The organism is Longispora urticae (assembly GCF_053902585.1).
Genome location: NZ_JAQZSH010000030.1, coordinates 1 through 57385 on the forward strand (window position 1 = coordinate 1; position 57385 = coordinate 57385).

Here is a 57385-nt window from a genome sequence, read left to right on the forward strand (position 1 = left end):
TGGACGAACGTGTCCAAGGTCCTCGGCAGGGAAACCGAACTGAGTTACCGTCTGCAGCGCCTGGACCCCGGCCGGGTGACGTTGGTGGGTACGAACAAGACCGCCACGTCCACCGACGACATCACCGTCAAACCGGCACCCGGCGGCGCCGAGGTCACCTACAGCTCGACGATAGAACTGCACGGACTCGCCAAACTCGCCGCGCCCATCATGAAACTGGAGTTCGAACGACTCGGCAACCTCACCGAGAAGAAGATCCAGGCCACGATCGCCCGACTGTAGACCGGGAAAAGGGGCAAGGGAGTCATGAGTAGGACCGTGCTGGTGACGGGTGCGTCCGGGTTCATCGGCTCGCACCTGGCCGCCGAGCTGGTGGCGGGCGGGCATGATGTGCGCGCGATGACCCGGCATCCCGAAACCTACGACGGACCGGGCGAGGCGGTCGCCGGTGACGTCACCGACCGTGCAAGCCTCGACGCCGCGCTCACCGGTGTCGACGTCGCCTACTACCTGGTGCACGCACTGGGGCGCGACGACTTCGCCCTCACGGACGCTCAGAGTGCCCGCCACTTCGCCGCCGCCTGCACCCAGGCCAAGGTCGAGCGCATCGTCTACCTCGGCGGGCTGGGCGTCGACGACGGCGAGCTGTCCGAGCACCTGCGGTCACGCCGGGAGGTCGAACGCCTCCTCGCCGAAGGCGACTGCCCGGTGACCGTACTACGGGCGGCGGTCGTGATCGGCCACGGCAGCATCGGCTGGGAGATGATCCGCCAACTCGCCGGCCGGCTCCCCTTTCTCGTCACACCCCTGTGGGTCAGCACCCGCATCCAGCCGATCGCCCTGCCCGACGCCGTGCGCTACCTGGTCGGCGTGTGCGAGCCGGCCGGCGCGCGCGGCAACACGTACGAGATCGGCGGTCCGGAGGTCCTGAGCTACCTGGACATGCTGACCCGCGCGGCCAGCGTGATGGGCAAGGCGTTGCCGTACCTGTTCGTACCCTTCGTGACCCCGAGGTTGTCCTCCCTGTGGCTGTCGCTGGTCACCGACGTCGACATCACCACGGCCCGTAACCTGGTCGACTCGATGACGTCGGAGGTGATCGTGCGCGGGCATCCCATCGCCGGTGTCGTGCCGGGGCCGCCCCTCGGCTACGACGAGGCCGTGCGCCTGGCTCTGGCGGATCGGGCGCGCGGGCGGGCGCAGTCCCGGTGAGGGAGCCGGACGCACCGGCAGGTCGCCTCCGGGCGGCCTTCCGCGTGGGCGGCGGGACCTCGGGTGGTGACGACGAGCAGGGGCCGGCGGTCCGGCGCCGGCGATTGGTCGTCGCGGCGACCCTCGTCCTCGGCGCCGTCGTACTCGGCGTGTCCTTTTCCGTCCGGCCCGGCGACGCGTCGTTCTACCTGCTCACCCTCGCCCTGGCCGCGACGTGGACCATGGGCGGCCTGCTGTCGGGTCCGTTGCGCCTGGGGCGCCTCCTGCTGTTCGGGCGGCTCCGTCGGCCACTGCTCACCCCGGTACTCACCGGCCTGGTCGCGTCCGCGGTGTTCATCGGCGGAGCGCTGGTCGTGCGCGAGATACCCGTCCTCGACGGCTACGTCGACGACGTGCTGGACCACGCGCACCAAGGCTCGCTGGCGCCCATCGCGGCCATCACCGTCGTCAACGCCATCGCCGAGGAGATCTTCTTCCGCGGCGCCCTGTACACGGCGCTCGGCGGCACGTACCCGGTCCTGCTGTCCACCACCGTCTACACCCTGGCCACCGCGGCCACCGCCAACCCGATGCTGGCGTTCGCCGCCGCCGTCCTCGGCCTCGTACTGGCGGCCCAGCGACGCGCCTCCGCAGGCATCCTGGCACCGATACTCACCCACGTCACCTGGTCTGTGACCATGCTGCTGACCCTGCCGACCCTGTTTGGCAACTAGAGCGGCGAGAGGCGCCTTCCGCGCAACGGCCCCAGATCGAGTGCGGCACATGTGAACAGGGCAAACGGCACCCCCCAACGTGGGCAAGGCCGCTGGAACACGTCCGCTTAGTCTCCGGGTTCGGCGGTTCGTGCCGCGCTCGGGTCGCGTGTGGTGGCCGCCGTGAAGGGTGACCACCAGCCCCACCACCTCGCCCACCGGGAAGCCGACCACGAGCCGGCCTCTCAACTCTTCCCCGGGGAGGCAGGGACCCGTGGTCAACGAGCCGGCCCAGCCTCAGTCGCGGTTCAGTTGGGCCAGTGCCTCCGAGTACGTGCTGGATTTCTAGGACAGGTCCGTCCGGGTGCCGAAGTAGTCGCCGGTCCCGCGCCGGGCGCCGTCGTCGGGCGCGGCCTTCGCGAGGCGGGGGATGTGCTTGGCGCAGTGCACGTAAGCCTCGTCGACGTGCACCAGCACCCACTGTTCCGCGCGCCGGCCGGGCGCGGGGTCGGTGGGAAGGTCGGGGTGCTCGCCCCGCAGGTACCCGTCAGAAACGATCTCCGCCCCGCCGTTGACGTGCAGGCCGATGCCGTCGCGGACGAAGTCGACGAACAGCAGTCCGACGTGGCCGTTCTCGCTGATGTTGCCGAGGCTGGCCATCACGCCGTTACCCCGGTACTCCGGCCAGGTGAGCGTGCCGGGGTCAAGGCAGCGCACGAAGCCGGGCGGGCCGGCCCGGAAGGTCGAGTCGCAGGCGCCGGAGGCGTCGGAGGTGGCCACGAACATCATCTCCTGGCGGGCGAGGAACTCACGCATCCGCACGTTGAGTGCGGCACGCACCTGTTGGCGGTGGAACCGCTCGGCGCGTTCCCGGGTGCCGTGGAGCTGCTGCAGTGCGTGCTCGCCGGCCGAACCGGTTCGAAGCGACATCGGGTGCAAGGGTCTGCCTTCCATGTGCGGAGGTCCGGTGGTCGGACCTCACGACCCGTCCAGAAACGGGGAGTGGCGGTGTGAGGGACGGGATGAACGGGTAAGCGGTGAATTCCCGCCCACCGCCCCGCACAAACACAGAGATCGCGTGAGGACCCATGAGCACACTGTCGCGATTACTCAAGGAGAGCTGGACCTGCGTCGAGGAACGGGGCGACACGCTCGCCGCGAACTTCTACGCCCGGGTCTTCCTGGCCGACCCGCAACTGCGGGAACTGTTCCCGGTCACCATGGACGTCCAGCGCTCCCGTCTCCTCGAAGCGATAGTCCAGGCCGTGCAGACCGTCGATGACCCCGACGCCTTCGCCGCCTACCTGACCGCCCTGGGCCGCGACCACCGCAAGTTCCACGCCCGGCCTGAGCACTACGACGTCGTCGGGGCCTGTCTGATCGCGGCGCTCGCCGAGCACGCCGGCGACGCGTGGGGGCCGGAGTTCGAGCAGGCATGGCGGGACGCGTACGCGGTCATCGCCGCCACCATGGTCGCCGGGGCGGCGGAGGCTGGAGACCAGCCGGCGTACTGGCACGCCGAGGTCCTGCGCCACGAGCGGCACGGGGCGGACCTGGCCCGGTTCACCGTCCGGCCGCTCGACCCGGTCCCCTATCGGGCCGGGCAGTACGTCAGCCTCGAGTCCGCGCACCGGCCGAGGCTGTGGCGGTCCTACTCGGTGGCCAACGCGCCCCGCACCGACGGCACCATGGACTTCCACGCCCGTGCCGTCGGCGCCACCGGCGTCTCCAGCGCGCTGGTCCGCACCCTCCGGGCGGGCGACATGCTCCGGATCGGCGCGCCGATGGGGTCCATGACCCTGGACCTGAGTTCGGCGCACGACATGGTGTTCGTGGCCGGCGGCACCGGACTGGCACCGCTGCGGGCGCTCCTCGAGCAGCTCGCCGAGACCAACCGCAGCCGGGCCGCGCACCTGTTCCTCGGCGTCCGGCACACCGACGATCTCTACGACCTGCCCGCCCTGACCGCTCTGACCGTCGAGCACCCGTGGCTCACGTTCACCCCGGTGATCAGCGATCAACCCGACAGCGGGTACCCGCAGGGGCTGGTCGGCGAAGTGTGCGCGGCGGCCGGGCCGTGGCCCGAACACGACTTCTACCTCGCCGGATCCGCCGCGATGGTGCGCGCCACCCGCGCCAGGCTGGCCGAGGCGGGCGTGCCCTACGACCGCATCCGCTATGACGCGCTCACCACCGGGTGAGCCCGCCGGGGTGCCCCGATTGGCTCCAGGTCGCCGGCCAGTCCCGTGAGCGTGATCAGGGCGGGTCGGTCCCGGGCGCCGGTGCCGGCGCCAGGACGGGGTGGTACGAGTCGGCCCTGAGCGGGTACATGCAGGCTATGGAGCAACAGTGCGGGGCTGACGAGCTGATCGCGGAGATCGACGACGCCTGGAAGACGGCCGACGCCGAACGGGGGTCGCGCCGCCGGCCGCTGCCCTCGCCCCTGCCGGAGACCGAGCCGGCCGGCTCCGGCCCTGACCGCTGAGACCCGTCCCGGAACGAGCCCGCACCGGTCCGCCCGGCACCGCACCGGGTGCGGCAGCGGCGTTGCGGCACGACGAAACCTCCACTGCCCCGCGCATCGTCGCGACCAGGCAGGTTCTCACCACACGCAGGAGTATCCAGATGACCAGCCCATACGATCATGAGGCGGAGACCGGCGAATCGCCCAAGGCGCGAGTCGACCGGGAGACCATCGAGCTGCTCAACGGGCTGCGGGTGATTCTCCCGGGCGTCCAGGTGCTCTTCGCCTTCCTGTTGGCCGTTCCGTTCGCCACCGGGTTCGCCCAGGCCGATGCCTTTCAACGCGACGTGCTGCTGGTGACCGCCGTCGCGGCGGCTGTCTCCACAGTCCTCCTCATCGCCCCCGCCGCCCAGCACAGGGTGCTCTTCCGCGCCGGAGCCAAGGAGGAACTGCTGCACCGCGCGAACCGCTTCGCTGTCGCCGGCACCCTCACCCTCGGCGTCGCGATGATCGGCGCGCTCCTGCTGATCCTCGACTTCGTCTTCGCCCGCGGCCTCGCCATCGGCGTGTGCGTGGCCGTCGCCGCCCTGCTGGTGTGGTCCTGGCAGATCCAACCCGCCATCATCCGACGGCGCTCGTCAGGTAACTGACTGCGGCTGGTCACAGCGTCACGAGCAGAGCGTTCTCGGGCGACGGCGCTGTCGATCCTCCCTCCAGACGACACGACCGACGACGTGTCCGGTGACGGCCACATTCATCGGCGCGCTCGCAACCCAAGGACGACGGCCGAGAGGGCATCACCCTGGTCAAGGCCGATGAGCACCGGCCTATCCCCGTAGTCGTGCTCACCACCTGGCGGGCCAAGGAGGACGTGCTGGGCAGCTACCCGCTGCCCGTTGACGCCTACGTCAACAAGCCCACGGACGTCACCCGGTTCATCGAGGTGCGTGCTCCGCCGGTTCGACGACTTCTTCGTCTCCGTAGTCAAGCTCGTCGCGCGCTACAACCGAAGTGGCACGACCGGGCCCGCATGGGCCCACGCAGTCTCGTCCATCAATAGGATCCACTTCCTCAACCACGTTCATGTGGGACGGATGCGCTGCCTCGATCATGGCCGTCGAGGGGTCCCTGGCCACGGGTCGACGGCCGGTGAACACGGCCGTGACCTGCCCGACCGTGCGCGTGCACCCGGCCGTCATCGCCTAGGCCGCCGCGACCACCGCTGTACTCCTCGGGGGACGTTTCGCCCTCGGGGTGGGTTCCGGCGAGGCGCTCAACGAAACACATCCTGGGCGGCGCGTGGCCGCCCGCCGACATCCGGCTCGACATGCTCGGAGACGCCGGATTCGACCGCGTCCACGTCAACAACACCGGCCCGTACCAGGAAGAGTTCTTCGACTTCCACCGCACGAAGGTGCTGCCCCGGCTGTAACCACACCCGGGGCAGTTACTCCTTCTCCGCCCAGGCCGGCCCGGACCCTCGACCTGGTTGAACTCCTCCGTCAGACCCGACCCCCACGTCGTGGTCCCGTCAGGTGAAGATGCTGACGCCGCCGGGACCGACGAGCAGTCCGAGCACGATCAGGACTACGCCCCACAGCAGCTGGCGCCTGAACAGCGCGAAGATGCCGGAGACCACGAGCACTACAGCCAACAGCCACAGGATGAATGTCATGGTCATCGTCTTCCCGGAACAGGCCGGCGGCAAACACGGCTGACAGTGGCGGGCAAACGTCAGGACACCCGTGCTGGCGTGGTGTGCGAGGGCCGGACCGTGACGTCCAGTTTCCGGGGTCGTAGTCCCGTGGTGGCCCGGAACCGTTCGAGGCTCGCGTCGACGTGTGCGCGTACCTCGGTGAGCAGTGTGTCGGGTGCGGTGTCCAGCCGGATCCAGATGTCCGGTTCGGGGGCGTCTCCGGTGAGGGCGACGGACGCGGCGGTCACGTGCCGGCCGGTGACCAGGTCGCGTCGCAGGGCGTGGGCGAGCGCCTTGCTGTTGGCGGTGGTCCGGCCCGGGAGTTGCGCCGCGGTCAGCCCCTCGGTCGGGGCGTGCGGCCCGGGCCCGGCGGGCGGGCGGTGGACCTGGACGTCGAGGGCGGCGAAGTCGCGGCGGCCCTGGTGTCCGCGCAGGACGAGGTCGTGCAGCGGGCGGGCGGCGCGGCGGCGTAGCTGGGCGCGCAGCAGCCACAGGCCGCACAGGGCCAGGAGTACACCGGCCGCGATGACGATGGCGAGTCCCCAGGAGGTGTGCCGTCGCCAGAGGTCCAGGATCCGGTCGCCGAGCAGCGGGTGATCCGGGTCGAGCGCGCCGAGCCGGCCCGTGTGGGCGGCGAGGCCGGCGGCCCCGGCGGCGGTGAGTCCCAGTCCGACCGCCGTCCACAGCACCCGGTTCGCGGTGTGGGTCACGGTGTCCTCCAGCGGGTCAGGCGACGCGGCGGGGGCGCGTCATGTGGATGCTGACGTGGTCGGTGCTGGGCGCGGACAGGTGTGCCAGCTCCTCCCGCACGGCCTTGTGCACGGCTGGTCGGTCGTCGCGCCGGCCGGTGGCGGTGACGGCGAGTTTCCAGCCGCGCCGCAGCCGGGCCCGGGTGACCGTGACCGCCGGTACCCGGTTGGCGGCCTCGACGAGGTGGCGTTCCGTGGCGCGGCGCTGCACGTGCCAGCCGTCTGCGGTGACGGGGAGCCGGTCGGGTGCCCAGCGGCGCAACTGGATGACGAGTACGGCCAGGCCGAGTACGACAGCGGCGACGGACACGACGAGTACCGGAGTATCGGCCCAGCGGGTGGTGGTCGCGGTCTCGTACCAGGCGCGGCGCGGCACGATCCACGACGGCCGGCCGGCCGCCACCAGGATCCCCTCGACGGCGAGGACGATCCCGGCGCCGAGGAGGGCGAGCGCCAGCAGGACGGACGCGAGCCGGTTGAACAGGCGCATGTTTCCCCCGGTCAGGAGTCGGGCAGGGCGTCGATTTCCAGGTCGGCGATGTGCACCAGGATCGGCCGGGGGTCGCCGTGCGCGGCGAGCACGGCTGCCGCGGCCCGGTGCACCTTCTCGGCGATCGGTCCGGCCGGGACCGTGGCGAGGACGACGTGGATCTGCACCTCGTCACCCGCCAACCGGATCCCCGGCACGCTGCCGCCCCGGAACTGGGTGGCCACCGCCACCGGCCCGGCCGAGGCGCAGCGGGCCACCCCGGGCACGGCGGTGACGGCGTCGCGGAGCTGCTCGGCGAGCTGTCCCGGCCGGGTGGTCGGTGCCGCCCTCGGAGTCGAGGTCGTCACTGGACGCGGGACTCGTGCGCCTCGTCGGACGTGTCGCCCTCGACGAAGACATCGTCGACGTTGACGTTGACCTCGACGACCTTCAGGCCGGTCATGGACTCCACGCGGTCGATGACGTTGCGGCGGACGGCGTCGGACACGTCGACGATGCTCTGCCCGTACCAGGTCACGATGTCGAGGTCCACTGCCGCCTCGCGCTCGCCCACCTCGACGGACACGCCCTGCGAGGGCGCCTCGCTGGTGCCCGGCACGAGGGCCTTGAGCTGCCCCATCCGGCGCGACAGGCCTGAGCCCATCGAGTGCACGCCGGGGATCTCCCGCGCGGACAGCCCCGCGATCTTGGCCACCACCCCGTCGGCGATGCTCGTCTTGCCGTCCTCCGTGACCAGCTGTGACCGCGACGGCGTCCCTTGCGGGCGGCGGGCCAGCGCGCCGGTGTTGGTCCGGTCGAGCGCGCGGCTGTCCGGGGGCGTGGGTCCGTTCTTGGAGGGCTCTTCGGCCCGGTTCTTGAGGTCGTCCCTGGCTTGCGTCGCTGCGTCGGTCATGGCGAAACCGTCCCCTCGTGAATGACTGTGAACTCGCGGGTTCTTGTCAACGGGTCTTGGTGTGGGATCCGAAGCGGTCGACGAGGTCGGCGACGTCCACCTGGCCGTCGAGTACCCGGCCGACGAACCACCCCGCGGCGCCCACGGCGACGGCCGCGACGGCGGCCCCGAATCCGGCCACCGCCCAGACTGCGACAGTGAGAAACCCGACCAGGAAACCAAACTGCTGGCGAGACATCACGCCCCCTCACGACTGGTCGCGGCGACCTGATCGGCAATGGCAACGGGCCGCAACCTCTCCGACACTAACCGTTATGGCTGGGTACTCATTGACGATTGGAAGATCTCCTACGGATACGTCAATCGGCGGCCACAAGAGCCGGAATCGTGGTAGGCCCCCACCGAGGAAGGCACGTGGGGAGCTCGTGTCCGACGGCAGAACAGAGCACCTGCGGCACCTCTGAACTCCACGCTGCGGGTCGACCTGGCACGGTTGGCGAGGCTGGCCAAGCGTGCCTGTCAGCATCGACACGGGAACAGTCTGTGAGGAGGATACTGACGGTATGCGCCGGTGGCTGTGGGTCAACTCTCTGTCCCTCGTACTCTTCACCGGCTTTCTCGTTTTCCTGGTCCTGCAGTCGGTCTTCGGCTGGCAGACCACCAACGCGGAACTCGCCGACCACGCGCGGCCGACCGTGGGCTACCTGAGCTATCTGGGCAGCGGGGCGTTCGCCGAGGCGACGTTCGAGAACTGGGAGTCGGAGTTCCTCCAGATGGGCTTCTACGTGCTCCTGACCGCCTGGCTCGTCCAACGCGGCTCGGCCGAGTCCCACCCCCCGGACGAACCCCGCGACGACGACCCTCCGCCCGGACACGGCACCCCGGCCCTGGCCCGACGCGGGGGCGTCCTCGGTTGGCTGTACGCACACAGCCTCGCCACCGCCCTGCTGGGCATCTTCGCCCTGTCCTTTCTAGGCCACCTCCTCGGCGGGACCGCCGCCCACAACGCCGAACAGGCCCTCAACGGCCAGCCACCCATAGGCGTCACCGAGTTCGCCAGGTCGCCGGAGTTCTGGTTCCAGTCCATGCAGAACTGGCAGTCGGAGTTCCTCGCCGTCGGAGTACTGGTCGTCGCCAGTATCTGGCTGCGCCAACACCGCTCCCCGCAGTCGAAGAAGGTCACCGCTCCGCACAGCCAGACCGGCACCGACTGACGGACGCTCCAGGTTACGACCCGCACACACCCGACACCGACCCTGCCCTTCAAGGGTGGGCGGGTGCAGGCGGCGGGTGCGACATGTCCGTCAACCGGTCAGAAGGCGGATCACGGCAGGTCCCACCCGATGGCGTACGACCAGATCGGCCGGGTCCTCGTTCCTGCGGAGCCGGGCTGCGACCACGGTGCCCGCGTGGTACAGGTCGACGATCCGGGGATCCACGTAGGAGCTCCGGGTGACCGCGGGGGTGTTGCCCAGCAGCTCGGCCGTCTCGCGCATCACTGCTGTCACCACCTTTCGGCGGGCGGCGGCCGCTTCCGGGCGCGGCCGGGTGGCCAGGAGCGTGGCGGCCAGCACTGTGGCGTGCCAGGTGCGGAAGTCCTTGGCCGTGAGCTCCTCACCTGTACTTTCGCGCAGGTAGTCGTTGATGTCGGCGCTGCGGACGTCGGTCCACGTGCGCCCGGCGCGGTAGGCGAACAGCTCTTCTTCGGGCGCGGCCCGGCCCAGCAGAGCGCGTACGAGCTTGGCCAGCAACGGATCCTCGATGTCCTGGTCCACGGCGACGCCGCTCTTGGCGGGGAAGCGCAAGGTGACCGTCGTGCCTGTGACGCGGACGTGGTCGCGGCGCAGGGTGGCGAGCCCGAAGGACGGTTCGTCGCCGGTGGCGTAGGACTCCCCGCCGATCCGTAGACACGCTGCGTCAAGGATCCGGACGCAGCCGGCCAGTACCCGGTCGCGGGTCGGGCCACGTTCGGCGAGGTGGCTGTCCACGGCCGCGCGCAGCTTGGGGAGGTGTCGGGCCACGTGGAGTACGCGGTCGAACTTCGCCCCGTCGCGGCGGGTCCGCCACGCGTCGTGGTAGCGGTACTGCCGGCGGCCGGCGACGTCCGTGCCGACCGCCTGGATGTGCCCGGCGGGGTCCGGGCAGATCCACACCTCCCGCCAGGCCGGCGGAATCGCCAGAGCGGACAGGCGCTCCAGTTCGTCGGGATCCCGGATCGGCCTGCCCGCCGCGTCGGAGTAGGTGAAACCCGAGCCGCGCCGCCGACGGGACCAACCCTCCTTCTGAGGATCGCTCCGCCTCGTGCGCATAGAACGCGTACCCCTCTCGGCGTTGTTCCCGGGTTTCTAGGGTCTGGTACCCGGCGTCGGGTCACGGACGGCGTCGGGCGATCCGGTGGCCGGGGTGTCCGGGCTCTGCCCTGGTCCTGACCGCCCGCCGAGCACCGGCACCGCCGGGTCGTCCTTGTCTGCGGCGTTGGCGACATCGGGTCGGGGAAGGGGGCTGTGCTCTTCGCGCGGATCCTTCTTCATGGCTCCTCCTGTTTGACTGACCTGCTCGGCAGAGAATCGGCGCGTGCCCAACCTCATACGGCCGGGCGCCGGCCCCCGGCCGGGGGAACCACTCTCTGACAGTGCGCGATCTGCGCGGCCTACGAGGTCGGAGAGCCGTCCGGGGCTTCCTCGATGCCATGGCCGAGTGCCGTCCACACGTCGGCGACCGAGTCGTAGGTGCCGGCCGGCAGGCGCGAGAGTTGGCCCTGGACGTGGTCCGGGGCGTTGTTTCCGGTGGCCATCGCCCGGATCTGGTCGGCATCGGCCGGGAACTGGCCCGGCTGCAGGTGCCGGGCGATCTCGGAGCGGTCCGCAACCTCCTGCGGGGTGATTCCCTTGGCAGCGGCCGGGGTGTGCGGATCAATCGGATTCGTCATGGTTAGCCTCCTTCGCTGGTGTTACCCCACGGCAGGATGCGGAAACATGAGCCCCTCCAAAATTGCCGCGTTTGCGCTGGTGGGCGAGGGGTAGATGTCCGGTGCGGGGAGCGCTCGCCGATCGGAAGGTGTCGCCGACATCTGGTACCTGGGGAGGTCCGCCGTCGAACGCTCCCCGACCATCCTCGCCAGGCTTGCCACAGGTCGGCGTTGGGTAGGTGGAGCGCATGACTGTGGACGCGGTGGTGGTCGGCGCGGGGCACAACGGGCTGGTGGCGGCGAACCTGCTGGCCGACGCCGGCTGGGACGTCGTGGTCCTCGAAGCCGGTCCTGAGCCCGGGGGCGCGGTGCGTACGGGACAGGTCGCCGCGCCCGGTTTCGACGCGGACCTGTGTAGCGCGTTCTACCCGTTCGGCGCCTGCTCGCCGGTCCTCGAAGCCCTGGAGCTGTCCGCGCACGGCCTGACCTGGGCCCACTCGCCCGCCGTGTTCACGCACGTGCTCGGCGACGGCCGGTCGGCGACCCTCTTCCACGTTGCGACGCGTCTGACCGCGTCGCGTCCGGCGAGCGGCGCGGGTCAGTCCCGGGCTGCGGCCCGGTACTCACCACCTGTGCGCTTCTCCGGCCGCCCTGTGCATCCGCCTCCTGCCCGTCAGGCCGCCCGGCGGGGCGTCCGGCCTCGGGCGAGGCGACGGGATCGGGTCCATCTGAGCCGGTGGTCGGGACCGTCAGATCGGCTGGCTCGTTTTCGTCGGGCATCGCTCGCTCCGTTCCGTGATGGCGGTCCCGTGGACGAAGACCACCCGCGCCGGCGTTTCTACCCGAGAGTCCCTCCGGCCAACCTCGAACGGCGTTTGGGCCGGTCACGGGCTACCCCAAGGCCGCCACGCGGATGGCCGCCAACGCCCCGGTTCATGATCCGTAAGCAGCGCCACGTGAGGCCGCCACCAGGAAGGTGTGCTGACTCGCCAAGTTCAGAGGTCCCCCGAAACGCGGTTTAAGAACGTTTTTGTCGGGGTACCGTCGGGTCATCGTTCCGATAGGTGCCCACCGAGGGTGCTTCAGCGCCACGGCCAGGCAAACGCTCGCGAGACGACATCAGGTGTGCGGATCTGCGGGACGCGTCCGCGATCGTTGTCCGGCCAGCCAACCGAGCGGAAGTGTGGGTATGACTACCGGTCACCAGGACATCATTGACACCTTGTTGGGCCATCACCAGCAGATCAAACTGCTCTTCGGACAGGTGGAATCCGCGACGGGCGAGCACAAGCAGGAGCTGTTCGGTCAGCTGGTCACCCTGTTGGCCGTCCACGAGAACCTGGAGCAGCAACTGGTCCATCCCCTCGCCGAGCAGACCCTCGACGGCGCGGACGTCACGGTCCGCCTGGCCGAGGAAGAGGCCGCCAAGACCGCGCTCGTCGTCCTCTACGACCTCGGTGTGACCGACCCGTCCTTCGATGCCGAACTGGCGACGCTCCGTGACGCCGTGACCGCCCACGCCAAGGCCGAGGAAGAACTGGAGTTCGCTCGGCTGCGAGAGGTGGTCGACCCTGACCAGCTCCGGGCCATGGTGTTGGTGGCGGAGGCCGCCAACGCGCTGTCCGCGCCGGCCGGCGCTTCGGACAGCTCCGCGCCGGGCCTGGTCGGCCCGCCCCTGGAGGTGTTCGAACACGTCCGCGAGACGCTCAGCAAGGCCGCCGCCAAGGGAAGGAACGGGTCGTGACCGCAAAATCGAGGAAGACCACCGGGGCCGCGTCGAACGCGGGCGCCAAGAAGGCCGCGAAATCGCCCGCGAAGGACAAGCCCGTCGCGCCGGCGGCAGCGAACAAGGTCGCGAAGAAGGCCGCTGAGCCCGCTGTGGTGCGGAAGAGGACGAGGGCCACGGCACCCGCCGCCCGAAGGGCCGGCGCCGCGGACCGGGACGCCAAGCAGGCCCAGCTTGCAGCCCACCAGGTCGACCACGCCGACTCGGTGCTCACGACGGATCAGGGCATCCTCGTCGAGGACACCGACAACGCGCTGCGCGCCGGCCCCCGGGGCCCGAACCTGCTGGAGGACTTCCACCTCCGCGAGAAGATCATGCGCTTCGACCACGAGCGCATCCCGGAGCGGGTCGTGCACGCCCGGGGCTCCGGCGCGCACGGCTACTTCCAGCCCTATGACGACTCCCTCGCCGGGTACACGGTGGCACCGGTCCTGTCCGACCCGTCGCGGCGGACGCCGGTGTTCGTGCGCTTCTCCACCGTGCAGGGCTCGCGCGGCTCCACCGACACCCCGCGCGACGTGCGGGGCTTCGCGGTGAAGTTCTACACCCAGGAGGGCAACTTCGACCTGGTCGGCAACAACATGCCGGTGTTCTTCATCCAGGACGGCATCAAGTTCCCCGACGTCGTGCACGCCGTGAAGCCCGAGCCGCACAACGAGATCCCGCAGGCCGCCTCCGCGCACGACACGTTCTGGGACTTCGTATCGCTGCAGCCGGAGACCATGCACCACGTGATCTGGCTGATGAGCGACCGGGCGCTGCCGCGCAGCTTCCGCACCATGCAGGGCTTCGGGGTGCACACCTTCCGGCTCGTCAACGCCGACGGCGTGGCCACGTTCGTGAAGTTCCACTGGACGCCCGTACCCGGCGTGCACTCCCTCGTGTGGGACGAGGCGCAGAAGATCTCCGGCAAGGACCCCGACTTCAACCGCCGCGACCTGTGGGAGTCGATCGAGGCGGGTGTGTTCCCCGAGTGGGAACTCGGTGTGCAGCTCATCGAGGAGTCCGACGAGTTCGCCTACGGGGTAGACCTGCTCGACTCCACGAAGCTGGTCCCGGAGGAACTCGTCCCGGTTGTTCCGGTCGGGCGCATGGTGCTCAACCGCAACCCGGCCAACTTCTTCGCCGAGACCGAGCAGGTCGCCTTCGGAGTCGGCAATGTGGTGCCGGGCATCGACTTCACGAACGACCCGCTGCTGCAGGCCCGCCTGTTCTCCTACCTCGACACCCAGCTCACCCGCCTCGGTGGCCCGAACTTCCAACAGATTCCCATCAACCAGCCGGTCGCCCCCGTGCACCACCACCAGCAGGACGGATTCCACCAGCACGCCGTGCCGCTCGCCCAGGCCAACTACCACCCCAACAGCCTCGGCGGCGGCTGCCCCGTCGTCGCCGGAGCGGCGGGCGGCGCGTTCGTGCACCGTCCCGAGCACGTCGACGGCATAGCGCGCCGCCAGAGGCCGGAGACGTTCGCCGACCACTACTCGCAGGCGACCCTGTTCTGGAACAGCATGGCGGCGTGGGAGAAGGAACACATCGTCGCCGCCTACCGCTTCGAACTCGGCAAGGTCACCAAGCCGCACATCCGCGCGCTCATGGTCGACCACCTCAACCAGATCGACCACACCCTCGCGGTCGCGGTCGCCGCCGGCATCGGCGTCCCCTCCCCCAAGGCAGGCCCGGCCAACCACGGCCGGCTGTCCCCCGCCCTCAGCCAGACCAGCCTGCCGGGCGCCGGCGGCGTGGCGGGCCGCAAGGTCGCCATCCTGGTGGCCGACGGCGTGCTCGCACCGAGTATCGAGGCGGCTCGCAAGGCACTGGTGAAAGCCGGCGCGGTCGTCGAACTCCTCGCCCCGGTCGACGGCACCGTCACCACGGCCAAGGGCAAGGCACTGGCCGTGGACCGGGCGATGAACACCGTCGGCTCCGTGCTCTACGACGCCGTCATCGTCGCCGACGGGGACGACGCCGCCACCGCACTGATCAACGACGGCTACGCGGTGCACTGGGTGGCCGAAACCTACAAACACGCCAAGCCTCTGGGGGTACTGGGCACCGGCGACCGGCTCGTCCAGGCCGCCCGGCTACCCGTGTTCGAGGCGTCCGACCGCCGGGCCGCACCCGCCAGCAAACCGGCGGCCGGAGCCCTCGACGGCGTCGTGTTCACCGCACCCGGAGCGGCCGCCGACAAGAAGTTCGTGGCCGAGTTCCTCGCCGCGATGGAAGCCCACCGGCACTACGAACGACCCGTCAACGGCATCGCCGCCTGAGAACTACCGGTACCTGGCTGGCTCACCACAGACAGCACCGTGAACGCGGAATCGAGGCCCACCAGAATGAGTGGGCCTCGATTTCTTCGGGCCTGCCGCGGCTATCGGCGGCCCACAGACAAGGTCAGCGCCGACCGCCGCTCGGCGGCTGGCTCTTCCCCTTGTCGTCTCTCGTCGTCGGCGTGGTGCCGGCCGTCTGCTGCCCGGTCTGCTGGCGGGCCTGAGTCGCGGTCCGCCCGGCTCCGGCGCCCACCTGCCGCTGCTCCATACCGCCGGCGGCGGTGTCGATGTCCGTGGACTCGTCGAGCTCGTCCCCCAGCGGCATGTTCTTCTTGGAGCCCAGCGCCTCGCCCGGCTTGTTCCCCATCACCTGCGGGTCCGACACGCCCACCGTGGGCAGATGCTACGGCGCCACCGATCGAACCCAGCGGTGAAGCGCCCCTCCGCCCGCTTCTCGCGGTGAGACATCGCCGGCCCACCGCACGTATGACCGAATGCCCACATTGACATCGGCCGTTACGCATGTCCGGAGCCGGTAGCGGGTAGGACATTTCCAGGTGTCGACGAGCGGGGGGTTCGCAGCGAGCGACACTGCGGGTGCGGTGGCCTCGTGCAAGCGACGCACGAGCCCACCGGACCCGCAGTAGGTCCGACGTCTCATCCCAGAAGTCGACGGGTCTGACACCGTCGCCGGCGCCGCACACGACCGTGCGAGTGCGTACTCGCGTCCTCTGACGACATCGGGACTCGAACCTGCCCGGCAGACCAACGCCTTCGGCACCGAACTCCGTTCAACGGGCAGGCTTGTCGGGCTGATCCTGCTTTCGAACGAGCAGTCCGGCCGCTCGCGCGCGCAGGGCCTGTCCAGTGTCGAAGGTCAGCAGCGTGACGGGGCGGCCCGCCAGCGGCTGAATCGACAACGCCCGGTCGACGATCTCGTCGTCAGCGATGGGAAGTCGCTGGTGTCCGGGTGGGTCCAGCAGGATCTCGATGGTCACCTCTCCCCTCGGAATACCTCCGGTCTGGTTGTCGATCGCGGAGAAGTCCCCGGCGCGAAGACGGCGCACACCGATGCCGGCGGCGAACACCGTGTCGAGGACCTTCAGCGTCCGCCGCGCCATGGTCCTCGCCTCGGCCTTGGGCCCGGTGTCCTTCACGCGGTCCAACTCGTCCACGATGATCATCGGAACGATGAGGTGAACCGGGTCTTCTCTCACGCCGACCAACGGAGCCAGGTCAGTCTCGTCGATGAGCGCGCCGGAGTTCAGATAGAAGCTGGTGTCGGCGACGACGAACGCACCTGGCCTCGACCAGTTGGCGATCTGCGCAGCGAGCGAGGCGCGGGCGGCTTCCAGGTCTTGGCCCCGCTGCTCACGTTCCGCGTTGAGCAACTCGTTGACGACCCGGTTGGTGGAGTCGAAGTCCCTGAGTAGCCGCTCGTGCAGGTTGAGAAGCTGCCAGTACCAGGGGGTCAGAATGAGGCGGTCGATGTCCTGTGCGCTGATCATGCTGCGAAGGGAGCGCACCGACTCGTTGACCCATGACAGGTAGCCGGTCAGTCGTTCCAGGGCACCCATGCCAACGACGTTGGTGAGCCTGTTGTGGATGTTGGTCAACGACCCGAGCAGGGTGTCCCGGTTTGCACCGGGCAGGACGGTCACATGCATGTCGCGGATTGTTCCACTCCGCCACGGCCGTCGACACCGAGAACCTCGCCGACCCGACGCAGTTGCTTGAGCGACAGCCCGTAGGAGCTCCGGCTCAGCGCCACACTCGCCAACTGCCGCAGCGGCCGGGCGTTCCCTCAGGCGTCAGATCGGTAGGTCTTCGATCGCGAACACCCGACGTTCGACGTCCTGGAGGGCGAGGCGGAGTGCCCCGAGGACCACGGCTTCGTCGCCGAGCTCCGACATCCGGATGGGTGGGCTGGTCAGGCACAGTCGGTGCAGGTGTTCGGTGAGGGGCTCCAGGAGCGACTTTCCGGCCAGGGACACGCCGCCGCCGACGACCACGACGTCCGGGTCGACGGTGAGGACCATGGCCGCGATGCCCTGGGCGAGTTGCTGGGCGAAGCGCTCGACGGCGCGCATGGCGTGTGGTTGCCGGTCCTTGGCCGCGGCGAACAACTGTTGGGCGGCCAGTTCCGGGCCGGTGCCGGGTTCGGCGGCCTTGATGAGGTCGCGGGGGGCCTCGTCCCAGCCGAGGATGTCGAGGGCGCCGATCTCGCCGGCGGCGCCGGAGCGTCCGCGGTGCAGTTTGCCGTCGATGATGAGTCCGGCGCCGAAGCGCAGGCCCGCCAGGACGTGTACGACGGTGTCGGCCTCGCGGGCGGTGCCGCGCCAGTGTTCGGCGAGGGTGGCCAGGTTGGCGTCGTTCTCGACGAGTACCGGGCAGGTGAAGGAGCGGCCCATCCGCCCGCCGAGGTCGAAGCCCGACCACTCCGGCAGCACCGACAGCGTGACCCGGCCTGCGGGGTCGACGATGCCCGGGGTGCCGACGGCGGCGCCCAGCACGTCGCCGCGCCCGCATTTCGCGTCGTCCATGGTCGCCTCGACGAGCCGGCGGGCCAGGGCGAGCCGGTCGGGGGCGCTGGCGTGTTCGGCGATGGCCTCCCGTCGGGTGGCGACGGTCTCCCCGGACAGGTCGGCGATCGCGGCCCGGATGGTGTGCGCGCCGATGTCGACGCCGACGACGTAGCCGGCCTTGACCCGGAAGCGGAAGCGTTTGGCGGGCCGGCCCATGCCGCCGGAGGTGTCCGGGGGTTGTTCCTCGACCCAGCCCTGCTCGACGAGCTCGTCGAGCAGGGACATGACCGTGGGCCGCGACAGCCCCGCCTTGCGGGCCAGGTGGGCCACGGTCATCGCGCCGCCGGAGCGCAGCGCCCGCAACGTGGTCACGTGCGTCATCCGGCGCAGAAGGGACGTCATACGGCCAGATCCTAGCACTTTAGGAAGGTGTTTCCATATCTCACCCGAGATCTAGAAACACCTTTCATAAGCCGAGCATTGGACGCTTGACCCGTCCAGGGTGTGCGCCTACTCTCAGGATCGACAGTTATGAAGATGGCTTACATATGTTGGAGCTCCCATGAAACCCAGTAGATGGCTCTCAGGCGCGGGCGTGCTGTCCGTGGGACTGCTGGCCGCCGCCTGTTCCCCCGGCGGGTCGGCGGGGACCGTGTCGCCGTCGGCGCAGTGCACGGCCACCGTCCCGGCCGGCAAGGTGACCCTGAAGATGGTGTCGACGCCGGAGTCCGGCGCCGCCGTCAAGGCCATCATCGCAGCGTTTCAGGTCAAGTACCCCAATATCACCATCAACTACCAGGACACCAACTACGACGACTACAACAAGAGCCTGAACCTGTCGTTGGCGTCCGACCAGGCGCCCGACATCGCGCTCCTGAACTCGGTGGGCACCACGGTCAAGGACAAGTTGGTGGCCAGCCTGGCGGGGTGCGAGAAGGCGTACTCGTGGGACAAGGTCTATCCGAGCACGCAGCTGGCGCAGTGGCGGGTCGGGGCCAACGGGTCCACGCTCGGCTCCGGTGACCTCTACGCGGCGCCGGCCGGGTTCTCCATCGTCGGGGTGTACTACAACAAGGACAAGGCCGCCAAGCTCGGCGTCACCCCGCCGAAGACCCTCGACGAGTTCGAGGCCGCGATGGCCAAGGCCAAGGCAGCCGGGGAACTGCCGCTGCAACTGGGCAACTCCGAGGGCCACGCGTCCTTCGCCGTGCAACTGCTCGGCCAGTCGGCCGACGGCGCGGACAAGGCAGCCAACTGGACGTTCGGGCAGCCGGGCGCGACGTTCGACACGGCCGGCAACCGGTCGGCGGCCGGGCGGGTCGCGGACTGGGCGAAGAAGGGCTACGTGCCCGCCGGCGCCAACGGTGTGGACCTGCAGGGCGCGGTGGACAAGTTCACCAAGGGCGAGGGCCTGTTCTTCATCGACGGCAACTGGGACGCGGCCAAGATCGGTGACCGGCTGGGCGCGAACGCGGGCTTCTTCGCCTTCCCCGGCGCCAAGGCCACCGCGATCGGCACGTCCGTGGCGTACGCGATCTCCGCGAAGTCGCCCCACCAGTCCGCGGCGGCGGCGTTCCTGGACTTCCTGCACTCCCCGCAGGCCTCGGCCGAGGAGTTCAGGGCCGGGTTCATGCCGGCGGACCCGTCGGCGGCCACGCCGGCCCCGGGCACGGTGATGGCCGACATCGTCGCGGCCTGGAGCAGGGTCAACGCGGACAACGGGCTCGTGGGCTTCAACAACAACGCCACGGCCACGATGAACGACACCCTCACGGCCGGTACCCAGGAACTCGTCGGGGGCAGGACCGACGCGGCCGGGTTCGTCGCGGCCGTCCAGAAGGACTGGTCCAAGACACATGGCTCATGACGCCACGCGGCCGGTGCGGTTCACCGCACCGGCCGCGGTCCGCCGCCGCAGACGCCGCCGCAGGATGGTGCCGCTGCTGTACGTCGCGCCCGCGTTCCTGTTCTACGCGACCTTCATCATCGTCCCCTGGCTGCACAGCGTGTGGATCTCGCTGTGGGACTGGAACGGCGTCGGCGTCGCCGAGTGGGCCGGGCTCGACAACTACGCCGAGGTGTTCACCGAACCGGCGCTCCGAGAGGCCCTGCTGCACGCGTTCCTGTTCATCCTCTTCTACACGGTGATCCCGATCAGCCTCGGACTGGTCCTGGCGGCACTGGTGGCGGCGACACCCTGGCGGGCCATGCCCCTGATCCGCGCGACGCTGTTCCTCCCGCAGATCCTGCCGCTGGTGGCCGTCGGCGTGATCTGGAAATGGATCTACAGCGACGGCGGGCCCCTCAACGACACCCTCTCCCTCGTCGGCCTGGGCGGCATCACGCGCCCGTGGCTGGGGGACTTCGACTGGGCACTGCCCGCCGTCGGCCTGATCGGAACCTGGGTCAGCACCGGCCTGTGCTTCCTGCTCCTGCTGTCGGGCATCCAGAAGATCGACCTGCACCTCTACGAGGCGGCACGGGTGGAGGGCGCCGGCCCGTTGCGGGAGTTCTGGCACGTCACCGTGCCGGGCCTGCGCAAGGAGATGGCCGTCGCCGCCACCGTCACCGTGATCGCCGCGCTGGCCAGCTTCGACGTCGTCTACATCATGACCGGCGGCGGGCCGGGCTATGCCACGACGGTGCCGGGCGTGCAGGTCTACCAGCTGGTGTTCACCGCCGGCCGGGTCGGCACCGCCTGCGCCCTGGCCACCGTGTTGTCCCTGTTGACCTGCGCCGTCATGTACGGCCTCAACCGGCTCGCCCGGGAGCGGTGATGACCAGATACCTGACCAGGCTGTCCCTGCTGGTGGCGGCGGCCTCGGTGCTGATCCCCTTCCTGGCGATCTTCAGCGCCGCCCTGCAACCGGAGTCCAACCTGTCCCCCGGGCTGGAGTGGCCCTCGGATCCGCACTGGGAGAACTTCGCCACCGCCTGGACCAGCGCCGGCTTCGCCTCGCTGCTCAAGTCCAGCGCCGTGATCGCCCTGGGCGTGGTGCCGATCTCGCTGGTGCTGGCGACGCTTGCCGGGTACGGCATGTCGACCATGGGCTCGCGGGTGCGCGGCCCGCTGTTCGCGCTGCTCATGCTCGGCCTCGCGCTGCCGTACGAGGCGATCGTGATCCCGCTGTACTACGACCTGCGCTCCGTGGGCCTGCTCAACACGTACTGGGCCGTGATCCTGCCCCTGGTCGGCGCGTTCATGCCCTTCGGCGTGTTCTGGATGCGCAGCCACTTCGAGGCCATGCCCAAGGAACTCACCGAGGCCGCGGTCATGGACGGCGCGTCGAGCTGGCGCACCCTCACCACGATCCTGCTGCCCACCGCCAGGCCCGCGCTGACCACCCTGGGACTCCTGTACTTCATGTGGTCCTGGAACCAGTTCCTCCTGGCCCTCATCCTCATCCAGGACCCGGCGATGCGCACCGCGCCCGCGGGGCTGGGCAAGTTCGTGCAGCAGTTCGGCCAGAACATCCCCCTGCTGTCCGCCGGCACCATCATCGTCATCACCCCGGTCGTCCTGCTCTACCTGTTCTTCCAGCGCCACTTCGTCAAGGGCATCCTGCAGGGCGCCGTGAAATAGGAGCATCACCATGACAGTCTCTCTAGCGATCGTGGGCGCTGGAGCCCGAGGCGCCGCCTACGCGCGCATCGCCACCGCCCAGAACACCGCCACGGTCGTGGCCGTGGCCGAACCCGACCCGGTACGCCGGGCCACCATGGCGGCCCGCTACGGGCTGGCCGACGACCAGGTCTTCGCCGACTGGCGCGAGCTGACCGCCCGACCACGGCTGGCCGACGCGGCGATCGTGGCCACCCCCGACCGCATGCACGCCGACCCGGCCTGCGCGCTGGCCGACCTGGGCTACGACCTGCTGCTGGAAAAGCCCCTCGCGCCCACCGAGCACGAGGCCCGGCGCATCATCGACGCCGCCGCCCGCAACCGCGTCCTGTTGTCCGTCTGCCACGTGATGCGCTACAGCGCCTACACCCGCAGCCTCAAACGGCTCGTCGACTCCGGCCGGATCGGCGACATCGTCAGCGTCGAGCACCTCGAACCGGTCGGCTGGTGGCACCACGCGCACTCCTACGTGCGCGGCCAGTGGGCCCGGGAGGCCGAGTCCTCCTCGATGCTGCTGGCCAAGTCCTCCCACGACCTGGACTGGCTCGACCACATCATCGGCCGCCCCCTGCGGCGGGTGTCCTCCTTCGGCGGTCTCTACCACTTCCGTCCGGAGAACAAACCCGAAGGCGCCGGGCAGCGCTGCGTCGACTGCCCCGTCGAACGCTCGTGCGCCTACTCCGCCGTGCGCATCTACCAACGGTTCCTGGGCGACCCGGTCTACGAACGCTGGCCCCTGGGCGTCCTCACCGACGACATCACCGCACACGGCATCGACCAGGCGCTGCGCGAAGGACCGTACGGCACCTGCGTGTACTCCGGCGGCAACGACGCCCTCGACCACCAGGTCGTCATCCTCGAGTACGAGGGAGGCGTCACGGCGTCGTTCACCGTCACCGCGTTCAACGCCCTGGACTTCCGCAAGACCCGCCTCTTCGGCACCCGGGGCAGCATCGAGGGCGACGGCCGCCGACTCCTCGTGCACGACTTCCTCACCGACACGAGCGAAACCATCGACACCACCACCACGGGCAACGCCTCCGCCGCCGACGGGCACGGGGGCGCCGACGACGACATGTTGCGGGAGTTCCTGCGGGCCGTGGCCACCGGCGACCGGTCCCGCCTCACCTCGGGCCCCCAGGAGAGCCTGCGGTCGCACCTGGCCGTCTGGGCCGCCGAACAGTCCCGCCACACCGGCACCGTGGTGACCCTCCAGTACCCCTCAAATATATGTAGTTAGCTTCTGTAATTAGTTAGCACGGCGACACACCTACCTCCAGGCCGCCCCCACCCCAGGGGCGGCCTGACCCTTTTTACCAGGCATTTGTGCCATCCTTCCGCCGATTCGACCCAAGGGTTGACCCCACGTTCGGGCCGTGCCTACTATCGATCAACATAAGTAACCAGGTTTCATAAGTGAAACCTTCCCCTCAAGAGGTGACCTAGTGACACGCACCCGAAGAGCAGCGGGGGTCCTGCTGCTGGCGACCGCGCTGACGGTCGGCACGGGCGGCTACCCCGGCTACGCCGCCGACTTCCCGGCCAACCCCACCACCAAGTCCGGCTACACCCTCGACTTCCAGGAGGAGTTCGACGGCACCTCCCTGAACACGACCAAGTTCCTGCCCTACTACCTGCCGCACTGGACCAGCAACAGGGAGAACGCCGCGGCCCGCTACACCGTCGGCAACGGCGTTCTCACCGAACGCCTCGACGCCGACACCCCGGCCTGGAACGCCCAGTACGACGGGGCGGTGAAGATCTCCAGCATCCAGACCTACAACAAGGACTGGTGGCACAAGTTCAACAGCTCCATGCCCAACGACCACCACGAACCCGACTTCAACGGGTACTCGACGAAGTACGGCTACTTCGAGACCCGCGCGAAGCTGTCCAACGTCGGCGGCGGCGGACACCAGGCGCTGTGGCTCGTCGGCACCGAGGACACCTCCAGCGCCTCGGCGAACTCCGAGATCGACTTCATCGAGACGTTCTTCAGCAAGCCCACCACCTGGCGGATCGCCGCCTACGGCTGGGGCGACCCCAACTTCCTGAGCTCCTGGGTACTGCACGAGGACCCGGTGCCCAGCGGCAGCCCGACCACCGAGTTCCACGTCTACGGCATGGAGTGGACCCCGACCGAGCTGAAGTTCTACTACGACAACCAGCTGTACAAGACCATCGCCGACGCCCCCAACATGGCGATGGGCATGATCCTGGGCCTCTACACCGACGCCGGATCCGGCCAGCACAACAACGTCTGGCCCAAGTCCTGGCAGGTCGACTACCTGCGGGTGTTCAAGAAGGACGGCGGCTACCCCGAGGCCTACCAGCGGATCAAGAACCGCTGGAACAGCCAGTACATGTACGTCTCCGGCACCAACGGCAACGTCCGCTACGGGGCCGTACCCGCCACCGACACCAGCTCCCAGTGGGCCAAGGAGACCGTCGACGGCTACACCCGGTACAAGAACCGGCTGACCGGCGAGTACATGCACGTCGAGAACCAGAACGGCAACGTCCAGGCCGGCGTCGTCCCCGCCGGCTACTGGAGCGGCCAGTGGACCGAGGAGACCGTCGACGGGTACAGGCGCCTGAAGAACCGGTGGAAGTCCACCTACATGAACAACGAGGGCCTCACCGGCACCGTGCAGTACGGAACACCACCGAGCACCTACTGGAGCAGCCAATGGTCCTTTGAACCCGCCCCCTAGCCCCGCCTGATGCCGGCCGGCCCACCCGGCCGGCATCCCCACAGGAGACCCCCATGAACAAGCTCACCGCGACGGCCGTGCTGGCACTGCTGATCCTGTCAGGATGCGACTCCGCACCCCGCGCCACGACCGGGCCGGACCCGACGCGGGAACAACGCAACCAGGCCGCACGCGAACGCCAGACCGTCTGGTGGGTCCTCGACGAGGACGGCAACAAGACCACCAACCTCGCCGACGACCAACCGGACGTCACGGCCGTGCGCAAGGTCGTGGCCCTGCACTCCAACACCGTGGACAACCGCGACCACCGCACCATCACCGAACACGCCGACGACGAGTACGGCTACTACCACCCCGCGTTCGCCGAGGAGCTCCGGGCGAAGAACTACACCGGCCAACTCGTCAGCCTCTACACCACCCACCAACTGCGCACCCACCAGACGAACCTCGCCTGGTACACGTCCACCTTCCCCCGGGACCTCACCACCGCGAAGGTCGACATCGACGTCGAGTTCCAGTTCGACGAGGCGACAGCCGCCTACCTGGCCGCCAACCAGCTCGCCCTCGCCACCCCCTACGTCCAACACCGCACCATCAGCCTCGCAAAGACCGGAGACCGGTGGACCATCACGAAGATCGACAAGTCGCCGCTCACCCGCCGCCCCACCACGCCCGGCTAGGACACCCGATGCCGTCCGCCACAGTCCTCGCCGAACACTGGCAAGGCACCGCCACCGGCGTCGACACTGACATCCCAGACCGACATCCGCGCATCGACACTCGGCGAGGACGCCGTCGCCCTGGGCGCGATCCGCCGCGCTCTCGACGCCACTGCGGCAGGAAGGGTCGCCAGCATCGGCGGCCGGAGGTTGTGACGCGTCCGGTTACTCCGGAACACACACTCCGCCCCACGGCGCCGACCGCTCAGGCGCCCACGAGGCTCAACCACATCAGCACGGACAGACGCGATGAAGATCTCATCCGGGCCCTACCAACAGCCCATAGTCGCGGCGTACCGCCGATCGATACCCGTACCACATCAACGACCAGCAGCCGAGGGAAGCAACACGTTGAATCTCTGCGAGCCCTCAGGTCACCGGTGGGCGCGGAAGAACTCGGTGAGGTCGCGAGCGAGCAGTTCGGGCTCTTCATGGGCGGCGAAGTGGCCGCCGCGAGGCAGGACGTGGTAGCTCGTGACGTTGTAGGTCCGCTCGCACCAGCTGCGGGGTGGCCGGGACAGGTCTGCGGGGAACAGCGCTACCGCCGTCGGCACCTCGACCCGCTCCACCCTCCTCGTCAACTGCCGGGCATATTCGTAGTACGGCCGCATCGACGTCGACATGGTGTTGGTGAACCAGTACAGCGACGCCTGGGTCAGCAGGAAGTCGTCGCTGAACCGGGAGGACAGGTCGCCGCCGCAGTCGCTCCAGGCCCGGTACTTCTCCATCATCCAGGCCAGCAGGCCCGTCGGGGAGTCGGCCAGCCCATAGCTCAACGTGAGCGGCCGGGTGCTTTGCTCGTGCTGGTAGCCGCCTTCGTCGGCGGACCACGCAGCAACGGCGTCGAGGTAGGCGCGCTCTTCGGCGGTGACGCTGTCGGCGTCGTAGGAAACCGGGCTGGCGACGGCCATCAGGTGGATGCCCACCACCGCCTCCGGGTGGGCTTCGGCGAGCCTGGACGTGATCCCCGCGCCCAGGTCCCCGCCGTGCGCCGCGTAGCGGTTGAAGCCGAGTTCGTCGTGCATGAGCCGGTGCCAGATCTCGTGGGTCTGCGGCGGTTCGGTGAGCGAAGGCCGCTGCGGCGAAAAGGCGAAACCGGGCAGCGACGGAACGATGACAGTGAACGCGTCGGCCGCGTCGCCGCCGTACCGCGACGGCGAGGCCAGCCTGCGCGCGAGGGTCGTCAGTTCGAGGAAGGAGCTGGGCCACCCGTTGGTCAGCACGATCGGCAGTGCGTCAGAACGTTCGCCGTCGAAGCGGAGGTAGTGCACCGGCGTGCCGTCGATGTCGGCGAACTGGGACGGGAGCGCGTTGATGTCCGCTTCGTGGGAGCGCCAGTCGTAGTCGGTGGCCCAGTAGGACACGAGACGACGTAGTTCGCCGGGGTCGGTGCCCGCCTCCCAGCCGAGCACGGGCCACGGCGTCGGCCAGCGCGTGTTACGTAGCCGCGAGCGCAGGTCGTCGAGTTCGGCGTCGGTGACGGCGAGCGTCATGGCGTACTCCTCGCGTGAGTGTTACGGGTGACACCGGCGTGCCCGGGCCGCCCGGGCTCAGTCGGGGTGACCTGGGAGTCCCCGCCGCTCAGCGTCGGCCCGCATCGCCTCGGAGCACCGACGGGCATTCTCCTCGAGCTGGTCGATCTGAGCTTCCACCGTCGCCAGAATCCTATCGTCGGCGGAAGACGACCGCGCCTGCATCAAGACCGCGTAGACGATCTCCTCGACGTCTTCTGGGGCAAGAGAGAGGTTCCATCGGCGAACGAACGGTCCGAGCGCCACGAAGCCTCGCCGGATCTCGTCCCGGGACGGCTGTACATCGGCCGCAGGATCAGCGCCATTCACGCCATCTCGATGGGTCATATGCAGATCCTCCCAGCCGCGACCGGCCGAGGAGCGACCATTCTGAAGATCACAGTACGGGTGTACGTGTCACGTGCGTGTCGTCACTGTCCATACCCGATCCGCGCGTGAGTCACTTTACTCATGGGCGATGAGCAGCCCGAGTACGGCTCGGTCGTCGCACGCCACCGCAGGCATGCGGAATCGCGTGATGTCCACCCACTGGTAGGTGCCGTTGGTGAAGTTGACGAAAACGGTGTCGACGTGATCGAGGCGCACGGTGGTCACGAGTGGTTCCGCTCTTCTACTTCACTTGCGGTCTGGAGGTAGCGAGCGAACATCAGCAGTCCCCGGGTGCGGTCGTTGACGGTCAGGCTGTTGCGGACGTCGAACGGAACCCAGCGTTGCTCCAGTTCGGCGATGCATGCGGCGAGAAGTTCCTGGTCCTGGCTCGTGAGGTGTCCGTCTGTTTCTAGGCAGGTGGTGACGAGTCGGTGCAGGTGGTCCGCGACGGAGTCCGTCGGGACCAGCAAGGACGCGAGGTGTCGTTGCCGCCACCAGCGCAGCGCGTACAGGGCTCCCTGCCGGGGTGCGCCATGCCAAAGGCGCCGTTCCAGGTTCGGGTTGGGGTCGGCCGGTCGTGGTTGGCGCTGGCCGTCGCGTTTGGCTGCCCTGCGGGTCGCTGCGTAGGCGTCCAGCTCCGGCTGGCGGGCCGCCCGGCTGGAGGTGATGGCGTCCAAGGCCGCCAACAGTGCCCGCTCGTCGTGCTGGAACGGCCCGGCCAGCTCATTCAGGAAATCGAGGGTGGCGTGAAAACCCAGCGGCCGGTACAGCTGCACGCAGGACCGCAGCGCCGCGAGGCGCTGCCGGTGGGTAAGGCTCGGGTCACGTGCCTTGCGGGCGAAGTTGCTGAAGCTCATCGCGACCGCCGCCGTTCGGCGAGTTCTCGAACGTCGTGGGTCCGCAGCAGCACCTGGGCACCGCGGCGGTATGAGGGCAGCACGTCGGTCGCGATCAGGTCGAGGACATCGTCGGCGTCGGTACCGAGGGCATTGGCGGCCTCGGTGAGCGTGAGCGTCGGGGCGGGTGGCGAGGAGCTGAACCGTGTCAGTTCCAGGTTGATGGGGTCGCAGTCCTCTTTCCACAGCAGGTACTCCTGGTGCAGCCGGGCGCGGGCGCGGGGGCCGTGCACCTCGGCGAGGAACTCATCCAGCAGGTCGAACACCGCCTCGATACCAACGGCCTCCTGCTCCGGGGTGAGCGGGAGGGCGAACTCACCGAAACAGTCCTTGAGCACCAAGCTCCACCAGCCAAAGCTGGATTCGACGCCCTGGCGCAGGATCAAGAACTCTCGGAACCCGTCCAGCACCAGCTGCCCGCTGCCGATGTCCAGGCCGGTGATGAACGCGACGAGCTGGTCGAACCGCAGTTCGCTGCGGCCGAAGTACATGCCGGGCCGGCGCCGCACGAGGCGGAGCAACACGCGATGTTCCATGGGTCTGCCTTCGTCTCGACGGGAGAGGCCAGGTCCACGGCTGCGGCAAGGTGGCGACAGGACCGGTGCGCACTGGCTGCGGCGCGTCAGCCGCCAGCCCCGCCCTCCGGTGCCGTCACCGAGTAGCGGCCTCGAAGGTGTGCACGAGTTCGATCCGGCCGACGATATGCCGGTTGAACTCGGGTAGATCCTCTGCCGGTACCCACAGCTCCCGGATGTCACGGCCACCGGCCTGCTGGACCGGGTAGCGGGCCAGGAACGCTGAGTCAACGTAGAACCGGGTCACATGCCCCATGCCGGAGTGTGGGACGTTCCACTCCCGGGCGATTCGGATCGCGTACTGCTCACTGAGCACGGGGTAGAAGATCGGCTGATCCGCCAGCCGCGGCGGCCAGGACCGCCAATCCGACTGCGCGACCAGCGCCAACTCCTGCGGACCGGTCGGACGCCACAGCGTCGTTACCGACAGCCCCACCACGGTCACCCCCGATCTTCTGCCTTGAGGTGCACATCATGCCAGGTCAACGCGCCATGCGCCGCCGAGAATCCGGCACCCCGGATCAGTGACCTCGCGCCCTCGAGCAGCTTGCTGATCTCTCAGTCGAACGGTTGGTCGTGCCAGCGCCATCCAGCGGTGCTGTCATTGTGGATGTGAGGCATGAACTCGGCCATCGGGCTGCCGTCAGCGAACGCCATGGACAGTGCGGCACGGATCTGGTGGACGCTGGGGTGTTCGATGACGCGGGCGGCGACCCAGTCGACTTCCTCGGTGCCGGGGTCGCGGTTGGCCATCACGGCCACGGCGCGCGCCTGCGCGAGGGTGTCGAGGAGTCTGAGCCGGTTGACGGTGATCCCGAGGTTGTCTCGGGCGTCATCCTGCGGGCTGCTGCACAGCCACGTGTGCAGCCGGCCGGCCTCGAACCCGACGGCCTCGAAGCCAAGTACCTCTCCGGCCGGGGCCGTAACCGGCTGTGTGGGGCGCCGCCATAGCAGGTGAACTTCTCTGGACCCGAGCCGCTGAATACTGCAAGGAACACCTTCCGCCTCCGATGCGGCCAGGTTCATCGACAGGGCGTGTGTGCCTGGCTCACGACCGGCGGCGAGCGCGGTCGCCAGATCGAAATGCCACGGGTCGGTCAGCGGGTCATCGTCAGCCGGCACGAAGTCGGTCAGGCAGTCGCTAGCGGTCACGAGGCTCCGCGGCAGCAGGGCCGTCCACGAATCATCTGGCGGCAGCCAGCGGGGCGCGGCCACGAACCCGGCGAGCACGAAGCGGGTCACCGTAATCGACCGGGCATGCGTCGATCGCAGCCCATGAGTCGCCGACGCAGCCTTCCTCGAAGTCCCACCAGCCGTCGGCCTCGCCGGCTGTCAGCAGCGCCTTGACCGCGCGAAGGTCGGCTTGCGACGGCATCCAGCGCCACCATCCCGAACTTCTCGACGCCCTCTCCGGTCACACCGAACGGGGCGGACAAGTCAAGTACCGCCTGCCGGTCACCGGACAAAAGGCCATCCAGCCATGGGATCACCCGAATCGCGCATGACGGCGGCGCGGGACTCCCTGTCGGGAGTCCCGCGCTCGAAGGGTCAGTCACGGACGTAGTAGTGACCGAGCGTGTCGTCATAGCCGCCGCCGGCCCGGCAGCAGCGGCCGAAACCGCCGCCCGGACCCGCACGGACACGGATCCTTGCCGCCGAGCTTCTCAATCAGCTCCTTGTCCGCGCCGACGCTGCGGTCGCCGCGCTTGACCTGCGTCTCGCTAGAGGGAACCCCCGGCGGCGCTTACTGGTCGGCTCAAAAGGACGCCTCGGCGTCGTAGTCGAAGTACACGATGACCTCCCAGGTCGAAGGGGTGACGACCGGTGAACCGTAGAGCAGCACCGATCATCCCTGCCACGGCATTTCGCGGCGGCGTTGCCCGGTCATCTGACGGCGGGACCGGTGTCGGTACGGACGGGCCCTCGACCGACCGGTTGCCTCCCCCGGCACGGCAGATCGAATCCGGCACAGTACTCGGTCTCCGCGAATGTCAGTGCTGGCAGCTATCGTCTGCGGCCATGACCGATCAGCACCTGATCTTGTCCCACCTCGCCGACGACCTCACCGGCCGGCGCCTCGGCCTGTCTCTGCCGGCCGGCCAGCTCATCTACCCGGAGGACGACACGGACTCCGCTCGGTCAGAACCGGCCTACTGGCTCAGCGACAACCGACCCACCATCGACCAGATCCCCAAGCCGGCCGTGGGGTTGTGGCCGCTGCTGCTAGCGGGCAGCTCCCACAACCCGGACCGCCCGTGGGTGGACGGTGAGGTCGCCCCCGGCATGATGATCGACTCCGACACCTTCGACGCCGAGACAGTGCTCGCACAGATGTGGGCCGACGCCACCGATATCGACGGCGAAGACGACCACCTCACGCGGGAGGAACGGCTGGCGGTCACTGCACCGTTCGACGACCAGTGGCCCGGCCTCGCACCCGCCGGCACACCCACCTACGACCCTGACAGCATCGTCGCTGACTACATCCAGCATCTCCTCGACGACGGCGGCCTGCACAACCTGCGCCTCGGACTCATCCCCGCCACCCGCGCGGCCGACACGATCACCGCCGCCGGGTGGACCGGGCCGTGCAACTACGACAACAACATGGCGAAGTACAGCGCCGTGCTGCGTAGTTGGGAAGAACGGTTCGGTGCTCGGGTCGTCGCCGTTGGCTTCGACACCCTCCACGTCGCCGTCGCCGCCCCACCCACCACAATCGAGCACGCCCTGCACATCGCGGCTGAGCACTTCGCGTTCTGCCCCGACAACATCTGGCAAGGCCGCGGCGACCTGCACGCCTACGCCGAGGCGATCACCGGTGTCGCCAACTGGGAGTTCTGGTGGGACTAGGACTGCTCGCCGGCGTGCCGGGTCACCACCTCGACGGCTCCCCGCCGGCTTCCGTGTGGTCTACGTCAGCGTGCTGGGGCAGGATGGCCCGGTGACACAACACTCGTCGCTCGCCGAACGTCTCCTCGACCGCGCCCACGAGGACGGTGAGACCCCCGGACCGCTACTCACCGCCGCGGACCTGGCCCGGGCCGAACAGGCTCTCGGCTTCGCACTGCATCCGCTCCTGGCGGCCGTCTACCAGCAGGTCGGTGATGGCGGTTTCGGCCCCGACTACCAGGTCCTGCCCCTCATCGACGGCGAGAAGGAGACCGCAGTCGGGGCCTACTTGCAGCTCCGCGCGGACGGCGCGGGCACCGAATGGGCCTGGCCTGAGGGTGTGCTGCCGATCCTGGACTGGGGTTGCGGGATGTACGCCTGCGTGGACTGCCGCTCCGGCGACGGCATGGTGGTGCTGTTCGAACCGAACCCCGGCGACCCTGACCTCGCCTGGTATGTCGAGGCGGCGAGCCTCGCCGGCTGGTTGACCGGGCACCTGGAAGACACCGGCTGGTGGATCCTCACCGAAAACGGCGAAGACACCGACCTGCCCGCCTGGTCACACGCCAAGGAACGGGCCGTCTAGCGACCACGTCGACCTCACACGGCTCGTCGGCGTCACCACCTACTATGCGGCGCCGGGACGGATCGGCTACGTCCAGGGCGTCGGTCAAACCGAATGTGGTTCTCGATGGCGGGTCTTCTCCACGCCCGCGTTCGACTCACTCCCGATCCCATGGGATTCGGTAGACCAACTCTTGCGTGCCGCGGCGAGCACGTCAGCAGCAGATCGTCGCGACCAGCTGTGCTGCCAGCCGGCGCACTCAACGCCCCATCGAAACTGAGCCCGGTCCTTCTTCAGCCCGGCTGGTTGCCGGGCTGATTCGCTCTTGCGGGTCAGCTTCGGCACCAGAGGTTGGCGTCGAGAAGGCTCTCGCCGGGCTGTTGGTATATCTCCATCTGAGTCGGAGTGCTTGCGCCGAAATGTGGATAGTGGAGTGTGGCGCAGTGTAGATAGATTGCTGGGATGGTGACTGTGAGGTTCTCCTCGACGGGCCGGGCGGGCGGCTGTGAGTGGCCTGGACGGTGAACCGGAGGGCCTGGGCGGGTGGCGGTGGTTCCCGCTGCGCGGGGACGTGCACCAGGTGGCCGCAGTGTGGCGGGAGGAGGTGCCCCGGCGGCAGTTGGTGGTGCTGGGCGAGCCGGGCGCGGGCAAGACCGTACTGGTGCTGGCCCTGGCTCGAGGGCTACTCGAGACGCCTGAGGCCGGTGAGCCGGTGCCGGTACTGATCCCGGTGTCCTCGTGGAACCCGAACGCCGAGACCGTGTAGCGATTCGCCGCCCGGAGCCTTGCCGCCAGCGGCATCGGGGCCCGACTGGCCGGACGGTTCGTGAGCGAGCCGCAGGTGACGGCTGGCGGCAGGACAGGCTGGTGGTTGATGCCAGTACTCGACGGTCTCGATGAGCTGCCCAAAGGACTGCGTGTGCAGGCGATGGCCGGGCTGGAGGAATTCGCCTCCTCCGGGCGACCAGTGGTCGTGACTCGCGACGCCCGCGACCATCAGCGCCCCGCAGCAGAGTAGGAACGAGCCGTCCCGAGCCTCGTCGGCCCAGTCCCTGCCGTACGAGTTCACTATGCGTTCCACAATTCGTGTCGCGACTGTGCGCCGAGTTTGACCAGCATGCTCGCCACGTGCTGCTCGACCGTCCGGGGAGAGAGGAAAAGCTCGCTGGCGATTTCCCGGTTGGTCCGTCCCTTCGCGACGAGGGCGAGGACGTCACGTTCGCGGGGTGAGAGTTCGTTGCCGTACCCGCGACGTCCTGGCCGTCCGCCGCCGATCGCCCGTCGCAGCACCCTGCACCGGGCGGCGTCGCGGGTGGCGCCGATGCGTTGGTACCGGTCGGCCAGCGCCGCGAATGTCTCGACGGTGCCGGGTTCGCAGTGGGCGCGTTGCTCGGCGAGGTGCGCGGCCCGGTACGGGACGCCGATGTCGAGGAAGGCGCCTTCGGCCGCGTCGAACAGTCTGGCCGCGTCCCGTTCGTCGCGAGCGCGGGCGAGGTGGGCGCGGCACGCCAGCAGCGCGGCTTCACCGAAGGGCGTGTCGGTCCCGGCCAGTCCGGCGCTGTAGTCGGCTACGAGAACGGCTGCGTCGTCGATGCGGCTGTGGGCGCAGTAGGCGTGGACCGCCTGGGGCGCGAACTCTCCGGCCCAGGACCACACGCCTTTGCGGCGCAGCACCGCTAGTCCCTGATCCGCCCTGGCGCAGGCCGCGTCGAGCCTGCCGCGTCCGTGCAGCACGGCGACCAGTCCTCCGAACGCCGCGATTACCATGGGTGCGACGCCGTTTTCGGGGTCTTTCGGTCCGACCTGGATGAACCGCTGCGCCGCGGTGTCCCAGTCGCCGCGGGCCGCGGCCAGCCAGCCCTCGACGAGGCGAAGTTCAGCGGTCACCTGGACAAGGTCGCGGTGTGCGGCGGTCAGTTCGTCGATCCGCGTGGGCAGACGGTCCCAGTTTCCGGAAAGCCAGTCCAGCCGGACCAGGGTGGCTGCGGCGGTGCCTGCGACGTAGGGCGCGCCTGACCGTGCGGCCAGGGCCGATCCGGTGCTCAGGAGTGTCCGTGCCCGGTCGTGGTGCCCGGTCCAGGAGTAGGAGTCGGCGATGTTGCAATAGGCTCGGGCGAGTTCGCGCTGTCCTTCCGGGTCTGCCGCGTCGGCGGGCAACTGCTGGACCTGTTCCCAGGTGCCGGGGTCGGCCAGGTGCGCTCGGGCGCTGAGCGCGTTCGCCAGTGCCGAGTACCGCAGTGGTCCGTCGTCCAGTCCTGCCGCGGTGGCTTCGACCCGCTGAAGCCAGGGCAGGTGCTCGGCGATGGGCGAGGTGCCGAGGTAGGGCAGGGACAGGACGGACTCGCCGCGCAGGACACGCGGAGTGTCGCCGCGTAGGTCATCGACAGCCAGTGCGATCTCCTGGCGGCCGTGTCGCAGTTCGCCAGGTTGGCGCAGGAGCAAAAGCCCGTAGCCGAGTCGGACCTCTCCTCGCATCCGGTCGGACAGGCGGGAATCGCTGAGAAGCCGTTGGATCTCGTCGGTGACCTCGTGCAGGCGTAGTCCGGACAGAGCGTCATGGCACAGCTGGGCGGCCAGTCTGTCGACGTGGGCAGGGGGCACGGCTGGGTCGGCGACGAGGGAACGGCGGATCTCCACCGCTGTGGAGGCGTCACCGGCGGCCATCGCCAGGTCCGCGGCCTGTTCGCCGTGTCGCAGCCAGTCGTCGATCCGGTCGGCCGCGCGCGCGTGCTGTGACATCCGGCGGTGGTTCGGAGGTTCCTGCGCGGCAAGTTCTTGTAGGCACCGCAGGTGCAGGCGGGCGGCACGCGGGCCCGTGATCAGTTCTTCGATCACGCGGCGGGCCTGGGCGTGGCGGAACCCGTACCTCAGAGGTGCCGATTCGACGAGGACGCCGGCCGTCAGAAGGCGGGAGATGGCCGCGTCCGCGCGCGCCGGTGTCAGGCCTGCGACGGCCCGGAGCAGGTCGGCGCTCGCGGGCCTGCCGAAGATCGCCGCGGCTTCCGCGACCGCGCGGGCCGTCGGGGTCTGGTCGGCCCATCGGTCGAGGACGGCTTCGCGGATCCGTTCTGGCAGCGGTAGGTGCCCGGATGTGGATGTCCGGCAGGCCCGTACGGTCTCGACGAGGACGAACGGGATCCCCGCGCAGTGTTTGTCGAGGGCCGTCGCGAACGCGGCCGACACGGCTGCGCCGCTGAGCAGCGCCTGGGTGAGTGCTCCGACGGCTTCGCGGTCTACCGGGCCGACCGTCAGGTGTGTGATGTTGTAGTCGGGCGGTGGGCGCAGGGCTCGCCCCAAGGCTGGGCCCGTCACCTCTTCGGGGCGGTAGCTGAACACCATCGACAGCCTTGGTGGCGGGTCCGCGACCAGCTCGCGAAGCAGGCGCAGGGAGTCCTCGTCGGCCCAGTGGACATCCTCGGCCACCAGCACCAGTCCGGCTGGCGCCGACAGTGCCTCTTTGACGGCTTCGAGCAACGGTAGCGGATCTCGAGGGCTCCGCGTCCCGGTGTCGGGGTCGTGGGCTGGGCGCGGGGCGGCAATCAGGCACCGCGTCAGCGCGCGGTACGGCGATTCTCCGTCGTCGGGCTGGCATCGAAGGACCACCGCGGGCACACGGATCGTGGCGACCAACTCGGCCAGCAGCCGGGATTTGCCGATCCCCGCCTCACCGGCCAGGAGCACCACGGCCGGGGCTGCGGCCAGCGCCTCGGTCAGCGCGCGCAGTTCCGCGTCGCGTCCGACGAGCCGGATCCGGTGCTCCTGTCGCGCCGCTGGGCTCATCGCCTGCTCCTAGCCGAGGTCGGTACCAGGTTGCCCGAGTCTAGTCCCGGGCCGGCCGACCCACGGAAGCGACGAATAGATAGGTGTACCTAGTGATCGCCGGCATCGATTGTCCGTGTTCCGCCCGCACCCGATCGTTGTCGCCAGGCGTCCGACAGCGGTCGCCGCAGGTGAAAGGAACCCCTCATGCGAGACGACAGATGGACCCCGGGCAGAGGCGCGCGGCGTCTTCTGCTGGTGGGTCTGAGCGTCGCGGCGATGATCGCGGCGGGTGGCACGGCGCAGGCGGCGCCCTCGGAAGGGACCGTCGTGCCGGCCCGGCAGCACTACGGCGACCAGTACATCGTGGTCCTGCGGGACGGGCCGGCTGGCATCGGTTCGACCGCGGCGGCCCTGACCGGGCGCTACGGCGGGAAGGTGCGCTCCACGTACACCGCGACGATCCACGGCTTCTCCGTCGCGGGTCTCACCGACCGCCAGGCCCGGCGGTTGGCGGCGGACCCTGCGGTGCGGACCGTCTATGAGGACGGGACGGCCCGGGCCGAGGACACCCAGACCAACCCGCCGTCGTGGGGCCTGGACCGCGTCGATCAGGCGCAACTGCCGCTGAACAGCAGCTACACGTACCCGGCGAGTGCCGGAGCGGGCGTCACCGCCTACGTGATCGACACGGGTGTGCGGCCGACTCACGCGGAGTTCGAGGGCCGCGCCAGCGTCGGCACGGACTTCGTCAACGACGGCCGTAACGGCGTCGACTGCTCCGGTCACGGTTCACATGTCGCCGGGACGGTGGCCGGCAAGACGGTCGGCGTGGCCAAGAAGGCCAAGGTCGTCGCGGTGCGGGTACTCAACTGCGGCGGCTCGGGCCCGGACTCCGCGTCCGTGGACGGCATCGAGTGGGTGACCCGCAACGCCCGCAAGCCCGCCGTGGCCAACATGAGCATTCTGTTCGACACGGTCGGGGTCGGCGACGAGGCGATCACAGCAGCCCTGGCCGCAGGGGTCAGCTTCGCCGTCGCGGCCGGCAACCAGGGCTCCGACGCCTGCCAGTCCTCCCCCGCCCGGGTGCCTGGGGTGATCGCCACCGGCAACACAGACAACCAGGACAACCGCAACTCCGGCTCCAACTACGGCTCGTGCGTGGCGTTGTTCGCGCCCGGTACCAACATCACCTCCGTCGGTATCGGCAACGACACCTCGCTGGCCAATATGACGGGTACGTCGATGGCCAGCCCGCACGCCGCCGGAGCCGCCGCCCTCTATCTCGGTGAGCACCCGGAGGCGACCCCGGCGCAGGTCCGCGCGGCGTTGATCGGTTCGGCCAGCACCGGCGTCGTGAAGAATCCTGGCAGCGGCTCGCCCAACAAGCTGCTCAACGTCGGCGGCGGCAGCCCGCCGTCCACCTGCGCGGCCCGTGACAACGGCACCGACGTCGCCATCCCCGACGCCGGCGCGGCCGTGAACAGCACCGTCACCCAGACCGGGTGCGCAGGAAAGGCGTCGGCCTCACTGCCGGTCAGGGTCGACATCGACCACACCTATACCGCCGACCTGGCCATCGACCTGGTCGGACCGAGCGGTGCGGCCCACAGCCTGAAGAAGGCCGGCGACGTCGGTGTGTCCACGGGGGTGCACACGACCTACACCGTCGACGCCTCGGCCGAGGACGCCAACGGCACGTGGGCGCTGCGGGTCCGCGACGTCTACACCTACGACACGGGCACGCTCGACCGGTGGGTGCTGGGCGGTGCGGCCGTGACGGCCAGCCTCCCCACCGACCAGCTGCGCCCCACCGGGAACGGACACGCCCAGATCATCGGCGGCGAGTTGACGACCGTGGCGCAGTACCCGTATGTGATCGCGGGTGTGCGGGTCGGCAGTTCCGGCCCGCAGGGGCAGTCGTGCACCGGTGCGGTGGTGGCCGCACGTAAGATCATCACTTCGGCGCACTGCATGATCGACGTCGGCGGCGACAAGAGCTACGTCTACGGCGACGACGACCTGAACCGGCCCTCCACCGGCGAGTTCAAGACCCGCGTCGCCAGCTACAAGGCGCACCCGGGATACACCGGCTCGGGCAGCTGGCAGCAGGGCCACGACGTCGCTGTGATCACCGTCGCCGACGACCTGCCCGTCGCCGCCGCGAACTGGATCAAGGTCGCGTCCGCCGCGAACGCCGACCTGACCCGCCCCGGCCGCCAGGGCGTCGTCCTCGGCTACGGGCAGACCGTGGCGGGCAGCGCCTCCAGCAGCGGCAAGGTGAAGAAGGCGACCCTGCCGATCAACGACGCCAGCGGCTGCCAGGTCTTCAACATCCCGGTGGACCCGCAGACCATGATCTGCGCCGGCTACAACGACGGACACGTCGCGACCTGCTCCGGCGACAGCGGCGGCCCGCTCGTCGTCGACGGCTACGTCGTCGGCACCGTCTCCTGGGGCGCCTCGGGCTGTGACCGCTACAGCATCTCCAGCAAGCTGACCGGCGAGATGGGCGACTGGGCCAACCGGGAGATCGGAGGGGCACCGCCGACCGGGACGTTCACCCTCGGGCTCAACCCCGGCTCCGTCAAGGTCGAGCGTGGACGCCACATCTCCACCACCGTCACCAGCGCCGCCGGTTCCGGCGGACCGGAACGCGTCACCCTGACCGCCACCGGCCTGCCGAGCGGCGCGCGGGCGGTGTTTCAGCCCTCGACGCTCGACACCGCCAACAACGCCAAACTGACCATCGACACGACGACGGCGACCCCGAAGGGCAGCTACGAGATCGTCGTGTCCGGGCAGGGCACCGCCAACACGGCGACGACCAGGCTCACCCTGGTCGTCGGAGACGGCACTCAACCGCCCAGCGGCGTCACGCTGAGCCTGTCGCCGGCCTCCGGCACTGTCTCACCCGGAGTGTTCACCTCCACGAAGGTCACCGTCACCGGCGGCACCGGGCCGCTGACGCTGACCTCACAGCACCCGGGCATCGCGCTGGATCCGTTCTTCCTACCCTCCAGCGTCTCCAGCGGCGGCACGTCGACGATGCAGGTCGCCGCGCCGTTCACGCCAGGGACATACCAGATCACCGTCATCGCCACCGACAGCTCCGGAAGGTCCGGCAGCGCGGTGTTCACCCTGACAGTCCGGTAGATCCACGGTGCCCCCGCCGCGAACCAGCGGGGGCACCAACCCGCCAACCCTGCGAAAACGCGAACGGCCGACCGATGGATGGGTCAGCCGTTCTGACGTCCGGCCTCCCACGGACCCACGCCTTCCCTGACCGGTAGGGTCAGCGCGCCGATCAGCACGCATCCGGCTCCGAGCACCGTCAGCGGAAGCGGAAGCGTACGCACCCCAACCGGGCGCACTGGACGTGTGCAGACCGGAGGCGGTGGCCTTCGCCGGGGCGGCCGCCGGTTCGATGGGGTGGCCGTCGACGTCATGGCGGGCTGGCGCGCTACGGCCGGATGCAATGGGTGTCGGCAGTGGGTAGGACGCCGTCCAGCAGGTAGTGGTCGACCGTGCCGTCGACGCAGGGGTTGGCGTCGAAGAGGTAGACGCCGTGGCGGTATGCGCCGCGAAGGGTGACCAGGCGGGAGCCGGTCAGTGCGTGGTGCAGGGCCAGTTGACCTGGGTACGGGGCCGCGGGATCGCCGTCGGCGCCGATCATGAGTACCCGTGCGTCGTTGTGGACCTCGGTGGGAGGTTCAGCCGGAGCTGTGGCCCAGAACGCGCACGGGGTGATGTTGCGGGTCAGTGGACCGTAGAGGGGTTCGTCGCCGCGGTGGGCCCGGATGTCGCGCCAGTAGGTCTCGGTGGCGCGGGAGGCCGCACGGTCCGCGCAGCGCAGGGCGAGTCCGGCGCTGAACCCGAACGCGGGCACGACGTCCGTCGAGGCCAGCAGCGTGAGGTACTCGTCCAGTTCGGGCGTGGGGGTGGCGGTGCCGCCGCGGGCGGCGTCGCTGAGCACGCCGACCTTGGTGCTGAACTCGGCGTAGGCCTCGTCGGTGTCGACGACGGTGAGCAGCAGGCCGGGCAGCATCGCAGCGGTGACCTCGTGGTCGCCGACCCGCAGTGGCCTGCGTCCGGCCGCCAGGCGAATGCGTTCGACGGTGGCCAGCACCTGCTCGGTGCTCGCGCCGAGGCCGTAGCGGCCGTGTCGGCGTGCGGCCCAACCTGCCCAGTCACGCAACCCCTCGGCGTCGGCTTTCGCTCCGGTGGCGCGGTTCAGGTCCGGGGCGTAGACGGCGGGGTCGACCGCGCTGTCCAGGACGGTCCGGTCGGCGCGTCCGGGGAACATCTGGAGATAGACGGCGCCCAGGTAGGTACCGTAGGACCAGCCGAGGTAGGAGATGCGTTGCTCGCCGAGGGCGGCGCGTACGACGTCGGCGTCCCGGGCGACGTTGCGGGTCGAGGCGTAGGGCAGCAGGTCCCGGTGGTCGGCGCAACGTCCGGCGAGGTCCTTGGCGAGAGCGACGCTGCGGTCGAAGGACCGCCGGTCCGGGGCGGCCACGTTGGCGCTGCTCATGGCGGCGCCCGCAGGCCAGCCGCACTCCAGCGGGGTGCTGCGCCCGAAGAAGCGGGGGTCCATCCCGACGAGGTCGTAGCGGGCGGCGACCGCCGGTGAGCCGTGCGGGATGACCGGGGGTAGGCCCTGCAGGACCGCGAGGACGCCGTCCCTGGAGGGGCCGGGGCCGCCGGTGTTGACCAGGAGTGTGCCGAGGCGGTGCGCAGTGTCGGCAGCCTTGTGCCGGGCCACCGCGACCGTGATGGTGCGGCCAGCGGGCCGAGCGTAGTCCAGTGGCACAGTGACGTCGGCGCACTGCGCCGAGGCCGCGTCCAGCGCGGTGCCGACGTCGTCGTCGGAGTCGGCCCGGCAACCATGCCAGGTCAACGTCTGCTCGTAGTAGCGGGCCAGCGCACCGCCGTCGGGAGAGCCGGCGTCAACGCCCGCGGCGGCCGGCGGCCCTGCGGCCAGGCCGAGCACCGCCGCGACGACGAACGCGGTGAGCGCGGCCACCGAACCGGTCAAGCGTGCTCTGTGCGTCCTCTGCGCATGACGCGCTCGGCGCCGTCGGTCTGGCCGGACGACTGTGGCCGCAACCATCATGTGCCGTTCGGCGCTGTGATGTGTCATGCGGCGACGCTACGTGCGAGGCATGACCGTCGTCGTCTCCCAGCCGGCCCGTTCGATGAGCGACCTTCGGCATACGTCCGGCAGCCGGCAGGACCATCGCGGCACCTGGTCAGCGACGCACGGGACCAGGACGGACCAGACCGGACTCGTACGCCAGGACCACAGCCTGCACCCGGTCCCGGACACCGAGCTTGGCCAGGACGCGTCCGACGTGCGTCTTGACCGTACCCTCCGCGACGCCCAGGACGGCGGCGATCTCGGCGTTCGACCGGCCGCCCGCCAGGGCCAGCAGCACCTCGCGTTCACGGTCGGTCAGTGCACCGACCGCCTTGGCGGCGGCCGGGTCCCAGGCCGGGGCGAAGTGGTCCAGCAGACGGCGTGTAGTGGATGGCGCTATCACAGCGTCCCCGGCGTGCACGGTACGCAGCGCGGCGAGCATGTCCATCGCGGAGCCGTCCTTGAGTAGGAAGCCGCTGGCCCCGGCACGGATCGCGGTGACCGCGTGCTCGTCCAGGTCGAAGGTCGTCAACACCACCACCCTCGGCGGAGCCGGCAAGGGCAGGGTAACGATGCGCCGGGTCGCCTCGATGCCGTCCAGCAGCGGCATCCGCACGTCCATCATGACCAGTTCCGGCCGCAGACGTTCCGCCGCACGGACGGCGTCCAGCCCATCTCCGGCCTCGCCCACCACCCGCATGTCCGGCTGGGAATCGATCACCATGCGGAGTCCGGTGCGGACCAGCTGCTGATCATCGACCAACAGTACTCGGATCGGCTGGACGTCCGAGCCGATGTGTTCCCCGGGATCGCTCACCTCAGTACCGGGATCCGCGCACGGACGAGGTGCCCGCCTCCGGGACTGGGCCCGAGCCAGACCGTCCCTCCGTAGGCGGCGACGCGTTCGCGCATCCCGACCACCCCGTGCCCGGCAGAGCTGGGACATATTGTCGTCCCGCGCCCGTCGTCCTGAATGACGATCTCCAACTGATCCCGGTCCCAGCGGACCGCCACCTGCGCGCGGGCCCCCTGCCCCGCATGCTTGAGCACGTTGGTCAGCCCTTCCTGAACGATCCGGTACACGACCAGCCCGAGCCCCGGTTCGACCGGCTCCCCGGGCTGATCCAGCCGCAGGTGGACGTCCAGACCGCTGGCCCTGGTTTCCTCCACGAGCTGCGAGATGTCCGTGAATCCTGGCTGGGGCACCGAACTCTGCTCCCCATCCTGGCCCTCACGCAACACCCCCAGCAGTCGGCGCATCTCTCCCATCGCCCGGCGACCCGTGTCGCCGATCGTGGCAAGCGAGGCACGCGCCGCCTGTGGTGACGACTCGGCCGCGAACCACCCGCCGTCCGCCTGCACGATCACCACTGCCAGTGAATGCGCCACCACGTCGTGCATCTCCCGGGCGATCCTGGCCCGCTCAGCGGAGATCGTAAGCCGTGCCTGCTGGCCTCGCTCAATCTCCACCAGTCGCGCCCGTTCCCGGCGCACGCGATGCAAAGCGCCCAACGCCCAAGCGGTGACCGCCGTACTGCCAAGGAAGGCGGCGAAGGTCAAGTGCTGCAACGACGAAGTGTCGGCGCGTAGCGGCCATCGCACGCCCGCCAGCGCCGCGCCCAGCAGCCCGGCGGCGAGCCCGGCGCGACCCGCCCAGCGGGGGCCGTATCCGGCCGCCGCGTGAATCGCCATCAAGACCGCCAGGTCGGAGGCAAGAAGACCCGCGTGCGGGATGGCCAGCCACTGCCCGAACGCCGCAGGCAGCACGAGCGCGGCACACACCACCGGCTGACGGCGGCGCGCGGCCAGCGGAAGCGGTAACACCGCAGCGCACACCACAGACCACGGATCGCCGGACGCAACCACCACACCCAACACCGCCACGCCGACCGCGAGCACGACGTCCACCACCGTGGGGTGCCGCCGCAGCCACGAGTCGACTCGTTCACCGGACACCACCACAGGGTAGGCGAATCATGTAAGACGCCGCGCCACCCTCAAGGCGTACCCGGCCTACGCCAAAAGGCATACGCATACGGCCGCGCCAACACGTTCCCGACCAGCCACGGCCCCTACCGCGGCCGCCCGCGTCGCCTCGGGATCCACAGCGGAGGGATGGTCATCTGCGATAAACACGCCGATTTTTTGCTTACCTCCCATTTAGGCCCGTCGCGGTCCCCAAATGGTCTCCAAGCGCTTACCTTGACATAGAAAGAGCCCGATCAGTTGGCCTGATCGGGCTTTTTCTGACCTGCTGAAACTGCGGTCTTGCATCTGTCGGGCTGACAGGATTTGAACCTGCGACCCCTTGACCCCCAGCTCATGTGCGTGGACGTTTCGGCAGGTCAGAGGGGTTATACCGGGCGGTCAGCCCGTGCGTTCTGGGTGGATTCGTGTATACCGTGGTTGGCGTGTGGTCCACACGTGGTCCCCAAGAGGTTTAGGTGGCTCACGGGCCGGACGATCCAGCAGGACTCCGATTCAGGATTTGCCGCTGACTCACTTGACCGGGAACTTCGGGGCTGGCGCCTCACCCTGGGCCGGGTCGAGGCAGGGCCGGTCATGCGGCCCGCGAATTTGTGCCGCACTTCCGTCACCTGGGGTCGAACGCAGTGTCGGTTCCTGCGGTTAGTCGAGAGCCGCTCGGGCTCTTTCCCCTTCTAGGCGGACCTCGTCTATGAACGCGATTGTCGAGGGGAAGGCTCCTCTGACTCTTCAACGAGTCCTTCTTCGAAGTCGATCTGACTAGAATCCTCGCTTTCAGGACTCCAGTATTCGACGTACATCAGCAGGCACGCGCTAATCCCGGAGAGCAGGTCCTCGAGTAGATCCCGGGCCGGACGGCGCGTGCCGAGGGGCGTCAGCCGATACTCGACCGGCGATTCGGTCGCCGAGCGGGATTGTGCTCTTTCGACTTCGCGGCAGAGTTGTTGAAGCGTTTTCAGATCGGGTGCGCTGCCGCGGGCTGTCGCTTTGCTGATTCGGCGAGCAGGTCGTGTGTCGAGGCGTGCAGGGCGTAGTCCGTCATGTCGACCTGCCTGGCTGTCTCGTCGTCGGCTCGGGGCACAGACATTCTCGGCGTGCGTGTCGCCATGTTGAACGACCGGTGGGCCTGGGAGGTATCGGCGTGCTGGTGCTCGGCGAGGAACTGGGGCCTGTGATCGTGTCGACGTTGAATCGTGCGGCTAGAAGAACTCCTTGACCCTACGAAGGAGATTCCCTCGTGTCGGCGCGGGACCCTGCTGGGATCGTCACAGCGATGTGGCCTGTAGACCAGGATCTGGTAGGCACTCTGATCGCCGTGGGGCCCGGTACCGCACATGATGCGGTACCGGGCCCGCCCGTTCAACGAAGGACGGCCTTGATGCCGGTGTAGCCGTAGCCGGTGCCGTTCCACCATAGTTGTGGTGTGCTGAGCCCGGTGCCGTTGGACAGCGCGACGTAGGCGCGGGTGCCGTCGGCGCCGGCGTTGGCGAGGAACACGTAGTCGGCTTTGCGGTCGCCGTTGACGTCCCCGGCGAAGGGCGTGACGCCGGCCCAACCCGTACCGGGGTCGCTCCACCAGGCGGGCTGTATCCAGAAGCCCGCGTAGGTGGACAGGCCTACGATCGCCGCCGTGCCGCCGCCCGGTTCGTTCGTGGTCAGTACCAGATCGGCCCCACCGTTGCCATCCATGTCGGCGAGCGCTGCCTTTATGCCGGTGTAGCCGTAGCCGGCGCCGTTCCACCACAGCTGCGGTGCGCTGAGCCTGGAGCCGTTAGACAGCGCGACGTAGGCGCGGGTGCCGTCGGCGCCGGCGTTGGCGAGGAAGACATAGTCGGCTTTGCGGTCGCCGTTGACGTCCCCGGCGAGGGGCGTGACCCCGCTCCAGCCCGTGCCGGGGTCGCTCCACCAGGCGGGCTGTATCCAGAAGCCCGCGTACGTCGACAGGCCCACGACGACGGCGGTGCCGCCGCCCGGTTCACTCGTCGTGAGCACCAAGTCCGCCCCGCCGTTGCCGTCGACGTCGGCGAGCGCCGCCTTGATACCGGTGTAGCCGTAGCCGACGCCGTTCCACCACAGCTGCGGCGCGCTGAGCCCGGTGCCATTGGACAGCGCCACGTACGCGCGGGTGCCGTCGGCGCCGGCGTTGGCGAGGAACACGTAGTCGGCCCTGCGGTCACCGTTGACGTCCCCGGCGAGGGGCGTGACCCCCGCCCAGCCGGTGTCGGGATCACGCCACCACGCTGGCTGCACCCAGAAGCCCGCGTAGGTCGACAGGCCCACGATCGCCGCCGTGCCGCCGCCGGGCTCGCTCGTCGTGAGCACCAGATCCGCGCCGGCGTTGCCGTCGACATCCGTCCCAGGCGTCGCCTGACCGGACGAGCCGGACGAGCCGAGCCGCAGGTACTTCTCCGCGCGGAGGTTCGGACGGGTGCCGTAGCCGCCGGGCGCGGCGACGTTGTACTCCTCCACGTTCACCGATCCGTCGCCGTTGACTGACGACACGACAGCGACGTGTCCGTAGTCCCCGCCGCCCCACCAGGCGACGTCACCCTGCTGCGCGGCGGTAGACACCGTCAGGCCAGCGTTGGACGCGTAGGCAGCCCAGTCCCGGGCGTGCCCCGCGCCGCTGGGGAAGCGGAACGATGACCAGGTGAGGCCGACCCGCTGGGCGACGAAGTCGGTGCAGTTACGGTAGGCGAACCCGCGCGGACTATTCGACCGGAACGTGCCGTTCGACCAGTAGCCCCAGTCGTAGCCGGGGCAGGCGCCCGCCTGCTGGCCGGTCGTACGGCACACGGCGGCATCGTCGGTGTAGCCACCGCCTGCGTGGGCAGCCATCGGCGGGAGCGCGCCGGCGAGCGCTACCACGGAGCACAGCACCACAGAGAAAAGGAATCGACACGCTGCGCGCAAATCCATACCCGACGGTATCGACCCCGGTCGTCGGCGGATGTCCGGAATCCGTCGCTGCGGCAACCCGTCAACGACGTATGGGACCGCCGTTCAGACAGCGGTAACGCCACCGGTTACGCCGGCTGTGGCGCGCCGGTCCGCCGAAACCGAGGCCGGCGGCCCCACCTGCCGAGCCGACTCGCGGTGGGGTGACAACCCGGGGTGTGGCCGCAGCGCGTTCACCGCATCGTGGGCGTGCCCGCGCACCGCCTGGTCCCGGCGAAAAGTCATCTCGAACGTAGATCGTGTCAGATATGTACTGGTCAACCCACTCGCTAAACATGATCTAGGTTCGCATTCTCGATCATTGTGACTACTGAAAGTGAAGCCGCCGGGTCGATTCTCGCGCACATCCGCGCGCATCTGCCCGAGACCGGCCCGGGACTGACCGCGGGCGGTGACGACCTGCCCGACGAGGACCTCGACCCCGACGCCATCCGCTGGGCGCCCGGCGCCCGCGACGGCGTCGGCACCTACCACTTCGGCGGCGGACCCGACACCGACCGCGTCAACGTCCTGTTCGCCGCGATCAAGGCGTGCCTGTCGCGTTGGACGGGCGCGCGGCACATCGCCCGCCTGGAGGACCTGCTCGCCGACGGGGATCTGGTCAGCGTCATCGACCAGCTCCTGACGCGCATCCGTGAAGCCGGACTGCGCGCCGGCCGACTGCACGCCCTCGGCGTGCGCTTGGCCAGCCAGTCCACCCGGCGCGAGCCGGTGAAGCTGAGCCTGGCGGACGTTCGCCGCAGCAGGACTAGTAGCACCATCGCCGGAAGACGCGGTTAAGGCACATGTTCATTCCCTAGATTCGAGTCTCGGGCAGAGGGCTGCCTGCGTTGGCGTTCGCCTCGACGGTCGGCGTACCCGTTCGTAGCCGCTGCGGCGGACGTCGGAGTGATCAACGTAAGGGTGGAATGAGTTAGGGGTGAATCGTGTGTTCGGCGCGGACCTTCGCGGTCGTCGGATGCTGACTACCGCTCGTCCCTGGGGCCGTCTGATCGAGGACAGTCGCGACTTTGACCGTGCCGGTGTCTTTAGGCTCCCCCAGGGGACGGCTCTGATCCGAGCGGGGCCTTCTTGTGGAGGTGCTCACGGACGCGTTGTTGAGGTCAGATGCCTGGCGGGCTGCCGGGTCAGCCTCGGGCATCAGCGGGTCCGACAGGGTTGCGCGACCCTCATCCATACGTCCCCGCAGCGAACGTAGGTGGCCATGATGATGCGTACGGTAGTTCGGGCCCGGGTGCTGCTGGCAGTAGGGCTGATGTTCGCGGCTTTCGGCCTCTGGGCTTCGTCACCGGCTTCGGCCACGGTCGGCCCGTCGGCGAACGTCACGATGCCCTTCACCGGGAAATGGGCCTACGTCTCCCACGTCAACCCGCCTTACAACGATGTCAACTCCAGCCACCCGAGCGTGCACCACCGGCCAGGCGGCGGGGACTGGGCCACTGACCTCTACGCCCCGGCAGACAACACGGCAGTCCGCCTGAACGTCAGTGGCAACAGCGGAACACTTTCCTTCGAGTGGATGTCCAGCTCGTCGTCGTGCGGACAGAGCGTGCGCATCAAGGTCAAGGTCGACGGCGTCTCGGTCGGCTGGATCTACGTCGCGCATCTCACCAGCGCCGTCACCAGTGGGACCATCACGAACGGGATGCGCGTCGGCGACGCCACCAATCTCGGCTGCAACCCCAGCCGCCACATCCACGTCGAGTACAGGAACCTCACCGCCGGACACGCCTGCTGGCACGACCACGGCAGCCCCGGCGTCACGCGCGCCGAAGGCACCGTGATCGGGACCCTCGGCTCCGCTAACACTGGCCCCGCCCAGCAGTGCGGGCCCGGCCCCGCTCCAACACCCAGTCCCACTCCCCCGGCCCTGCCCGACACCTTGACCGGGACGATGGCAGACATCAACCACGACGGCAAGCCCGACCTGATCGGCCGCTTCGCCGACGGCACCGCGCGGGTTTACCACGGAACGGGTGCCGACGCGTTCGACAACGGGACGCAGTTCGGCTCAGGGTGGAACATCTTCACCGCCATCAACCTGGCCGACATCAACCATGACAGCAAGCCGGACCTGATCGGACGCCTCGCCGACGGCACCGCGCGGATGTACCACGGACTGGGCTCTGACACGTTCGACAACGGTGCGCAGGTCGGCTCCGGATGGAACATCTTCAGCACCGTCAACTTCGCCGACATCAACCACGACGGCAAACCGGACCTCATCGGCCGCCTCGCCGACGGCACCGCGCGGGTGTATCACGGCACCGGGCCTGACACCTTCGACAACGGGACTGACTTCGGGTCCGGTTGGAACATCTTCACGGCGGTTCTGTTCGCCGACATCAACCAGGACGGGCGCCCCGATCTGGTCGGCAGACTGTCCAACGGCATTGCCCGGGTTTATCACGGGACCGGCGCGGACACCTTCGACAACGGGACCGACTTCGGATCCGGGTGGAACATCTTCACCGCCATCAACCTGGCCGACATCAACCATGACGGCAAACCCGACCTGATCGGACGCCTCGCCGACGGCACCGCGCGGGTGTACCACAGCACCGGCGCCGACACCTTCGACAACGGGACCGACTTCGGATCCGGATGGAACATCTTCACCGCCATCCCCTGACCGGCCAGGGCAACCCGGGCCTGCCGGGCTGTCGGCGACGATCACGCTGATCGGCTAGGTTCCCCGGGTGGCCCAAACGTCAAGACGGTCGGTACTGCCGCGTCAACACCACCGGCCGCCGGCCGGAAGCCAGCCGTCAACGGCCGCGGCCCGTCGGTGAGCCGAGTCCTGCGAGGCGCCGGGCGTCTTGGAGGGCAACCAGGATCTTTTGACGGTCCGCTGGCCGTGTGTTGAGGTTGCGTGGGGACGGGTGTGGGCACTCGATGGTGCGCAAAGTATGGATGCCGAGTCTGCTCCATCCCTTCGCGGCCTTCCGGCCGATGAGGACCACCACCTTCAGCGCGGGAAGCAGCGCCAGCAACTGTCGCGTGTAGCCTTCGGCGGCGAGAAGATCTCGCGTCGAGGCGGGCCGGATCTTCGTGTCGTCGCCGATGTACCAGGGGATGACGTTCCAGGTCACGACATCGCGGCTGCGGTCGATGCCGGCGTCGCACAGCAGGTGCCACATAGTGGCGGCGGTCTGGTCGTTGTTGTCGGGGCTGACGAATCCAGACCCGTGACGTTCGCGGGTCGCCCTGGCACCCGGCGCTTCCAGCAGCAGCAGGATCGGTGCGTGTACGCCGGCCTCGGTCGGGTCGAAGTCCGGAACGCGATCTGCTCCCCGTTCCGACCGTATCCGGGCCGCGTGCGCGGTCAGCGGGGCGATGCGTGGCTCCGTGAGTAGCGATTGCTTGCGAGCCAGCTCGGCGACTTCTCGATTGGTCCTAGGGGAATCGGCACGGGGCCCGTCCACCTCGCCAGCCTAGGCGCGCCGAGGTTGCCTCCCCTAGCGGACGAACATCCACTCTCCGACAGCGCCAGCCGCGGAGAGGCGGTCCGGCATCCGCCTCACCGACCTGTCGCCAGCGCCCCCACTCAGCGGATTCACAGCATGCAGCCGGCCATGCCTCACCGATCGCCACCCGGGCAGGTGGTTCGCGGGCCGCCGTCCGACCGTGGTCCGGTGTTTCAGTTGATCGCGCCGACCCTTTGGGGGAGGTATACCGGAAGCGGCCTGGTTGGGCGTTGGGCTGTGCCGAAGCGTAGCGCGAGCATCGGCCAGCCCCGGTTCGCGAGCGCACGGCGCAGGTCGTCGTGAAACGCGGGCGCGCCCATCAGGCCGTTGATCGACAGTACGACGAGGTCGGCGGCTCCGGCCGTCAGTACGATCTCCCCCAGTGCCTCGCCGGTGGTCAGCCAGTCCAGCGGTGTGTCCGCGTCGGCGAACAGGACGGCGTAGCGGGTGGTTCTGTCCTCGGCGGCCTCCGGCGTCGGCGTGCGCCGTTGGGGGTCGAGGAGCGCGACCTGTTCGGGTTCCAGGATCGTCAGGTGCGCCGCGTAGCGTTCGGCGGCCCACTGGAGTCGGTCGAGGTCCCTGGCTGGCACCGTGTGGTCCGTGGGTGTGTGCGGTTCGTTGTTCCAGGTCAGGATCGACTGGTACCGGCGGAGGTCGGAGTTCTTCATCGTGCGGGTACCGGTGACGCGTAGTTCGGCGAGGAGTTCGGGGCGTCGCGGGTCGGGTAGGCGGATGGTGACGCTGGTGTGGCCGGCTGCGGCGAGGGCTGCCCGTGCCCAGTGGAGTGCGGTGCCGCAGCTGGCGACGGCAAGCCTTCGGTCGTCGTTTCCGTGGGTTGTCAGCCACAGTTCGGCGGTGCCGTCGTGGAGTTCCCAGCGCCACGGGGCGGGCTGGTGTGGCGAGGGCGCGTGTTGGGAGGCGGCGATGGCGTCCAGGAGGATCGCGCTGGTGCCCCGGGCGGCGGCGGGTTTCGTTGTGGGGTCTGATCGCACGACAACACTCCGTCACGTTTGGGCCGGTGGGCCGGTCGGTGGCACGGCAGCGACGTGGGCTGGCCGTCGGTGGGCGAGCGGGCCGGACTGGCGTTCAGGAGGTTCGTCTCCTGGCACGCGGCCGGCCCATATCCATCCTCCGGGCTGGGCGTCGTCCCCGCCCGGGTCGAAGGGCCCGCACGGCCCGGGCCACATAGCCCCTGTTCGCCGGCGGTGCGGATGCGGGTGGGCGCGGCACGTGGGTGCCTGTCCCACTGGTCAGGGCGGCCGGTCGCGGTGGTCAGGAGTCGCGACGTGGGTGCGTCCTGGAGAGCGGGGGTCGTCAGACGTCGACGCAGTGCTGGGGGAAGGCGGTGTGGCGGGTGGTCGCCGGGGCGGCCCCGGGTCGTTCGGTGATGCCGATCCGCAGGGCGATCATGGGCCAGCCCAGGTCGGACAGCAGGCCCCGCAGGCGTTGGCGGGTGACGGGTACCTCGATGACGTCGCTGATGGGTGAGATCGCCAGGTCGGTGGCGACGGCGGTCAGGAGTACCCGGCTGAGGGCCTCTCCCGCGGTCAGCCAGTCGGTCGGGTGGTCGTTGTCGGTGAACAGGATCGCGAAGCGGGCGGCCTGGTCGCCGACCTTCTCGCCCAGGGGGGTGGGGTGGTCGGGGTCGAAGGTGCGGATCGGGACGGTGCGGGCGGTGGGATCGGGGGCGGGGACGTCGATGCCGTCGCGGGTGTGGGCGGGCCGGTGGGTCCACGTGTCGAGGTCGGCGCGGTAGGCGGGGTCGTCGAGTTCGATGGCCTCGGCCCGGTCGACCGCCCCGGCGAGGACGATCATCTCGTCGGGGCGCAGGATCTGCAGGTGCGCCCCGCCTTCCTCGGCGGCCTGGCGGAGCTGGTCGAGGAGCTCCTCAGGGACGGTGATCTTGGGGAATGCCCGGCGGTCGGCGTGGCGGATGAGCATCGACTGGTAGCGGCGCCAGTCGTCGGGTCCCGGTGTGCGCAGGCCGGTGAGGCGCAGTTCGGCCAGCAGGTCGGGGCGCTCGGGGTCCGGCAGCCGGGTGGTGGTGCAGGAGTGTCCGTCGGCGGCGAGGGTGACGCGGGCGTGGTCGAGGGCCGCGCCGCAGCTGACGGTGAGCAGGCGCCCGTCGGGATCGACGGAGGTGACCTGCCGGTCGCGGCGTGCCCACAGTTCGGCGACGTCGCCGGCGAGTTCCCACCGCCAGGGTTGGGTGTTCAGCAGCGACGGGGCGTGCTGGGCCGCGGCGACGGCGCGCAGCAGGGCGGCGTTGGTCTTCATGACGGGTCTCCCGTGAAGGTCCAGTCCCGGATGTGGGCGGGGTCCTCGCCGTGTTCGAGGATGTGTCGGCGGGCGGCGGCGCGGGCGTCGACCATGTCCTGGCGGACGTCGGCCGCTTGGCGGGCGAGGCCGGGGACCCTGTCGATGACGTCGATGACGAGCTTGTACCGGTCGAGATCGTTCATCATGAGCAGGTCGAACGGCGTGGTGGTGGTGCCCTCCTCCTTGTAGCCGCGCACATGCAGGTTGCCGTGTCCGGCGCGGCGGTACGTGAGGCGGTGGATCAGGGTCGGGTAGCCGTGGTAGGCGAAGATGACGGGCTTGTCGGTGGTGAAGATCGCGTCGTACTCGGTGTCGGGCAGGCCGTGCGGGTGCTCGGACGCCGGTTGCAGGCGCATCAGGTCGACGACGTTGACGACCCGGACCTTCAGGTGCGCCAGGTGGGTGCGCAGCAGGTCGGCCGCCGCGAGGGTCTCGAGGGTGGGCACGTCGCCGGCGCAGGCGAGAACCACGTCCGGGTCGCCGTCGTCGTTGGAGGCCCAGTCCCACACGCCCAGGCCCCGGGCGCAGTGCGCGGCGGCCGCGTCCATGTCGAGCCAGACCGGGGCGGGTTGTTTGCCGGCGACGATGACGTTGATGTAGTCGCGGCTGCGCAGGCAGTGGTCGGCCACGGAGAGCAGGGTGTTGGCGTCCGGCGGCAGGTACACCCGGATGATCTCCGCCTTTTTGTTGACCACGTGGTCGATGAAGCCGGGATCCTGGTGGGAGAAGCCGTTGTGGTCCTGGCGCCACACGTGTGAGGTGAGCAGGTAGTTCAGCGACGGGACCGGCCTGCGCCACGGGATGCCACGCGCGGTCTTGAGCCACTTGGCGTGCTGGTTGACCATCGAGTCGACGATGTGGATGAACGCCTCGTAGCAGGAGAACAGGCCATGCCGGCCGGTCAGCGTGTAGCCCTCCAGCCAACCCTGGCAGGTGTGCTCGGACAGGATCTCCATCACCCGGCCGTCGACCGCGAGATGCTCGTCAGTCGGCAGCACCTGGGCCTGCCAGGCCTTGCCGGTGACCTCGTAGACGGCGTCGAGGCGGTTGGAGGCCGTCTCGTCCGGGCCGAACAGGCGGAAGTTCGTCATGTTCGCGGCCATCACGTCGCGCAGCCAGTCGCCGAGGACCCGGGTCGCCTCGTGGTTCTCCCCCGCCTTCACGGCGTGGTCGCGGAAATCCGGTAGTGCCAGGTCCCGGGTCAACAGACCGCCGATGGCCTGGGGGACGTCGCCCATCCGCAGTTCGCCGCGCGGCAGCCAGCCGACGACCTCGGGGCGCGGCGCGCCGGACGGGTCGAACAGTTCCTCCGGCCGGTAGGACAGCAGCCATTCCTCGAGGGCTGCGAGCTGGCCGGGGTCGGTCCTGGCGGCCGGTAGCGGGACCTGGTGCGAGCGCCAGGTGCCCTCCACGGGCAGGCCGTCGCGTTCACGCGGACCTGTCCAGCCCTTGGGTGTACGCAGCACGATCATCGGCCAGCGCGGGCGGGTCGGCTCGTAGCTGATCGCTGTCAGCCGGTCGAACACCAGATCCATGGTGGCGGCCATCTGCTGGTGCACCTCGGCGGGGTCCTCGCCGGAGACCAGGTAGGGCTCGTAGCCGTAGCCGATCAGCAGCGCGGTCAGCTCGTCCTCCTCGATGCGGGACAGCACACTCGGATTGGCGATCTTGTACCCGTTGAGGTGCAGGATCGGCAGCACCGCGCCGTCGCGGCCGGGGGTGAGGAACTTGTTGGAGTGCCACGCCGCCGCCAGCGGGCCCGTCTCGGCCTCACCGTCGCCGATCACGCACGCGACCACCAGCCCGGGGTTGTCGAACGCGGCCCCGAAGGCATGCGCCAGGGAGTAGCCGAGCTCACCGCCCTCGTGGATCGACCCGGGAGTCTCCGGAGCCACGTGGCTGGGGATCCCGCCGGGGAAGGAGAACTGCCGGAACAGTTTCGCGGTACCGGCGGCGTCGCGGGTGATCTCCGGGTACACCTCGCTGTAGGTGCCCTCCAGCCACGTGTTCGCCACCATCGCCGGGCCACCGTGCCCGGGACCGGTCACGAACAGCACGGGCTGGTCGCGGCCGGCGATGATCCGGTTGAGGTGCGCGTAGATCAGGTTCAGTCCGGGGCTGGTCCCCCAGTGCCCGAGGAGGCGCGGCTTGACGTCCTCCGGCCGCAGGGACCGGCGCGGGAGCGGGTTGCCCAGGAGGAAGATCTGCCCGGCCGACAGGTAGTTCGCGGCCCGCCAGTAGGAGTCCACGGCGCGCAGGTCCTCATCGGTGAGGGGCGTGGTGGGGATCATGCGCATGTCGGCTCCTCGTCGAGGTCGATGCGGACGAGGCGGTCGCCCGGTTGCAGGCGCACGTCGGGGTGCCGTTCCCAGTAGATGGCACATGACTGGTCGTACTGCGGGTCACCGGCAACGAGGACCCGGCCCTTGCCGTTGTGGGTGACGCCGTGCAGGGTCACCGTCACCCGGTGCGGGGTACGGAAGTTGCGCCACCAGCGCTTGGCCTCGGCGTCGCCGGCCATGACCACCACGGTCCGGTCGGTGCGGGCGTACATCACGGGCAGGCGGATCAGGCGGCCCGTGCGGCGACCGGTGAAGGACAGTTCGCACACCCCGCCCTCCAGGAGGGCGTGCAGTGGCGAGTGCAGCAGCCCCAGGACGAGGCGGTTGACGGTGCCGAGGTGGTGCGGGCCCAGGCTGGGCCTGCGGGAGATGACACCGGTGTGCGTCGTCATGGTGATGGCCCCTTGGTCGAAGGTCTCTGTTCCCATCGTCTGCCAGGGGGCTGGTGCGCGTCCCGGGTACAAGGCCCCTCGTGGCCCGGGCCGTAGGACCCCTATCCGCACGGTGGGCGCCACGAGGGACGTTGAGGCATACACGTCTCACACCGGGACAGAGCCGGGTGCGCGGTGAATACCGGCATCCGGGGTGGTCCGGGCAGCTCGGAGGGCCCACACCCCTCACCTGCCGCTTGTCCCCTCAGCGCGGCGGGTTGTGGGTGTGGGCCCTCGTTGCGGGCGTCAGACCGGGGAGCCGGTGGAGCCTTGACGCCCGCTGTCTGTGTGGCCCCGTGGTGGCCGTCGGTCGGCCCGGATGGGCTGCACGTGTCGGCTCGGGGCGCTGTGGATCTTCTAATACTCGGTCTTGACGGTGACTCCTCCGCAGGTGGTCGTGGCGTACAGGCTGATGTAGTGGTAGCCGGCCGCCGGGTTGGTGACGGTGAGGGTCTCCGCGTTGCCGGGGTTGGTGGACCGGCTGGTGTAGGTGCCGGTGGTGGCCCAGGTGCTGGGGCTGTAGTACAGGTCGCAGTTGCCGGTGCCGCCGGAGGCGGTGATGCGCAGCTGGGTGACGCCGGCGGGGAGGTACAGGTACAGGTAGTCGTAGTTGCCGGCGGTCGCGGACCTGTTGGTGCGCTGGCAGTTCTTCCCGAGGGTGCGCACGTCGCTGCCGGTGCATTCCGGGACGCTGCCTCCGCCGGTGGCGACGGCGACCGTCTGGGTGGTGGTGCCGGTGGCGCCCTTGTCGTCGGTGACGGTGAGCCGCACGGTGTAGGTGCCGGCGGCGGCGTAGGTGCGGGTCGGGTTGGTCGCTGTCGAGGTGGTGCCGTCGCCGAAGTTCCAGGAGCGGGAGGCGACCGTGCCGTCGGAGTCGGTGGAGCGGTCGGTGAACGTGGCGGTGAGGTTGGCGGTGGTGACGGTGAAGCTGGCGGTCGGCGGCTGGTTGGTGGGTGTTCCGCCCCCGCCGCAGCTGCCGGCGGCGCAGGCTGCGAGCCAGGTGTACCAGTCGGCGTCGTAGCGGCTGCCGATCGTGCTGGTCAGCAGGGTCCGGGCCGCGGTCCAGTTCCCGGACCGGTAGTGGGACAGCAGGGTCATCATGTCCGCGCGGTGGGACTGGAGCATGTAGCGCACGGCGAGGTAGCCCCAGCGGTAGATGCGGGTCGTGTCGTGGCTGTAGGTGGTGTCGAAGAGGGTGCGCAGCGAGTAGGTGCGTTTGCCGGCCTCGGTGATCGCGGCCGAGTAGACCTCGTTGCGGTAGGAGTAGGACACGTACTCGGCGAAGCCCTCGATCCACCAGATGGTGGGGGTGGTGATGTTGGCGCCGAAGTCGCCGTACATGTCGTAGCGGCCGTCGAGGTAGTGGGTGTATTCGTGGTTGAGGTTCCAGATCGCGAACGTCGGCCGCATCCACTCGGCCTCGTAGGCGATGAACCGGGCCTGGTTGCCGGTCGCGGACGGGTCGCCTTCCAGGTACATGCCGCCGTTGTTGGTGTCGATGCCGAAGATGGCGCCGGCGTAGGTCTGGTAGTCGGTGGAGCTGTCGAACACGTTGATCTCGATGTTGGTGTTGCGGTCCCCCGTGACCGGTCCGGGGTCGGCCACGATGTTGTGGAAGAACGCGTCCTGGTTGCGCACGCTGGTGCACGTGGCGGTCAGTTCGGCGGTGGTCATGGCCTGGGCCCGGATGGTGTGTCCGGCGTCGCAGGCGTAGGTGATCGACAGGACCTCGGCGGTGAGCCGGCTCTGGAGGTTGCAGGTGTCGAAGTAGGCGCAGTTGGCCCGGTCGTAGTAGTCGGTCATCTCCGCGACGCCGACCCACAGCGGTGCGGTCGTACCCCGGATGGAGCTCTGGTTGAGAAGGCCCTTGGCCTGGGACTGGGCCTTGGCGTGCAGGGGGGCGTGTTGCAGGAACCGGGCGAGTTCGCGGCCCGCGTTGGAGGTCAGGTAGCTCTGGTCGGTGCCGAGGAGGGCGAGGTGTGAGGAGGCGAAGTTGTAGAGGGTGTCCAGGACGCTGGGGTCGGACTGTACGGCCGTGACGAACGCGGGGACCTGGTGGCCGCGGAACAGGACGGTGTAGACGTTGTTGACGGCGTTGAGCATCCACCACGACGTGTTGTAGGAACTGTTGTAGCTGGTCAGCAGGCCCTTGACGATGTGGAGGTAGCGGGCGTTCTCCTCGGCGCTGTCGATGAGGGTGACCGCCTCGGACAGGGACTCGCCGTTGGCGTCGGTGACGTCGAAGGCGCGCGGGTTGGCGAAGAAGGAGTCCAGGCCGGAGCGGATCGCGGTCTGCAGGGTCGTGCCGTAGGTGCCCACGGTGGTCGGGTCATACCAGTGCACGTAGTAGCCGGCGCGCAGGTAGAGCACGAGCTGGGCGGTTCCCGTGCTGTTGTTTCCGGGGTAGGCCGACCCGTTGTCGCGCAGCCCGTAGGCGACGCTGGCCATCTGCGCCTCGCGGAACGCGGCGTACGCGTCCGAGCCGCTCAACGAGAACAGGCTGTTGACGCAGTCGGTCGTCGAGGCCTTGATCTGGTCGACCAGGGCCCAGCCGGTGCGGCTGGTGAAGTCGCTGACGTTGCAGGTCGCCGCCAGAGCGGACCGTCCGGCCATGGAAGGCCTGGGCGCCTTCTCGGTAGCAGTTGCGGGTTCGTCGTAGTCGCGGCGCTGTTCCTCCTTCGACGCCGGCCGGGGCGCCCGCTCGCGCATGTCGGTCCCGGACGTCGCGAAGTGCCGGGGTTCGGCCGCCTGTGCCGGAACTCGGGGAGCGGGCGCGGGGGTGGTGTGCGCCGCCTGGGTCGGGGTGCCTGCCACCAGCAGACCGGCTATCAGACTGAGCGCCACGAGGGACAGGCGTGCGAGGGCACGCCGGTCGGGGTGATCTCTCATTGCGGATCTCCGAGGGGGTTCGGGTCCCGGCCGGGTGTCGGCCAGGTGGATCCGCAACGTATTGATGTCCTCCTTTCGGGCACAACAGTCGTTAGGGCGTCGTTTACCCAGAGGTGACGTGTGCGTTACCAGCCCCCTAAGAGACGGTCAGTCCGTGCGGGGGTGCACCTCCGGGTGCGCGGCCCACCAGGGGCCGTAGGTGGGGTTGTCCACCGCGTGCTCCACGTACGCGCGGGCCACGGCGAGGTACACCCGCTCCGCGTCCACCTCGGAGACCCGGGACCGGCGCCAGGCGAGCAGGAGCCTGGCACGCAACGGCTCTCCGACCAACCGCCGAACGACGAGGCCGCCCCGCGACACCGACGTCGGCTCCACCAGCTGGATCGCCCGGCCCGTCTCGATGAGCTGCGCTCCCCCACCCGTGGGTGCCTCGAAGCGGATCCTGGGCACGAACCCGGCCCGCCGGCAGGCCGCGCGCAACGAGGTCAGCGACCCGTCGTCGGCCCCCGGCGGGGAGATCCACGCG

General features: G+C 69.4%; 54 protein-coding genes, 1 tRNA gene and 2 pseudogenes (1 of these 57 cut by a window edge). 23 read left to right on the forward strand and 34 right to left on the reverse strand.

The genetic code is table 11. The features are described 5' to 3' along the window. From PT931_RS20665 to PT931_RS20675, 3 genes are all read left to right on the forward strand, one after another. A partial coding sequence (locus tag PT931_RS20665) for a hypothetical protein (protein WP_456247393.1) occupies positions 1–282 on the forward strand: 282 nt, incomplete at its 5' end. A 24-nt stretch (positions 283–306) separates the two neighbouring features. Next, on the forward strand, positions 307–1212 hold the full coding sequence (locus PT931_RS20670) for an NAD(P)H-binding protein (protein ID WP_456247394.1): 906 nt from the start codon (positions 307–309) through the stop codon (positions 1210–1212). Continuing rightward, a complete protein-coding gene (locus PT931_RS20675; RefSeq protein WP_456247395.1) occupies positions 1209–1925 on the forward strand; it encodes a CPBP family intramembrane glutamic endopeptidase in 717 nt (238 codons plus the stop codon). The genes PT931_RS20670 and PT931_RS20675 overlap by 4 nt, the downstream gene beginning before the upstream one ends. 324 nt (positions 1926–2249) lie before the next feature. On the opposite strand, the gene PT931_RS20680 is transcribed toward PT931_RS20675, so the two are convergent. Further along, positions 2250–2834 (reverse strand): pyridoxamine 5'-phosphate oxidase family protein, encoded by a 585-nt coding sequence (locus PT931_RS20680; protein ID WP_456247396.1) that lies wholly within the window; start codon positions 2832–2834, stop codon positions 2250–2252. A 158-nt stretch (positions 2835–2992) separates the two neighbouring features. Here PT931_RS20680 and PT931_RS20685 point away from each other — a divergent pair, with 158 nt between their 5' ends. The 4 genes and pseudogenes from PT931_RS20685 to PT931_RS20700 all read left to right on the forward strand — a co-directional run. Beyond that, positions 2993–4105 carry a globin domain-containing protein gene (locus PT931_RS20685; RefSeq protein WP_456247397.1) on the forward strand — a complete coding sequence of 371 codons (1113 nt, stop codon included), beginning with the start codon at positions 2993–2995 and terminating at the stop codon, positions 4103–4105. A gap of 137 nt (positions 4106–4242) precedes the next feature. Beyond that, positions 4243–4389, forward strand: a complete 147-nt coding sequence (locus tag PT931_RS20690; protein ID WP_456247398.1) for a hypothetical protein — start codon at positions 4243–4245, stop codon at positions 4387–4389. 140 nt (positions 4390–4529) lie between these two features. Beyond that, positions 4530–5018: a DUF6328 family protein gene (locus PT931_RS20695; RefSeq protein ID WP_456247399.1), complete on the forward strand. Its 489-nt coding sequence runs from the start codon at positions 4530–4532 to the stop codon at positions 5016–5018. Between the two features lie 496 nt (positions 5019–5514). Beyond that, positions 5515–5710, forward strand: a pseudogene (locus tag PT931_RS20700) (LLM class flavin-dependent oxidoreductase); the annotation flags it as partial. 189 nt (positions 5711–5899) lie between these two features. Here PT931_RS20700 and PT931_RS20705 read toward each other — a convergent pair. The 6 genes from PT931_RS20705 to PT931_RS20730 are packed head-to-tail and all read right to left on the reverse strand — an operon-like array spanning position 5900 to position 8433. Continuing rightward, positions 5900–6043 (reverse strand): GPGG-motif small membrane protein, encoded by a 144-nt coding sequence (locus PT931_RS20705; protein ID WP_456247400.1) that lies wholly within the window; start codon positions 6041–6043, stop codon positions 5900–5902. Between the two features lie 59 nt (positions 6044–6102). Then, positions 6103–6774, reverse strand: a complete 672-nt coding sequence (locus tag PT931_RS20710) for a hypothetical protein (RefSeq protein WP_456247401.1) — start codon at positions 6772–6774, stop codon at positions 6103–6105. A 16-nt stretch (positions 6775–6790) separates the two neighbouring features. Then, on the reverse strand, positions 6791–7303 hold the full coding sequence (locus tag PT931_RS20715) for a hypothetical protein (RefSeq protein ID WP_456247402.1): 513 nt from the start codon (positions 7301–7303) through the stop codon (positions 6791–6793). 11 nt (positions 7304–7314) lie between these two features. Further along, positions 7315–7650 carry a hypothetical protein gene (locus PT931_RS20720; protein ID WP_456247403.1) on the reverse strand — a complete coding sequence of 112 codons (336 nt, stop codon included), beginning with the start codon at positions 7648–7650 and terminating at the stop codon, positions 7315–7317. Beyond that, positions 7647–8195 carry an Asp23/Gls24 family envelope stress response protein gene (locus PT931_RS20725; protein WP_456247404.1) on the reverse strand — a complete coding sequence of 183 codons (549 nt, stop codon included), beginning with the start codon at positions 8193–8195 and terminating at the stop codon, positions 7647–7649. Before PT931_RS20725 ends, PT931_RS20720 begins: the two co-directional genes overlap by 4 nt. 46 nt (positions 8196–8241) lie before the next feature. Further along, positions 8242–8433, reverse strand: a complete 192-nt coding sequence (locus tag PT931_RS20730; RefSeq protein WP_456247405.1) for a hypothetical protein — start codon at positions 8431–8433, stop codon at positions 8242–8244. A gap of 325 nt (positions 8434–8758) precedes the next feature. Here PT931_RS20730 and PT931_RS20735 point away from each other — a divergent pair, with 325 nt between their 5' ends. Next, positions 8759–9409 (forward strand): DUF6766 family protein, encoded by a 651-nt coding sequence (locus tag PT931_RS20735; protein WP_456247406.1) that lies wholly within the window; start codon positions 8759–8761, stop codon positions 9407–9409. A gap of 90 nt (positions 9410–9499) precedes the next feature. On the opposite strand, the gene PT931_RS20740 is transcribed toward PT931_RS20735, so the two are convergent. The 3 genes from PT931_RS20740 to PT931_RS20750 form a co-directional block, all read right to left on the reverse strand. Beyond that, positions 9500–10504 (reverse strand): DNA topoisomerase IB, encoded by a 1005-nt coding sequence (locus tag PT931_RS20740; RefSeq protein ID WP_456247407.1) that lies wholly within the window; start codon positions 10502–10504, stop codon positions 9500–9502. 36 nt (positions 10505–10540) lie between these two features. Further along, positions 10541–10726, reverse strand: a complete 186-nt coding sequence (locus tag PT931_RS20745; RefSeq protein ID WP_456247408.1) for a hypothetical protein — start codon at positions 10724–10726, stop codon at positions 10541–10543. Between the two features lie 119 nt (positions 10727–10845). Further along, a complete protein-coding gene (locus tag PT931_RS20750) occupies positions 10846–11124 on the reverse strand; it encodes a DUF2795 domain-containing protein (protein WP_456247409.1) in 279 nt (92 codons plus the stop codon). Positions 11125–11351: 227 nt separating this feature from the next. On the opposite strand from PT931_RS20750, the pseudogene PT931_RS20755 reads away from it, so the two are divergent. From PT931_RS20755 to PT931_RS20765, 3 genes and pseudogenes are all read left to right on the forward strand, one after another. Then, positions 11352–11702: pseudogene (locus tag PT931_RS20755) on the forward strand (FAD-dependent oxidoreductase); the annotation flags it as partial. A gap of 590 nt (positions 11703–12292) precedes the next feature. Beyond that, entirely contained in the window at positions 12293–12847 is a 555-nt protein-coding gene (locus PT931_RS20760) for a hemerythrin domain-containing protein (protein WP_456247410.1), read from the forward strand. Continuing rightward, positions 12844–15159 (forward strand): catalase, encoded by a 2316-nt coding sequence (locus tag PT931_RS20765; protein ID WP_456247411.1) that lies wholly within the window; start codon positions 12844–12846, stop codon positions 15157–15159. Before PT931_RS20760 ends, PT931_RS20765 begins: the two co-directional genes overlap by 4 nt. 124 nt (positions 15160–15283) lie before the next feature. Here PT931_RS20765 and PT931_RS20770 read toward each other — a convergent pair whose 3' ends face one another. The 3 genes from PT931_RS20770 to PT931_RS20780 form a co-directional block, all read right to left on the reverse strand. Continuing rightward, on the reverse strand, positions 15284–15550 hold the full coding sequence (locus PT931_RS20770) for a hypothetical protein (protein ID WP_456247412.1): 267 nt from the start codon (positions 15548–15550) through the stop codon (positions 15284–15286). A 400-nt stretch (positions 15551–15950) separates the two neighbouring features. Beyond that, on the reverse strand, positions 15951–16826 hold the full coding sequence (locus PT931_RS20775) for a PIN domain-containing protein (protein WP_456247413.1): 876 nt from the start codon (positions 16824–16826) through the stop codon (positions 15951–15953). Between the two features lie 144 nt (positions 16827–16970). Then, a complete protein-coding gene (locus tag PT931_RS20780) occupies positions 16971–18086 on the reverse strand; it encodes an ROK family transcriptional regulator (RefSeq protein ID WP_456247414.1) in 1116 nt (371 codons plus the stop codon). Positions 18087–18246: 160 nt separating this feature from the next. Between PT931_RS20780 and PT931_RS20785 the strand changes: the two genes are divergently transcribed. The 6 genes from PT931_RS20785 (at position 18247) to PT931_RS20810 (ending at position 24700) form a co-directional block, all read left to right on the forward strand. Beyond that, the gene (locus PT931_RS20785; protein WP_456247415.1) at positions 18247–19551 is read left to right on the forward strand and encodes an ABC transporter substrate-binding protein; all 1305 of its coding nucleotides are present in this window, start codon (positions 18247–18249) and stop codon (positions 19549–19551) included. Then, positions 19541–20461, forward strand: a complete 921-nt coding sequence (locus PT931_RS20790; RefSeq protein ID WP_456247416.1) for a carbohydrate ABC transporter permease — start codon at positions 19541–19543, stop codon at positions 20459–20461. The genes PT931_RS20785 and PT931_RS20790 overlap by 11 nt, the downstream gene beginning before the upstream one ends. Continuing rightward, positions 20461–21267 carry a carbohydrate ABC transporter permease gene (locus tag PT931_RS20795; protein ID WP_456247417.1) on the forward strand — a complete coding sequence of 269 codons (807 nt, stop codon included), beginning with the start codon at positions 20461–20463 and terminating at the stop codon, positions 21265–21267. Before PT931_RS20790 ends, PT931_RS20795 begins: the two co-directional genes overlap by 1 nt. 10 nt (positions 21268–21277) lie before the next feature. Beyond that, a complete protein-coding gene (locus tag PT931_RS20800) occupies positions 21278–22546 on the forward strand; it encodes a Gfo/Idh/MocA family protein (RefSeq protein ID WP_456247418.1) in 1269 nt (422 codons plus the stop codon). A 205-nt stretch (positions 22547–22751) separates the two neighbouring features. Beyond that, the gene (locus tag PT931_RS20805; protein ID WP_456247419.1) at positions 22752–24020 is read left to right on the forward strand and encodes a family 16 glycosylhydrolase; all 1269 of its coding nucleotides are present in this window, start codon (positions 22752–22754) and stop codon (positions 24018–24020) included. A 53-nt stretch (positions 24021–24073) separates the two neighbouring features. Then, the gene (locus PT931_RS20810; protein ID WP_456247420.1) at positions 24074–24700 is read left to right on the forward strand and encodes a hypothetical protein; all 627 of its coding nucleotides are present in this window, start codon (positions 24074–24076) and stop codon (positions 24698–24700) included. A 413-nt stretch (positions 24701–25113) separates the two neighbouring features. Here PT931_RS20810 and PT931_RS20815 read toward each other — a convergent pair whose 3' ends face one another. The 8 genes from PT931_RS20815 to PT931_RS20850 form a co-directional block, all read right to left on the reverse strand. Next, positions 25114–26232, reverse strand: a complete 1119-nt coding sequence (locus PT931_RS20815) for an epoxide hydrolase family protein (protein ID WP_456247421.1) — start codon at positions 26230–26232, stop codon at positions 25114–25116. A gap of 57 nt (positions 26233–26289) precedes the next feature. Continuing rightward, on the reverse strand, positions 26290–26598 hold the full coding sequence (locus PT931_RS20820; RefSeq protein WP_456247422.1) for a hypothetical protein: 309 nt from the start codon (positions 26596–26598) through the stop codon (positions 26290–26292). 117 nt (positions 26599–26715) lie between these two features. Continuing rightward, positions 26716–26865, reverse strand: coding sequence for a hypothetical protein (locus tag PT931_RS20825; protein WP_456247423.1), 150 nt, complete (start codon positions 26863–26865; stop codon positions 26716–26718). Next, positions 26862–27497, reverse strand: a complete 636-nt coding sequence (locus tag PT931_RS20830; protein ID WP_456247424.1) for a hypothetical protein — start codon at positions 27495–27497, stop codon at positions 26862–26864. Before PT931_RS20830 ends, PT931_RS20825 begins: the two co-directional genes overlap by 4 nt. Next, complete coding sequence (locus PT931_RS20835) at positions 27494–28060, reverse strand: helix-turn-helix domain-containing protein (RefSeq protein WP_456247425.1); 567 nt, start codon at positions 28058–28060, stop codon at positions 27494–27496. Before PT931_RS20835 ends, PT931_RS20830 begins: the two co-directional genes overlap by 4 nt. Positions 28061–28187: 127 nt before the next feature. Continuing rightward, entirely contained in the window at positions 28188–28556 is a 369-nt protein-coding gene (locus PT931_RS20840) for an ADP-ribosylation/crystallin J1 (protein WP_456247426.1), read from the reverse strand. Positions 28557–28669: 113 nt separating this feature from the next. Further along, positions 28670–29353, reverse strand: coding sequence for a hypothetical protein (locus tag PT931_RS20845; protein ID WP_456247427.1), 684 nt, complete (start codon positions 29351–29353; stop codon positions 28670–28672). 340 nt (positions 29354–29693) lie between these two features. Further along, positions 29694–29783 carry an SEC-C metal-binding domain-containing protein gene (locus PT931_RS20850; protein ID WP_456247491.1) on the reverse strand — a complete coding sequence of 30 codons (90 nt, stop codon included), beginning with the start codon at positions 29781–29783 and terminating at the stop codon, positions 29694–29696. Between the two features lie 347 nt (positions 29784–30130). Between PT931_RS20850 and PT931_RS20855 the strand changes: the two genes are divergently transcribed. From PT931_RS20855 to PT931_RS20865, 3 genes are all read left to right on the forward strand, one after another. Continuing rightward, the gene (locus tag PT931_RS20855) at positions 30131–30964 is read left to right on the forward strand and encodes a DUF4253 domain-containing protein (RefSeq protein ID WP_456247428.1); all 834 of its coding nucleotides are present in this window, start codon (positions 30131–30133) and stop codon (positions 30962–30964) included. Between the two features lie 91 nt (positions 30965–31055). Then, positions 31056–31589, forward strand: a complete 534-nt coding sequence (locus PT931_RS20860; RefSeq protein ID WP_456247429.1) for an SMI1/KNR4 family protein — start codon at positions 31056–31058, stop codon at positions 31587–31589. 484 nt (positions 31590–32073) lie between these two features. Continuing rightward, positions 32074–32334, forward strand: a complete 261-nt coding sequence (locus PT931_RS20865; RefSeq protein WP_456247430.1) for a hypothetical protein — start codon at positions 32074–32076, stop codon at positions 32332–32334. A 302-nt stretch (positions 32335–32636) separates the two neighbouring features. Here the strand turns inward: PT931_RS20865 and PT931_RS20870 are convergent, their stop codons facing one another. Next, positions 32637–35348, reverse strand: coding sequence for an AAA family ATPase (locus PT931_RS20870; RefSeq protein ID WP_456247431.1), 2712 nt, complete (start codon positions 35346–35348; stop codon positions 32637–32639). Between the two features lie 186 nt (positions 35349–35534). Between PT931_RS20870 and PT931_RS20875 the strand changes: the two genes are divergently transcribed. Then, positions 35535–38483, forward strand: coding sequence for a S8 family serine peptidase (locus tag PT931_RS20875; protein WP_456247432.1), 2949 nt, complete (start codon positions 35535–35537; stop codon positions 38481–38483). Between the two features lie 307 nt (positions 38484–38790). Here the strand turns inward: PT931_RS20875 and PT931_RS20880 are convergent, their stop codons facing one another. The 5 genes from PT931_RS20880 to PT931_RS20900 form a co-directional block, all read right to left on the reverse strand. After that, positions 38791–40365 (reverse strand): alpha/beta hydrolase, encoded by a 1575-nt coding sequence (locus PT931_RS20880; RefSeq protein WP_456247433.1) that lies wholly within the window; start codon positions 40363–40365, stop codon positions 38791–38793. 214 nt (positions 40366–40579) lie between these two features. Further along, the gene (locus PT931_RS20885) at positions 40580–41263 is read right to left on the reverse strand and encodes a response regulator (protein ID WP_456247492.1); all 684 of its coding nucleotides are present in this window, start codon (positions 41261–41263) and stop codon (positions 40580–40582) included. Between the two features lie 17 nt (positions 41264–41280). Continuing rightward, positions 41281–42423, reverse strand: coding sequence for a sensor histidine kinase (locus PT931_RS20890; protein WP_456247434.1), 1143 nt, complete (start codon positions 42421–42423; stop codon positions 41281–41283). A gap of 321 nt (positions 42424–42744) precedes the next feature. Continuing rightward, a tRNA-OTHER gene (locus tag PT931_RS20895) sits at positions 42745–42842 on the reverse strand. Between the two features lie 970 nt (positions 42843–43812). Then, the gene (locus tag PT931_RS20900; protein ID WP_456247435.1) at positions 43813–45249 is read right to left on the reverse strand and encodes a CHAP domain-containing protein; all 1437 of its coding nucleotides are present in this window, start codon (positions 45247–45249) and stop codon (positions 43813–43815) included. 465 nt (positions 45250–45714) lie between these two features. Between PT931_RS20900 and PT931_RS20905 the strand changes: the two genes are divergently transcribed. Then, positions 45715–46191, forward strand: a complete 477-nt coding sequence (locus PT931_RS20905) for a hypothetical protein (protein WP_456247436.1) — start codon at positions 45715–45717, stop codon at positions 46189–46191. Positions 46192–46645: 454 nt separating this feature from the next. After that, the gene (locus PT931_RS20910) at positions 46646–48043 is read left to right on the forward strand and encodes an FG-GAP repeat domain-containing protein (RefSeq protein ID WP_456247437.1); all 1398 of its coding nucleotides are present in this window, start codon (positions 46646–46648) and stop codon (positions 48041–48043) included. A 136-nt stretch (positions 48044–48179) separates the two neighbouring features. On the opposite strand, the gene PT931_RS20915 is transcribed toward PT931_RS20910, so the two are convergent. From PT931_RS20915 to PT931_RS20945, 7 genes are all read right to left on the reverse strand, one after another. Next, positions 48180–48836 (reverse strand): uracil-DNA glycosylase, encoded by a 657-nt coding sequence (locus PT931_RS20915; RefSeq protein WP_456247438.1) that lies wholly within the window; start codon positions 48834–48836, stop codon positions 48180–48182. A 215-nt stretch (positions 48837–49051) separates the two neighbouring features. Further along, positions 49052–49870: a hypothetical protein gene (locus PT931_RS20920; RefSeq protein ID WP_456247439.1), complete on the reverse strand. Its 819-nt coding sequence runs from the start codon at positions 49868–49870 to the stop codon at positions 49052–49054. Positions 49871–50192: 322 nt separating this feature from the next. Beyond that, on the reverse strand, positions 50193–51155 hold the full coding sequence (locus tag PT931_RS20925; RefSeq protein WP_456247440.1) for an Acg family FMN-binding oxidoreductase: 963 nt from the start codon (positions 51153–51155) through the stop codon (positions 50193–50195). After that, a complete protein-coding gene (locus PT931_RS20930; protein WP_456247441.1) occupies positions 51152–53494 on the reverse strand; it encodes a phosphoketolase family protein in 2343 nt (780 codons plus the stop codon). Before PT931_RS20930 ends, PT931_RS20925 begins: the two co-directional genes overlap by 4 nt. Beyond that, positions 53485–53931 (reverse strand): nitroreductase/quinone reductase family protein, encoded by a 447-nt coding sequence (locus PT931_RS20935; protein ID WP_456247442.1) that lies wholly within the window; start codon positions 53929–53931, stop codon positions 53485–53487. Before PT931_RS20935 ends, PT931_RS20930 begins: the two co-directional genes overlap by 10 nt. 396 nt (positions 53932–54327) lie before the next feature. After that, positions 54328–56859, reverse strand: a complete 2532-nt coding sequence (locus tag PT931_RS20940; protein WP_456247443.1) for a collagenase — start codon at positions 56857–56859, stop codon at positions 54328–54330. A gap of 147 nt (positions 56860–57006) precedes the next feature. Next, a protein-coding gene (locus PT931_RS20945) for a LysR family transcriptional regulator (RefSeq protein ID WP_456247444.1) crosses the window boundary here: on the reverse strand, positions 57007–57385 show its 3' portion. 584 nt of this gene lie beyond the right edge of the window; the window shows 379 of its 963 coding nt (coding positions 585–963); its start codon lies off the right edge, out of view — the gene reads right to left on this strand; the stop codon is at positions 57007–57009.

Bases quoted from the DNA above. Each gene is read 5' to 3' on its own strand.
- PT931_RS20735 (WP_456247406.1), top strand. From the start codon at position 8,759: ATGCGCCGGTGGCTGTGGGTCAACTCTCTGTCCCTCGTACTCTTCACC.
- PT931_RS20935 (WP_456247442.1), bottom strand. From the start codon at position 53,931: ATGACGACGCACACCGGTGTCATCTCCCGCAGGCCCAGCCTGGGCCCG.
- PT931_RS20830 (WP_456247424.1), bottom strand. From the start codon at position 27,497: ATGAGCTTCAGCAACTTCGCCCGCAAGGCACGTGACCCGAGCCTTACC.
- PT931_RS20685 (WP_456247397.1), top strand. From the start codon at position 2,993: ATGAGCACACTGTCGCGATTACTCAAGGAGAGCTGGACCTGCGTCGAG.
- PT931_RS20870 (WP_456247431.1), bottom strand. From the start codon at position 35,348: ATGAGCCCAGCGGCGCGACAGGAGCACCGGATCCGGCTCGTCGGACGC.
- PT931_RS20705 (WP_456247400.1), bottom strand. From the start codon at position 6,043: ATGACATTCATCCTGTGGCTGTTGGCTGTAGTGCTCGTGGTCTCCGGC.
- PT931_RS20940 (WP_456247443.1), bottom strand. From the start codon at position 56,859: ATGAGAGATCACCCCGACCGGCGTGCCCTCGCACGCCTGTCCCTCGTG.
- PT931_RS20715 (WP_456247402.1), bottom strand. From the start codon at position 7,303: ATGCGCCTGTTCAACCGGCTCGCGTCCGTCCTGCTGGCGCTCGCCCTC.
- PT931_RS20875 (WP_456247432.1), top strand. From the start codon at position 35,535: ATGCGAGACGACAGATGGACCCCGGGCAGAGGCGCGCGGCGTCTTCTG.
- PT931_RS20750 (WP_456247409.1), bottom strand. From the start codon at position 11,124: ATGACGAATCCGATTGATCCGCACACCCCGGCCGCTGCCAAGGGAATC.
- PT931_RS20855 (WP_456247428.1), top strand. From the start codon at position 30,131: ATGACCGATCAGCACCTGATCTTGTCCCACCTCGCCGACGACCTCACC.
- PT931_RS20745 (WP_456247408.1), bottom strand. From the start codon at position 10,726: ATGAAGAAGGATCCGCGCGAAGAGCACAGCCCCCTTCCCCGACCCGAT.
- PT931_RS20810 (WP_456247420.1), top strand. From the start codon at position 24,074: ATGAACAAGCTCACCGCGACGGCCGTGCTGGCACTGCTGATCCTGTCA.
- PT931_RS20785 (WP_456247415.1), top strand. From the start codon at position 18,247: ATGAAACCCAGTAGATGGCTCTCAGGCGCGGGCGTGCTGTCCGTGGGA.
- PT931_RS20690 (WP_456247398.1), top strand. From the start codon at position 4,243: ATGGAGCAACAGTGCGGGGCTGACGAGCTGATCGCGGAGATCGACGAC.
- PT931_RS20740 (WP_456247407.1), bottom strand. From the start codon at position 10,504: ATGCGCACGAGGCGGAGCGATCCTCAGAAGGAGGGTTGGTCCCGTCGG.
- PT931_RS20820 (WP_456247422.1), bottom strand. From the start codon at position 26,598: ATGACCCATCGAGATGGCGTGAATGGCGCTGATCCTGCGGCCGATGTA.
- PT931_RS20775 (WP_456247413.1), bottom strand. From the start codon at position 16,826: ATGCATGTGACCGTCCTGCCCGGTGCAAACCGGGACACCCTGCTCGGG.
- PT931_RS20795 (WP_456247417.1), top strand. From the start codon at position 20,461: ATGACCAGATACCTGACCAGGCTGTCCCTGCTGGTGGCGGCGGCCTCG.
- PT931_RS20780 (WP_456247414.1), bottom strand. From the start codon at position 18,086: ATGACGTCCCTTCTGCGCCGGATGACGCACGTGACCACGTTGCGGGCG.
- PT931_RS20800 (WP_456247418.1), top strand. From the start codon at position 21,278: ATGACAGTCTCTCTAGCGATCGTGGGCGCTGGAGCCCGAGGCGCCGCC.
- PT931_RS20730 (WP_456247405.1), bottom strand. From the start codon at position 8,433: ATGTCTCGCCAGCAGTTTGGTTTCCTGGTCGGGTTTCTCACTGTCGCA.
- PT931_RS20725 (WP_456247404.1), bottom strand. From the start codon at position 8,195: ATGACCGACGCAGCGACGCAAGCCAGGGACGACCTCAAGAACCGGGCC.
- PT931_RS20790 (WP_456247416.1), top strand. From the start codon at position 19,541: ATGGCTCATGACGCCACGCGGCCGGTGCGGTTCACCGCACCGGCCGCG.
- PT931_RS20680 (WP_456247396.1), bottom strand. From the start codon at position 2,834: ATGTCGCTTCGAACCGGTTCGGCCGGCGAGCACGCACTGCAGCAGCTC.
- PT931_RS20670 (WP_456247394.1), top strand. From the start codon at position 307: ATGAGTAGGACCGTGCTGGTGACGGGTGCGTCCGGGTTCATCGGCTCG.
- PT931_RS20815 (WP_456247421.1), bottom strand. From the start codon at position 26,232: ATGACGCTCGCCGTCACCGACGCCGAACTCGACGACCTGCGCTCGCGG.
- PT931_RS20695 (WP_456247399.1), top strand. From the start codon at position 4,530: ATGACCAGCCCATACGATCATGAGGCGGAGACCGGCGAATCGCCCAAG.
- PT931_RS20925 (WP_456247440.1), bottom strand. From the start codon at position 51,155: ATGAAGACCAACGCCGCCCTGCTGCGCGCCGTCGCCGCGGCCCAGCAC.
- PT931_RS20930 (WP_456247441.1), bottom strand. From the start codon at position 53,494: ATGCGCATGATCCCCACCACGCCCCTCACCGATGAGGACCTGCGCGCC.
- PT931_RS20760 (WP_456247410.1), top strand. From the start codon at position 12,293: ATGACTACCGGTCACCAGGACATCATTGACACCTTGTTGGGCCATCAC.